Origin of the sequence: Bacillus sp. N3378-2at (genome assembly GCF_033412715.1) — a bacterium.
Taxonomy (GTDB): domain Bacteria; phylum Bacillota; class Bacilli; order Bacillales; family Bacillaceae; genus Bacillus; species Bacillus subtilis.
The window spans coordinates 3156200-3213870 of record NZ_CP117986.1; the positions used below are offsets into that span (position 1 = coordinate 3156200).

The following is a 57671-nucleotide window of genomic DNA, read 5'->3' on the forward strand; positions in this document are numbered from 1 at the left end:
CGGGGGAATGTCTATCTCATGAAGCTGATCTGTACATATTGAAACAAGCAGCAAATTGTTCATGACATCGTAACGGGTGATAACGTGATAGACTGCCAGATCCTTCTCTCTGAAGTGCTTGAATAAAGCGGAATGGCCGTACTTTCCCAGTAATCCGTCTATTAGCTGTATTTTGATATAATCGCTGGCATCTTTCATCTCTCCGCAGTCAAATCCGAGTGTCAAGACGGAAGGACCTGCAGCGCTGCGAGTCTCTGTTTCAAAAACATGCCGGTTTACGGGTATTCTTTCGGACGTTACAGCGGACGTTTGCGGGGCATGTCCCCGAACATCACATGCTTGTACTTGTCCCAATATGTTCAGCTGTTTTTGCTGGGACACTAAATCAACGGTAAAGTCCGTTGCGTCGAGAAACCGTTTAGGATGAATCGCCTTTATCCTGTCTTTCCGGCCAAACATGCCTGTGCCGTACATCGGGTTTCCGAAGACCTCCTCAGCCAAGCGAGCCGCCGAGTAGGAGAAGGGATCAGTGAATTTCTTTTCGATTTTCAGCAGCAGCTCATTCCTGGCCTTTTCAACTGCTTCGAATGAAAGAGAAGAAGGGAAAGACAAGTCTGCAAAAGTTTTCATCAGGGCGTCAACATGAAGATTCCCGTTATATAATGGGTGAATCAAACGGGTCCCGCAGGTTTTCAGCTGCTGATCAAAAAAGAGATTCGCTGAGTACATGAAACGGCTGCCGGCAGCATAACCAAAAGCGTCAATGATTTGCTCCTTCAGGTATGCGGCGGCGCCGTAAAAATAAATTGTTTCTTCCTCAGGTTCCGCCGCGCTTTCGATCGGTTTCAGAAAGCTCGCGGCGATTGAAATAGTTGAAAATTGATGAGTCTTCAGCAGGTTAACTTCCAAGCCGTTCTCTTTTGCTTGTATCAAAGAAACCACCATCCTGTTTTTGCAGGTAATAGACTATGACCAGACCGGCTATCGGAATGACCGCCAAGGATACAGCGGTGCCGGCTAATGTGGCTAAGAATAGGGGAAGACAAAACAGATAAGACCGATATTTTGAGAAACCGCTCCATAGCTGCTGCTCCGTCTGCCAGCTGAAGGAGGGCCTTTTTTCATCCGCAGTTAACCTGATAAAAGCTCCCGCCAGCAGCAACTCAATGCACTGCAAAAAAGTGAGAACTGAAATCGGACGGCCGCTGATGAAACCCACAATCATCACGACAAGGAGAAATTCGCCTGCCAATAGGCCTGAATAAAAGCGATATTTCGCCCAAAACATCGTTTTCCCCTTGATCGGAAGCGTGATGAGCAGCATCCGGTCATTTTTTTCAATCGAGTACAAAAGGGCGATCGGCGAGCAGATGAGCAGAAGCGCGGAAATCACGATATAAATCACTTGCTGATTGAAGATGCCGGTATTCATCATCTGGAACGAAAAGAAGCCGCTGAACGCCGCCATTACCGCGTAATTTAACAGCATCGCTTTAGAAGAGATAAATCGGTTCCATTCTCTTTTGTAAAACGAAAACTCAGATCGCCGCATAAATGAATGCATCCTGCTCTGCTGCGGAGGCGCCTGCAGAAAGACAGGAAAGTCAATGACCACCGCCCACAGCATATGCACCGCGCAAAGCGGAAGCGTGGCGGCCGGCATCAAAGCGGCGCTGAGACATACACAGGCGAATATCGCCGCATGCAGCAGAAACATCAAGTTCTTCTTTTTGACGAAGTGGTTGCTTAGCACAACTCCGAAAATAATGGAGTAAACGGTAAAAAACGAAAACCTGCCGAGCCAAAACAATGTTTGCGCCCCTGACAGCGTTCCGTTTCCAAATAAGAACAGCGGTAAAATAAAAAAGAATAACGTTCTTCTCAAACAGGTATCGACAAACAAAACGACACTCTGGGCGAGCCAAAAGCTCCGTGAAGAAATCGGCAGCAGGCAGCTCAGTTTCATATAAGATTCCTTCCATTGAGATGTCACAGAAAGAAACACCATATATGCGTTCATTAAGAGAAGCGCGAGTATGATATACGTTTTGCGCAACACCGATTCATCAATGCCGGCCTGGCGGATCAGCCCGATTTCAAATACGGCCAGAATGACAAGGCCTGCGGCAATGCGGATGGCGTCCTTTTTCCCTTGCCGGCTGTAAAGCTGTTTGAACAGCAAAGACATGATGGGGATTATGTTATTCATGGCCGATCACCTCGAAAAATTCCCGCCGCAGATCGGTCTCCTCTCCAATCGGAATGACCTTTTGGATCTGTTTGTTGTGAAGAATGGCCGCGTAATCACAAAATCTTTGCACGACATCGAGCAGATGAGAAGAAAACAAAATGGTCCCGCCTGCTTCACAGTACTCGCGCGTTTTCTGATAAAAAACCTCTATCGATTCCACATCCAAACCGACGAGCGGCTCATCCAAAATAAATAGGGGAGCGCGCAGCAATAAGCCTGTCATCAATACAACCTTTTGCCTGTTCCCCAAGGACAGCTCCGAAATTCTCCTGTTGATGTATTTCGAAAAATGAAAGGCCTCGGCCAAACTGGCAAACTGCTGCTCTGAAAAATCCTTTTGATAAAGCGAATGGACGAAAGACACATAGTCCTTCGCCGTAATTTCTGTAAATAGCAGCGGATAATCGGCGGCGAAGTAACGGTGAGTCTTCAGCTGATCTGATGTTTTCTGCGGCATGCCGGCCTCCGCTTCAATTCCGCACAGTGTAAAGCGCCCGCTGAAATTGCGGTTCACGCCTGTCAGCGTATTAATCAGTGTCGTTTTTCCGGCGCCGTTTACCCCAAGCAGCCCGTAAACGGCGCCTTTTTCTAAATGTAAATCCACTTGTTCTAAGATGACGTTGTCCCGTTCATACCAAACGGATACATCGTGTATATCCAAAATGCTCATCGCGAGTCAGCCTTCCGCGCGCGCATTCCGAACAGAATGGCAATGGCAATGAAAATCAGCGTAAACAGATAATCGCTTTTGACAAAATAGACGACTGCGCCGATGACAAAGATAAATGAAAGGATATACAGTAAAATTCTTCTTTGTGCTGGTGACAAATCGTTTCCCTCCTAAATAAGCTGGACCACGTCTTCTAATTGTTCATTTTTCGCCCAAGAGCAAATGTTTTTTCGGTGATATTTGTTAGAGTTCAGCCCTTTTAAGTAACAGCCTCCGCAATAGCCGCTGAACGGGCATTTGTCTTTCATGCAATGTTCGCTGAACCGCGGCGCCTGCGCTTGCCACAGTTTATGGACGAGAGGGGAGTTAAAGATGCTTTCATAGGAATCATGAAAAATATTTCCCAATGAAAATTCCTTTGGAAAGAGGGCGCAAGGACGTACTTCGCCGAACGGGCTGATCACAATGGACTTCCAGCCAGCGCCGCAATTTGCCGCGCGTTTTCTCTCATAGGGAATAATCGGAATCAGATCTTTAAACTCATCAATCACATTTTGCTCGTATTCCATAAACTTGCGGTGCTGCTCGGCGTCTTTCGTTGGATGGATAATATCCCTGCCTCTTCCGAAATCGTCAACCCAATTGTAAGAAAACGCCTTCGCTCCGAGATCCCGAACCTTTTGGGCCATATCGTGGATTTCCCACATGTTTTTTTCGAAGACAGACATGGCGACTCTGACAAATATACCGTGGTCACTCAACAATTTTATCGTTTTACAAGTTTGGGCAAAAGAGCCTTTTCTCCCTCTAAAGGAGTCATGGACCTCGGAATTGACACTATCAAGAGAAATGCCGACGATGATTTTTTGCTTGTAAGCCTTCAAAAGCTCCAGGCTCTCTTTTCGCATGAGTGTTCCGTTTGTTAAGACAGCGACTTTTTTGAACTTTTTACACACATAGTCAAGAATCTCATTGGCGTTTGGATGGACAAAAATTTCTCCGCCTGTGATTTCGCATGTCAATACACCGTTATCAAACAGCATATCAGCCGTTTTTTTGAATTGCTCAATCGACACGGTGCCGAGCGCTTCAGGTGAGCTTTCCAAATAACAGTGGGCGCATTTCAAATTACAGCGGTGCGTCAGTTCAAAGGTGGCGTGCAGGGGCATCGGAAATTCATTGCTTCCGCTCGTGGTGATTGTATGGCGGCTGGCCCGGTTTCCAAGCTGAATAACCTGCTTGTTCTGGAGCATGTTGAGCATGTCGTAATACCAATCTTTATGGTCTTCCGGTGATTCATCATACACTGCACATTGCTCAGCTAAAATCTGCTCAGCTGTTTTTTGGCCATCCATGCGCATGCAAAGCTCGTAAGCCGTTTTGTTGAGATCCAAATACTCAAAGTCAGAAATGGAGACATTATCGCGCAAGTAGTCGATTTCTAACACGCCGCCCTCAGGAAGCTGGTGAACCCTTACACTTTCATTAATAAATGGAAACATCTGCTCTATAAACAAAATACCATCCCCTATACATATGATTCAAATGAAAAACGGTTGTGTATGTATATCCAAGAGGTAGATTTTAGTTAAAAATTGTAATTTACTTAAAAAGGGCATAGTAGAATGACTATGCCCTTTTGGGAGATCCTTACCCCCATAGACCGAATAGACCTGTTGCACCGGCAATTTCAAAATCAGGGATAGGACCGTCCACTAGACAAGCGGCTCCGATCGAGCATGTTGCACAACCTTTGTTTTCTACAATGACAGCTTTTTTCATAATTGAATCCTCCCTTTTTTTGTTTTTCTAGCAGATCTATGTTGTACTTTTATCTTAAAACTATCAAATTACTAATTCAATACATATATTTTGAAAAAAATGTGAAAAGGAAATGATAGATTTCGGAAAAATGTAACATTTCCTAAAGGTAATTAGTGATATGATTTTCTCTTCTATATAAGGAAATGCTTTTTATGAGGTTTATCTTCAAATCTGATGAGCAATGATGGTAAGATAGAAGCAGTTGAAGTTTACAAACCGAATGATTATACTATTCAAGTCAAAGTGGAATGATGAAAAGGACGTGTCAGAATGAAGCAAGAGACACCGATAACACTCCATGTGAAGTCTGTGATCGAGGATGACGGAAACCAAGAAGTCATCGAATTCCGCACCACCGGATTTTACTATGTAAAACAAAATAAAGTGTATCTATCTTATTATGAAGAACACGACTTAGGCAAAGTCAAAACGATTGTGAAAGTAAGCGAAGGCGAAGTCCTGGTCATGAGGTCAGGCGCTGTCAAAATGAATCAGCGTTTCGTAAAGGGAGCTTCCACAATTGCTAAATATAAAATGTCATTTGGTGAGCTTGAGCTGAAAACAAGCACAAAATCGATTCAATCTGATCTCGATGAAGAAAAAGGCCGTATCAGCATCGCATATGACATGCATGTCGGAGACGAGCAGGAGCATTTACATAATATGACGATCACGTATGAGGGAGGAACTCACGCATGAACATTGCGGAACAAATGAAGGACGTGCTGAAAGAAGAAATCAAAGCGGCCGTTCTGAAAGCGGGACTGGCTGAAGAAAGCCAGATTCCCAATGTTGTTTTAGAAACACCGAAAGATAAAACACACGGCGACTACTCAACGAATATGGCGATGCAGCTGGCAAGAGTGGCAAAAAAAGCGCCGCGCCAAATCGCTGAAGAGATTGTCGCCCATTTTGATAAAGGAAAGGCTTCGATTGAAAAACTGGATATCGCCGGCCCGGGTTTTATCAATTTCTATATGAACAATCAATATTTAACAAAGCTGATTCCGTCTGTACTGGAAGCAGGGGAAGCATACGGGGAAACGAACATCGGAAACGGTGAACGAGTTCAGGTAGAATTCGTATCAGCGAATCCGACGGGAGACCTTCACCTCGGGCATGCGCGCGGGGCGGCTGTCGGCGATTCCTTGTGCAACGTGCTTTCAAAAGCGGGTTACGATGTAAGCCGCGAATACTACATTAACGATGCGGGTAACCAAATCAACAATCTGGCGCTTTCTGTTGAAGTCCGTTACTTTGAAGCACTCGGATTGGAAAAACCGATGCCGGAGGATGGCTACCGCGGCGAGGATATCATTGCGATCGGAAAGCGTCTCGCTGAGGAATACGGTGATCGTTTCGTTAACGAAGAAGAAAGTGAACGCCTCGCGTTTTTCCGTGAATACGGCCTGAAATATGAGCTGGAAAAGCTTCGCAAGGACTTGGAAAACTTCCGTGTGCCGTTTGATGTGTGGTATTCAGAAACTTCACTGTACCAAAATGGAAAAATCGACAAGGCGCTTGAAGCGCTCCGCGAAAAAGGCCATGTCTATGAAGAAGACGGCGCGACTTGGTTCCGTTCCACGACGTTTGGCGATGATAAAGACCGCGTATTGATCAAGAAGGACGGCACGTACACGTACCTGCTTCCTGATATCGCGTATCATAAGGACAAGCTTGACCGCGGCTTTGATAAGCTGATCAACGTTTGGGGCGCCGATCACCACGGCTACATCCCGCGTATGAAAGCGGCAATCGAAGCGCTGGGCTATGAAAAAGGAACGCTTGAAGTAGAAATCATTCAGCTCGTTCACCTTTACAAAAACGGCGAGAAAATGAAAATGAGCAAACGGACCGGTAAAGCCGTAACGATGCGTGACCTGATTGAAGAAGTCGGCTTGGATGCCGTTCGTTACTTCTTTGCGATGCGAAGTGCGGACACCCATATGGATTTTGACTTAGATCTTGCTGTATCAACATCTAACGAAAACCCTGTGTATTATGCACAATATGCACATGCCCGAATCTGCAGCATGCTTCGCCAAGGGGAAGAGCAGGGACTTAAACCGGCGGCGGATCTTGATTTCAGCCATATTCAATCAGAAAAAGAATACGATCTGCTGAAAACGATCGGCGGCTTCCCAGAGGCAGTGGCGGAAGCAGCGGAAAAACGAATTCCGCACCGTGTCACAAACTATATTTATGATCTGGCCTCTGCTCTGCACAGCTTCTACAACGCAGAGAAAGTCATCGACCCTGAAAATGAAGAGAAAAGCCGTGCGCGCCTGGCTTTAATGAAGGCAACGCAAATTACGCTGAACAATGCGCTTCAGCTGATCGGCGTATCGGCTCCGGAAAAAATGTAATCACGATCAAAAGGACAAAGTCTTCGGGCTTTGTCCTTTTTTTATGAGAAAAACGTGTGATGTAATTCACAATCCTGTTTGCCGAGTTTTTGTATGATAAGACTGATTATTGAATCATTGAAAGGGGCAAGCCAAATGATCAACCGTCAACACATTCAATTATCGTTACAGTCATTAAGCTTGGTGGCAGGGTTTATGGTTTGGGTGCTGATTTCATCACTCATTTCCCAAATCACATTAGATATTCATTTAAGCAAGGGTGAGATTTCTTTAGTGACCGCGATTCCTGTGATCCTCGGGTCGCTTCTCCGCATTCCTTTAGGGTATTTAACGAACAGGTTTGGCGCGCGGCTCATGTTTATGGTCAGCTTCATCCTGCTTTTATTTCCTGTATTTTGGATCAGTATCGCGGATTCTCTGTTTGATTTAATCGCAGGCGGCTTTTTCTTAGGGATCGGGGGAGCGGTGTTTTCCATTGGAGTGACCTCCCTCCCGAAATATTATCCGAAAGAAAAGCACGGTGTCGTCAATGGGATTTACGGTGCAGGAAATATCGGGACAGCCGTTACGACATTTGCAGCGCCGGTTATCGCTCAAGCCGTCGGGTGGAAATCAACCGTGCAGATGTATCTGATTTTGCTGGCTGTCTTTGCCTTACTGCACGTGTTGTTTGGCGACAGGCATGAGAAGAAGGTCAAAGTTTCTGTTAAGACTCAAATCAAAGCCGTTTACCGAAATCATGTGCTATGGTTTCTGAGCCTGTTTTATTTTATTACGTTCGGTGCCTTTGTCGCCTTCACTATCTATCTGCCGAACTTTCTGGTGGAGCATTTTGGGCTGAATCCTGCAGATGCCGGCTTGCGGACGGCTGGCTTTATTGCGGTTTCTACGCTGCTCAGGCCTGCAGGCGGATTCCTGGCTGATAAAATGAGCCCGCTCCGCATCTTGATGTTTGTTTTTGCCGGGCTTACATTATCAGGCATTATCCTATCATTCTCGCCGACAATCGGCCTTTATACGTTTGGATCATTAACCGTGGCTGTCTGCTCAGGCATAGGAAACGGGACTGTTTTTAAACTGGTGCCTTTCTATTTTTCCAAGCAAGCGGGGATTGCCAATGGGATTGTGTCTGCCATGGGCGGATTAGGCGGCTTTTTTCCTCCGCTCATATTGGCGAGTGTATTTCAGGCAACAGGCCAGTACGCGATCGGGTTTATGGCGCTTTCAGAGGTGGCGTTAGCCAGTTTTGTCCTTGTCATATGGATGTATTGGCAGGAAAGAATGAAAACACACACGGAGAGAAACAGCCAGAGCATCAACTAACACTGGGGCATTCACAAGATTGTTATTTTTTTCTCGATGGGTACAAATCAATTCACGTTACAATAAACACACAACGTGACTTTCTTCGAGGTGAGCTCATGAATTTTCTCTCTGTTCGACCATCTGATAGTGATCTTATTTCCAGCGATCTGCATGAATTGCTGGAATCGATCAGCACGAAAAGAAAAATGGAAAAACACACGTATTTGTTTCGGGAAGGAATGGATGCAGAAGAGCTTTATCTGATTCAATCAGGACTCATTGAAATCGGCAAGCTGACATCTGACGGAAAAGACCTGACGCTTAGAATCTGCCAAAAGCATGATATCGTCGGAGAATTAACACTTTTCACTGAAGAACCAAGGTATATGCTCAGTGCAAAAGTGCTAGAGGATGGCGAGGTGCTCGTCATTAATAAAAATAAGCTGGAAAAAGAATTAATCCAAAACGGCGCTTTGACATTTGAGTTCATGAAATGGATGAGCACGCACCTCCGGAAGATTCAGTCCAAAATCAGGGATCTGCTTCTTCATGGCAAAAAGGGGGCGCTCTATTCTACCCTTATCCGCTTATCAAACAGCTACGGAGTGGAGCGAAGCGACGGCATTCTGATTAACATTGTCCTGACAAATCAGGATTTGGCAAAGTTTTGTGCGGCTGCACGGGAAAGCATCAACCGTATGCTGGGAGATCTCCGCAAAAAAGGGGTTATTTCGATAGACGAATCCGGAAAAATTATTTTGCACAAGCGGGACTATTTACGATGTGAGATTGAGTGTGAAAATTGCCCGCTGGAGATTTGCAATATTGACTGAAAAAAACAAGGACAGCGGTGTCCTTGTTTTTTTACCTTGTGATAAACAGGCACATGACGGCAAGAAAGAAGCAGGCATTCACGATTTCCAGAATGCCAATCGTTTTTACGGGCCAATCCCTTCCATGAAAAAACCATGCCCGCAAGCTGCTCGGGATAAAAGCGAGAAACGCCCATCCTGCTCCGAAAAGAGCGGATAAAAAGGGGAGCAGCAGGTGATATCCCCATGACCAGTATGCAAATGCCCTGTTTTTTCTCTCGCGGATCACCGATTTCACATAAAAGGAACTCCCGATAAAAAATAAAGCAGACTGCAAGAAAATAAACCAAGCCCAGCCGTCAAGGGTTCCCATCCCCAGCCAGCAGCTCGCAAACCCGCCCGAACAAAAGAACAAGACACCTGCAACATCATTCAATAAGGCTCGTTCGTTTTTTCTGCGGGCAAAATACATATGTATGAGAAACAGCGGCAGTAAAGAAACGCCCACCCAGATGAGAGGCGGCTTATGAAAGACCGAGATCATCAAAAAGCAGCAGGCGGGAAAACCGTAATAACACATCCACTTTTGATATGGTTTGCTTTGTTTCTTTTTTAAGGCAAGCGTAACGGGATAAACCGCTAAGTATAGGAAAAGCCAACCAAGGAAGAGCGGAATATGCCAAATAACGGGGCCTCCCTTGACCATGCCGAGTAAAAATGGGATCAGCAGCATCGCCCACGCCCCGTGCTGCTTCGGAATCAGCGCCTTCATCGAAATCCTCCTTTTTTCTTTCATTATAAATGCATTCACCCTCCTGATAAGTGACATTCATCATACAGGCTGTGAAATACATCACTGCTGTACAGGCTCAGTCGAGCTACACTAAAGCTATCCTTAGCACAGGAGGTTTTCCTATGAATCAGTGTGACTATTTATTATTTCTGAAACAACTTCCTATGTTTAATGAAGTGCCTCTATCCATTGTCGAAACCTTGCTGAAAAACGGCACGTTTATCCGCGGTTCATGTGATCAGTCTCCATCTTTTCTTCATTCTCAATCTGTTTATATTGTATTAAAAGGCAGTGTCCGTTTTATGGACACAAGGCTCCCTGAAGGGTCGAAAACCGTTGCGCTGTGGGAAAAAGGCGATGTGTTTCCGATTGATGAAAAAGGCGGGCTTTATTTATCGCCCTTTATCTCAGTCAATGCCACTTCAGACATTCTGATTCTCAACATCCCATATTACATATTTAAGAAAATGATGTCTTATCATCCGCAGCTGCAAATGAACTTTTTGGCTATGCTTCAGCAAAATGTTTTTTGTTCCTATCAATTATTTTTGCGGTATCTGCATACATCACAGGATGAAAACGCCGAGCCCGGTTCTTAAATAGAGCCGGTTTTTTTTGATCTTTGAATGAAAGGCAGCTAATGACCCAAGCGTCCTGCCTGAACTCAGCCTTCCTTCTCCTTTGTGTGAACATTTTGTGAAAAAAGCAGAGTGTGTGACATAGTTCACAAGAAAACACGCTGTCTCTGTTTATAGTGAACTTAGCATCACCTGACTCGGAAGGAGTGAACTCTCATGAAGAAAAAGAAAATGAGTCCGTTGTTTAGGAGATTGAATTATTTCTCTCCTATCGAACACCATTCAAATAAACATAGCCAAACTACCCGCGAGGATCGCGATTGGGAGAATGTATACAGAAACAGATGGCAGTACGACAAAGTCGTTCGCTCCACCCACGGCGTCAACTGTACAGGGTCTTGCAGCTGGAATATTTATGTGAAAAACGGAATTGTCACGTGGGAAGGGCAAAATTTGAATTATCCTTCAACAGGCCCGGATATGCCTGATTTTGAACCGAGAGGCTGCCCGCGGGGGGCCAGTTTTTCATGGTATATCTACAGCCCGCTGCGTGTGAAATATCCATACGTGCGCGGTGTACTGATTAATTTATGGCGGGAGGCACTGCAAGAACATCAAAATCCATTGGAAGCCTGGAAATCGATCGTCGAAAACCCTGAAAAAGCGAAGTCCTATAAACAGGCGAGAGGGAAAGGCGGTTTTGTGCGCGCTGAATGGCCGGAGGTGCTGAAGCTGATTTCAGCCTCTCTGCTGTATACAGTGATGAAATACGGGCCTGACAGAAACGTCGGTTTTTCTCCGATTCCGGCCATGTCCATGATCAGCCATGCATCAGGCTCCCGGTTTATGTCGTTAATCGGAGGCCCTATGCTCAGTTTTTATGACTGGTATGCGGATCTTCCTCCGGCATCCCCGCAAATTTGGGGTGACCAGACGGACGTTCCGGAAAGCAGTGATTGGTACAATTCCGGCTATATCATCACATGGGGCTCCAACGTTCCGTTAACGAGAACGCCTGACGCGCATTTTTTGGCGGAGGCCCGCTATAAAGGCGCTAAGGTCATTTCGATCAGTCCGGATTTTGCGGAATCCTCAAAGTTCGCGGATGACTGGCTGAGTATTCGCCAAGGGACTGACGGGGCGCTTGCGATGGCGATGGGTCACGTCATTCTGCAGGAATTTTACGTGAACCAAGAAACTGAACGTTTTATTGAGTACGCGAAGCAATACACTGATTTTCCATTTCTCGTCACCCTGTCAAAAGAAAATGGCGTATACACAGCGGGACGGTTTCTGCATGCGAAGGACATCGGGCGGAAGACAAAGCATGATCAGTGGAAGCCTGCGGTTTGGGATGAACAGACAAGTTCATTTGCCATACCCCAAGGGACAATGGGCTCGCGCTGGGACGGGCAGCAGAAATGGAACCTGCACATGATTGATGAAGAAACCGGGGAACCGATTGAACCCCGTCTCTCTGTGCTCGGAATAGAGGATGAAATCGGCACGGTGCGCATTCCTTATTTTTCAAATGACGGAAACAAAGTGCTCGAGCGGGATCTTCCTATTAAAAAAATGAACCTGAACGGTGAAGAGACGTACGTCACGACCGTGTTTGACTTGATACTGGCTAACTACGGCGTAAATCGGGGCATCGGCGAACAACAAGCTGTCTCCTATGATGATCCTGAGCCGTTTACGCCTGCCTGGCAGGAACAAATGACAGGAATCAAAAAAGAAGCTGTCGTTAAGATTGCCAGAGAGTTTGCTCAAAATGCGATCGATACAGACGGCCGGTCTATGATTATCGTAGGAGCCGGCATTAACCACTGGTTCAACTCCGACACGATCTACCGAGCAGTGTTAAATCTTGTTTTGCTTGTAGGCGCCCAAGGCGTAAATGGCGGAGGCTGGGCCCATTACGTCGGGCAGGAAAAGCTCCGACCTGCTGAAGGATGGCAGACGATTGCAACTGCAAAGGACTGGGAGGGCGTGCCTAAGCTGCAAAACGGCACTTCATTTTTCTACTTTGCGACAGATCAGTGGCGTTATGAGGACCAGCCGATCAGTGATTTGGCATCACCGATTGCTGCGTCATCCCGCTACAAGCATCACGCTGATTACAATGTGCTGGCCGCGCGGCTGGGGTGGCTTCCGTCTTACCCGACTTTCAATCAAAATGGCATCGATCTGTATAAAGAAGCTGAAAAAGCAGGGGCAGCAACACCTGAAGACGTTGGTGCGTACGTGGCCTCACAGCTCCAAGAGAAAAAACTGAAATTCGCGATTGAAGATCCCGATAATGAAGTGAATTTCCCAAGAAATCTCTTCGTATGGCGGGCAAATCTGATCTCAAGCTCAGGAAAAGGGCATGAATATTTTCTCAAGCATTTGCTGGGGACGACAAACGGCTTGATGAATGACGACAGCGACAGCATCCGCCCTGAAGAAATCAAATGGCGGGAGCAGGCGCCGGAAGGAAAGCTCGACTTGTTAATCAATCTTGACTTCCGAATGGCCGGTACGGCGCTGTATTCCGATATCGTGCTGCCGGCGGCGACATGGTATGAAAAACACGATCTCAGCAGCACGGATATGCATCCGTTCATTCATCCATTTGCTCCTGCGATCTCGGCTCCGTGGGAATCGAAGTCAGACTGGGATATTTTCAAGGCGCTGTCAAAAGCCGTTTCCGATCTGGCAGAAGAAGTCGATATGGAGCCCGTGAAAGAAGTGGTTGCGACACCGCTCCTCCACGACACCATGCAGGAATTGGCCCAGCCATTCGGCAAAATCAATGACTGGAGCAAAGGCGAATGTGAAGCCATTCCGGGAAAAACGATGCCGAACATCCAAGTCGTTGAACGGGATTACAAACACATTTTTCATAAAATGACTGCACTTGGTCCGAACGTTGCTTTAAAGCCGAGCGGAACAAAAGGGATGAGCTGGTCAATAGCCGATGAATATGAATCACTCAAACAGAGATTGGGAGAAATCACCTCGGACAGTGTCGCAAAGGGATGTCCAAATATAAGTGAAGCAAAGCAGGCAGCAGAAGCGATTTTAACCCTATCATCCACTTCGAATGGAAAGGTCGCCGTCAAAGCATGGGAATCACTTGAAAACATCACGAACCTGAAGCTGAAAGACCTGGCGGAAGAACGCGAGGAAGAATGCTTTACGTTCGAACAAATTACAGCCCAGCCGAAAACGGTGATCACGTCTCCAGCGTTTTCCGGCTCTGAAAAAGGAGGGCGCAGGTATTCGCCGTTTACGACGAATGTTGAAAAATTAATCCCGTGGCGGACGCTGACAGGCAGACAATCCTATTATGTCGATCATGAACTGATGATGGAATTCGGTGAAACGATGGCGACATTCAAACCGATCCTCCAGCATCGCCCGTTTCTGAGCAAGCGGCCTGATCAAGAGGGAAAAGAAATCGTCCTCAATTATTTGACGCCGCATAATAAATGGTCTGTCCACAGCATGTATTTTGATTCTCTGCCGATGCTGACGCTGTTCCGCGGCGGGCCGACCGTGTGGATGAATAAAGATGATGCAGAGGACACGGATATCAAAGACAACGATTGGATTGAATGCTTTAACCGAAACGGTGTTGTCGTCGCGAGAGCGGTTTTGTCTCATCGGATTCCTAAAGGAATGGCGTTTATGCATCATGCCCAGGACCGCCACATCAACGTGCCCGGCACAAAGCTGACGAATAACCGCGGAGGCACCCATAACAGCCCGACAAGGATTCACGTCAAGCCGACCCAGATGATCGGGGGCTATGCCCAGCTCAGCTACGGCTTTAATTATTACGGTCCAACGGGGAATCAGCGCGACCTGAACGTCGTCATCCGCAAGCTGAAGGAGGTCGATTGGCTTGAAGATTAAAGCGCAAATCGGTATGGTCATGAACTTGGATAAATGCATCGGCTGCCACACGTGCAGCGTCACCTGCAAAAACACGTGGACAAACCGTTCCGGTGCGGAATATATGTACTTCAATAATGTAGAAACAAAGCCGGGCATCGGCTACCCGAAGCAATGGGAGGACCAGGACAAATATAAAGGCGGCTGGACATTGAAAAAAGGAAAGCTCGAGCTGAAATCGGGCTCGAAAACCAATCGGCTTGCAGGCCTTTTCTATAATCCGAATCAGCCGTCGATTGATGATTACTATGAACCCTGGAACTATGATTATGAAACATTAACGAACAGCCCGCAGAAAAAACACCAGCCGGTTGCACGCCCGAAATCGTCCTTGACGGGGGATTTCATGAATATCGAATGGGGACCGAACTGGGAGGATGATCTCGCGGGCGGCCACATAACGGGACTTGAAGATCCCAACGTACAAAAGATGGAGGAATCGATCAAAACAGAATTCGATGAGGTTTTTATGATGTATTTGCCCCGTATTTGCGAGCACTGCATCAACCCGGCGTGCGTCTCATCCTGTCCATCCGGCGCCATGTACAAACGCGAGGAGGACGGCATTGTGCTTGTGGATCAAAACGCATGCCGTTCATGGAGATATTGCGTCTCATCCTGTCCTTATAAAAAAGTCTATTTTAACTGGCAAACGAACAAAGCGGAAAAATGCACACTCTGCTTTCCGCGTTTGGAGGCGGGACTGCCAACCATCTGCTCTGAGACGTGTGTTGGCAGAATCCGCTACCTCGGCGTCATGCTGTATGACGCGGACAAAGTGGAGGAAGCGGCATCTGTTGAAAATGAAAAGGATCTCTACCATTCCCAATTGGACGTTTTTCTTGATCCGAATGATCCTGAGGTTGCCAAGCTGGCAAAAGAACAAGGCATTCCGGCTGAATGGATAGAGGCTGCGCAGCAATCGCCGATTTATAAAATGATCATTGACTGGAAGATTGCGCTGCCGCTTCATCCAGAGTACCGCACCCTGCCAATGGTGTGGTACATTCCGCCGCTCAGCCCGATTATGAATCTCTTTGAAGGAAAAGGCAGCCGGCAATCCGCGGAAGATATTTTTCCGGCTATCGACCAAATGAGAATCCCGATAGATTATTTGGCGCAGCTGTTAACAGCCGGTGATACGGATCATATTCGGTCAACGTTGAAGAAAATGTCTGTCATGCGCCAGTATATGAGAGCGATCCAGACGAATAAATCAATCGACCCGGAACTGATCTCCAGTGTCGGCTTAACAGAACAGCAAATTGAAGATATGTATCGGCTGCTTGCGATTGCCAAATATGATGACCGCTTTGTGATACCGAGCAGTCATCGAGAAGAAGTTTCAGATTTATATGCTGAACAAGGGAGCTGCGGCTTATCATTTTCAGGCGGCCCCGGCTCCTGTTTCTAACTTTTGATAAATGAGGTGTAACAAGATGAACACCACAGACCGGCAAATTACGTTCTCCGCTCTATCCACTCTTCTCTCTTATCCGGATGAAGAGTGGAGAGCCGAGATTCCCGATTGGAAGGCTCTTATCCATGAAATCAGCAACCGGCAAATCCGGGAGAAGCTGCTGCACTTTTTCGAAGCGTCAGCCAGCTTTTCACCGGAAGCGCTGATTGAACACTATGTCTATACATTCGACTTTGGGAAAAAAACAAATATGTATGTCACCTACTTTAACTCGGGCGAGCAAAGGGAACGCGGCGTTGAATTGCTGCATTTAAAAAACACATACGAGCAATCCGGTTTCCTGCCGACAGAGAAAGAGCTGCCTGATTATCTGCCGCTGATGCTGGAATTTGCTGCGGCTGCAGAAATTGAAGCAGCGAGAAGCGTGTTTGAGAAATATCTGTCCAATGTGAGGGAGCTGGCATCCCGTCTCGAAAAAAATGACAGTATATACGCTGAACTGCTGCACGTGCTGCTGGCCGCGCTTGAAAACATTGGCGTACGTGAAAGCGTTGAAGGGGCTGTTCAGGCATGAGCGGGCAGATCCTCTGGGGTATTATGCCATACATTGTATTGACAATCTTTATCGGCGGCCATATTTACCGCTACCAGCATGACCAATTTGGCTGGACGGCGAAATCAAGCGAGATGTTAGAAAAGAAAAAACTCACCGCGGGCAGCACACTTTTTCACTGGGGACTGCTGTGCGTTGTCGGCGGGCATGTCATGGGGATTCTGATCCCGGAAGGCGTGTATGCTTCCCTTGGCATTTCAGAGCATATGTATCACAAAATGGCGATTGGCGCTGGCTTGCCGGCGGGCATTGCGGCATGTACCGGACTTGTCATCCTGACGTACAGAAGGCTGTTTGACAAAAGGATCCGCAAAACCAGCTCGCCATCAGATATCCTTACGCTGCTCCTGCTGCTGTTCATGATGCTGTCAGGCGTTGCGGCCACGTTTCTCAATATTGATTCGAAAGGATTTGATTACCGGACCACAGTCGGGCCCTGGTTCAGGGAAATCGTTTTGTTCAGGCCTGACGCCTCTTTGATGGAGAGTGTCCCGCTATGGTTTAAGTTTCATATTGTAATAGGATACGTCGTTTTTATCCTGTGGCCGTTTACGAGATTGGTTCATGTGTTCAGTCTGCCGCTCAAGTATCTGACCCGCAGCTACGTTGTATATCGGAAACGCTCGTGAAAATCCCCCTTGCAAGAGGGGGTTTTTTCTGCCAAGGTAATGGCTGGGCGGCCGGGAATCCTGGAAATAACATCAAGAATAAAACGGATTTTACTCATTTTAAACCGGCTGAACTGCAGATTATGACTCAGCCTGACTAACTCCTTATATCTTTGTGATCAATATCCCGTTTTATATATTTTCTCTCATCAGAATGGGTATCAAATTCACTCTATCCACCGTATTTGCAGTCACAGCGCTGCCTCTTTTTCGGCGCTTGCCGGAGTGCTGAGCGGGTTCGGCCTGCCGCTTATGTTGTCACTCGGCGTTGCCAATAGTCTTGCTTTATTTCTGCAGAAACGATGCGGATGAATTCCGTGACAGTTAGTTTTCTCTAAACCTCTCCTCCTTTGGCGGAGAGGTTTTTTGCTTACAAGGTTTATCGATTAGAAAAAAGAGGTAATACAGAGGTAATTGAATCAGATTGGAGAGAATCAGGATGCTGAAAAGGAGACTGGAATTTTTCTTTTTATATATGATGCTCATCGGGGCATATGTCATTTGGTTTTTTCCGGTTTCCAGGCTTGAGTTTTACGGAGGATTGCTTTGCTATATAAGCATTATTTTGTTCAGCATCTATTCATTAATTCTTGAAAACCGCACCTCGCAGCACACGCTGCTATGGATCCATATTCTTGTCTTTTTTCCAATCGTCGGCTACGTGTTTTATCTGTTTTCGGGACAGCTTTATGTAAAGGGAAAGCTGTTTAAGACAAAACGAATGTACAACAGGGAAAAGCTCAGGAAGCTGTTTGACAAGGAGGAAACGCCCGAAGTAACAGGGCTGAAGGACAATCAAGAGAGGTTCTTTACCTATTCCATCAAGGCTGCCCATATGAATATCAATACGAAAAGCAACATCAAAGTGCTGAAAAACGGCGAAGAAACCTTCCCGGACATTTTCAAAGCGATGAGAAAAGCTGAATCTTACATACATATTGAATACTACATGTTTAAATCAGACATGCTCGGACGCGGCATGATGGACATTATGATGGAGAAAGCGCGCCAGGGTGTCGAGGTGAGGTTTTTATACGATGCGGCAGGAAGCATGAAGCTGGCAAGAAGAGATATTATGAGAATGAAACAAGCGGGGGTGGACATCGTCCCGTTTTCTCCGCTGAAATACGGGTTTTTCAACCAGAAGCTGAATTTCAGAAATCACCGGAAAATCGTGATCATCGATGGGAAAACCGGTTTTGTGGGCGGATTAAATGTTGGGAAGGAATATATCAGCAGAGATCCGTACATCGGATTTTGGAGAGATACACACCTGCGGCTTGAGGGGGAAATTGTGCAAACGCTCCACGCTATCTTTATGCTGGATTGGGAATATGTCTCCAATGAAGTGCTAATTGATCAAGAGGAGTACAATACCCCGGTTCCCGTGGAAGGAGGAGGCATTTATCAAATTGTCGCAACAGGCCCTGACATGAAGGAAAGCATGAGCGACCTTTATTATGAAATGATTTCTTCAGCGCAGAAATCAATATGGATCGCCACGCCCTATTTTGTCCCCAATGAATCCATTCGCACGGCGCTAAAAGCAGCGGCGACAAAGGGGGTAGAGGTAAGGGTTATGGTGCCGGAGAAGAACGACAGCTTTTTGACCCAATACGCGTCGAGGTCCTATTTCCCGGAGCTGCTCCTTGAGGGCATTGAAGTGTACTCCTACCAAAAAGGCTTCATGCATCAAAAAGTCATGATCATTGATGGCGATCTCGCCTCCGTCGGTACCGCGAATATGGACATGCGCAGCTTTCAGCTCAACTTTGAAGTGAATGTGTTCTTCACGGATGCCGAAGCGATCCGAACCCTTGAGGTCCATTTTGAAGAGGATATGCAGGAAAGTGAAAAGCTCAGCCCTGTCGGCTTTTATAAAAGAGGCGTGGCTGACCGGACAAAAGAGTCATTTGCCCGCCTGTTTTCAAGTGTTCTGTAAGAAAAAAGAAATCTGATCTTTCAAAACAGCCCGTGTATAGTATAATTGAGAAATATTATCAGTTATTTATACATTGGGGGAAGATAGGGTGCTGCGGCAATTTTTTTCATATTATAAACCATATAAAACGTTGTTCTTTCTCGACTTTTTCTCAGCGATCGCGGGAGGTTTAATGGAGCTGAGTTTTCCTTTGATTGTCAATTATTTTATTGATACCTTGCTGCCGGGCAGGGACTGGGGGCTGATCATCGCGACCTCAATCGGGTTATTTGCGGTGTACGCGCTCAGCTCTTCAGTATATCGTGACCTACTGGGGACACATGCTTGGTATCAATATTGAGACTGATATGAGAAAGTCGCTTTTTGACCATTTGCAAAAGCTCTCGTTCAAATTTTACGACAACAACAAGACGGGAACGCTGATGTCGAAGCTCACGAACGATTTAATGTATATCGGTGAAGTCGCCCATCACGGTCCGGAAGACTTATTCATTGCGGTCATGACCATTCTAGGGGCGTTCGGAGTGATGCTGTTTATTAACTGGCAGCTTGCTTTATTAACGTTTATCATTATGCCGATCGTCATTTGGCTAGCGCTTTATTTCAACAAAAAAATGACCAAAGCATTTACCACGCTGAACAAGGATATCGGAGACTTCAGCGCGCGTGTAGAAAATAACATCGGCGGCATCCGGCTTGTGCAGGCGTTCGGAAATGAAGCATTTGAAAAAGAACGCTTCGCCGTCAACAACCAGCGTTTCCGTGCAACAAAGCTTTCTTCCTACAAAATCATGGCGAAAAACGGGTCAATCAGCTATATGCTGACACGGTTTGTCACGCTGTTTGTTCTTTTGTGCGGGACGTGGTTTGTCATTCGCGGCTCCTTATCGTACGGGGAATTTGTGGCGTTTGTGCTCCTGACGAATGTGCTGTTCAGGCCTATTGACAAAATTAATGCCATTATCGAAATGTATCCGAGGGGGATCGCCGGTTTCAAAAGCTATATGGAGCTCATGGAGACAGAGCCGGACATTCAGGATTCACCTGATGCGAGAGATGTTTCCGGCCTGAAGGGCAATATCCGCTATAAACATGTTTCGTTTGGCTATGATGGCCATCACAATGTCCTCAATGACATCAACCTATCCATTCAAGCGGGGGAAACGGTGGCGTTCGTCGGTCCGTCAGGTGCGGGGAAATCAACGCTTTGCAGTCTGCTTCCGCGTTTTTATGAAGCATCGGAGGGCGACATTACGATTGACGGCATCAGTATAAAAGACATGACGCTTTCTTCGTTGCGCGGGCAGATTGGCGTTGTGCAGCAGGACGTTTTCTTATTCTCGGGCACGCTTAGAGAAAATATCGCCTACGGCCGACTAGGCGCATCAGAAGAAGACATTTGGCAAGCTGTGAAGCAGGCGCATCTGGAAGAGCTCGTCCATAACATGCCCGATGGGTTGGATACTATGATTGGCGAACGTGGCGTGAAGCTTTCCGGCGGGCAAAAACAGCGTCTGTCAATTGCAAGGATGTTCTTGAAAAATCCGTCGATCTTGATTCTCGACGAAGCCACCTCAGCCCTTGATACAGAGACGGAAGCGGCGATCCAAAAGGCGCTTCAAGAGTTGTCTGAGGGGCGCACGACGCTTGTCATCGCCCACAGGCTGGCGACGATCAAAGACGCGGACAGAATTGTAGTTGTCACAAACAACGGTATTGAAGAACAAGGCCGTCATCAAGACCTGATCGAAGCCGGAGGCCTATACAGCAGGCTGCATCAAGTGCAATTCGGGCAAATTGTGCAGCGATAGGAGGAGAACATGGAAAGAAAAACTGTGCTGTACATTGCTGTTTCATTGGATGGGATGATCGCAAAAGAAGATGGAAGCATCGATTGGCTGGATGAATTTGAAGGTGAAGGTGACAACGGCTACAGTGATTTTTATCAGACTGTTGATACAGTCATTCTAGGGCGGGGCACATATGAGCACGTTAAAGTGCTAACACCGGTTTTCCCATATCAGGATAAAACCTGCTATGTTTTTACAGGATCGCCCGACAGTTATCAAGATGAACATGTGACGTTTATCAATGAGGGAGCCAGAGCCTTCACTGCCCGTTTGAAACAGGAAAAAGGCTCAAACATCTGGATAGCTGGCGGGGCAGAGCTTGTGAATGACTTTATGAAAGAAGATGCCATCGACGAATTCATCATCACTGTTATTCCCGTCGTTTTAGGAAGCGGCATCCCGCTGTTTCACGAACTAACAAATGAAACAAAACTGCGGTTAAAAGGGACAAAACAATTTGGACAAGCGGTTCAGCTCCATTATGTAAGAGCATAAGAAAAAGGATAGACAGATGTCTATCCTTTTTTGTATGTAAGTTAGAGCGCTTCTCTCTCAGCAGGCTCGATGAGATTTTGGAATTTTTCAATGAGCTGTGATGCTTTTGTTCCTTCAACTACGATCAAATATTCCTTTTCATTATGAGCCATGCGGAATGTTTCAAGCTCAATTAAGCTTTTGATTTTGCACATCGTTTTCTTTGAATAAATATAAACCTCGTGGCTTCCGGAATGGCACATTTTATAAAGATGAATCAAATTTCTTAAAGTAAAGGCCTGTGCGGCTACTTTCAGAGACTTGATATTTTTAATGATCTTTCTCCTCCATCGATTGTTGTCTTATATAGCCTAAGTTCCCAAAGCTGACAAGTCGTAAACCTATTTTTGCACATTTATGATTTCCATTGCAGCGCACCGCCCCCGAGGCGTTTGACACCGCGGATGGAGCTTAATTCATCCATCAAGCGGAGAAGCGCCTTGTCTTTCTGCTTTGCTTCAATCATGAAATCAATATTCGTTCCCCATTGCCTAAAGCGTTCCAACAGCGGCAGCAAAAAGTTGGCGTCAACATAATCGGCATGGCTGCGTATCGCTTGTTCCGATTTTGGGGAAGACAAGTGAACCTTTGGCTGAAGGCCGATCCGCTCCCACGTTTTGATCATGCGGGGCAGTGCTACATTCAGGTCGGCGTGATCGTCTGGATTGGCGTAAAAATGATGAAAGTCAAAGACAAACGGAACATCCTCCTGCTCACAGACCTGAAGCGTTTCTTCCGTTGTATATGTTTTATCATCATTTTCAAGTGTCATCCGCTCTTTGATCTCCTGCGGCAGCTGTTTTATATTTTGATGAAATTGTGCAGTGGCGGTGTCTTTATTTCCGTAAGCGCCGCCAATATGAATGTTGATAACGGAGCGATCAGCAATGCCCATGGCTTCAAGCATGCGGTAGTGATACGCCATATCGGTTACCGCATTTTTTGTGACGGATTCCTTCGGGCTCGTAAACAGAGTGAATTGATTTGGATGAAAGCTTGTTCGCAGTTGATGGGTTTTAACAAGCTCTCCAATCTCCCGAAACTCTTTTTGAAACGGTGTTACAAAATCCCACATCACGTCGGGATGCGTAGCCAGCGGCACAATCGAACTGGAAAAACGGTACAAAGGGATGCCGTGTCCGATGATATAGTGAAGGGTTCTCATCGTATTGTGCAAATTGGCTTTTGTCACAGTCAGAAGCGCTTCTTTTCTTTCAGTCTTTGAAAGCTTTGAATAACGCGCGAATGTCAATGTTTTAGCGGGAGACGCATCCCAAAGGCTCATCGCATTTGAAACGAACCCGAATCTGAAAATCATAGGAACTCTCCTTTATAAGAAATAAGATAATGCCCTGCCGAGCCATTCCGCCGGGCGCTGCCTGAATGTGCGCTTGCTGAAATCCTCCATCGTCAGCCGCTCCGACTTTTTCATATCCTCCTCAATCGTGGCATAGACTTCACTTGTAAACGCTTCGTCATCAATTTCGACATTCACCTCTTCATTTAAAAACAGGCTTCGTTTATCGAAGTTGGCTGTTCCGATAATGCTGAGATGGTCGTCTATGATGAGGGCTTTTACATGATAAAATCCTTGATAATAACGATAAATAAGACAGCCGGCATCCAAGAGCTCCGAATAATACGTAAAAGCTGCTTCTCGTACCAGCGGATGGTCTGATTTCATCGGTACAATGATTCTCACGGATACGCCGTTTTTTCTTGCGTTAATAAGGGCCTCTTGAAGCGGTTTTGATGGAATGTAATAAGGCGTGCAAACCGTAAGGCGATTCTTCGCTTGTGCAATGTTGGCCAAGTATATGTTTTCAAGGGAATAACCGTCGGTCGCATATATCTTGTGAGAAATAGCCCCTTGCTGAAGCTTTGGCCAAACATCCGAACCCAGTTCGATTCCGGTATTTCGTTTTAGATCAGAAGCAAAAAGCGTTTGAAGATCATGTACGCCTTCTCCCATCATGCGCAGATGATAATCCTCCCAATTGCCGAACTTCGCCTTCTTTCCAAGATATTCTTCGGCGATGTTAAACCCGCCGATATAACCGATTTTTCCGTCTATCACCGTAATCTTCCGGTGATTCCGTTTTTGCATGTGAAAAAAGAAAAAAGGAAAACGGGGACGATTCATCACATGGACATGGACGCCGGCATTTTTCATCGTCTGCAGCGCCGTTTTTTTAATTGCCCGGCAGCCCGCCCAATCCAGAAGCAAATAAACGGATACGCCAGCTTGGGCTTTTGTTTTCAGCAAGGTATACATATTGTGGCTGACCTCATCATTTTTCATAATAAAAAACATCATGTGAACAGAAGAGGCGGCCTGGCGAATATCCTTCATCATCCGCTCAACGAGATCAGCGCCGCAGTGGATCAATTCGATGTCACTCTTCTTTTTTGAAAAAACAGGCTCGTACGCCTTTTTTCTGTATCCGGCACGGCCCATGAAGATATCAAGCAGAATCAAGGCAAAGAAAATAACGACAATGATCATAATCACGATAAATACTTTCATACCGGCACTCCTTTCCGTAGTAAAGGTAGTGTGCCCGAACAGCAGGAATTTAATTATTGACTGAACACTCATTCATTATTTATCATAAAGATAATCTTATACAGATTCGGGGGTAGAGGATCGCGGTCTTTATCAGTAAAAAGGGGGAATTGGAATGAGCGGCTTTCTCATCGCAAATACATTATTATTTCTGATTGTAACCGCTTACGCTGTCTATTTGTTTGTGTATTTGGTCAAAACGAGACTGGCCTACATCAAGCTCGGCCAGAAAGAACAATTTGATCAACGGTTCAAGGAACGGCTTCACGACATATGGGTGAATGTATTCGGACAGAAAAAACTGCTCAAGGACAAGAAAAGCGGAATCATTCACGTCATGTTTTTCTACGGATTTATATTGGTTCAGTTCGGAGCAATTGACTTTATCATTAAAGGACTGGCTCCCGGCCGGAATCTGCCGCTTGGCCCGGTCTATCCCGCCTTCACCTTTTTTCAGGAAATTGTTACGTTTCTCATTTTAATTGCTGTTGGGTGGGCATTCTACAGACGTTACATCGAAAAGCTCGTGAGGCTGAAACGCGGTTTCAAAGCCGGACTCGTTCTCATTTTTATCGGAGGTTTAATGCTGACCGTTCTGCTTGGGAACGGGATGAATCTGATTTGGCATGAGCATGGGCTTTCTTGGAGCGAGCCAATTGCCTCAGGTATTGCGTTTATGCTTAGCGGAGTCGGGAAAACAGGTGCGGCGGTGATTTTCTATATCGCATGGTGGATCCATCTTCTGTTCTTGCTTAGCTTTTTAGTGTACGTGCCTCAGTCTAAGCATGCCCATTTAATCGCCGGCCCGGCAAACGTCTTTTTCAATAGAATGGAATCTGCCGGAAAACTTGAAAAAATTGATTTTACCGACGAAACGAAAGAAAGCTACGGAGCGGGAAAAATTGAGGATTTCAGGCAGTCTCAGCTGCTTGATCTGTACGCGTGTGTCGAGTGCGGCCGCTGTACCAATATGTGCCCTGCAACAGGCACCGGAAAAATGCTGTCTCCGATGGACTTGATTTTACGTCTCAGAGACCATCTCACGGAAAAAGGCGCTGCCGTCACCTCGCGCTCCCCATGGGTGCCCGCAGCAGCGTTTCGGCATACGAGAGGCAATCAGCTGGCTGCGGCGTCAGCGGGCAGCGGATCGCAGGAAGCCGCAGCGGCGCTTGATTACAATCCAAGCTTGATCGGCGACGTCATCACAGAGGAAGAAATTTGGGCATGCACCACTTGCCGAAACTGTGAGGATCAATGCCCGGTCATGAATGAGCACGTGGATAAAATCATCGACCTCCGCCGCTACCTCGTACTGACAGAAGGAAAAATGGACAGTGACGCCCAGCGCGCAATGACAAGTATTGAGCGGCAGGGGAATCCGTGGGGACTCAACCGCAAGGAACGTGAAAATTGGCGTGATGAGGCGCCGGATGCTGAGATTCCGACTGTAAAAGAAATGAAAAAAGAAGGAAAAGAATTTGAGTACCTTTTCTGGGTAGGCTCCATGGGGTCTTACGACAACAGAAGCCAGAAAATCGCAATTTCCTTTGCCAAGCTGCTCAATCACGCGGGCGTGTCCTTCGCGATCCTCGGCAATAAAGAAAAAAATTCAGGAGACACGCCGCGCCGCCTCGGAAATGAATTTTTGTTCCAAGAGCTGGCTGAGAAGAATATTTCTGAATTTGAAAAAAATGATGTCAAAAAAATCGTTACGATCGATCCCCATGCATACAATTTATTTAAAAACGAATATCCGGATTTCGGATTTGAAGGCGAGGTTTATCATCATACAGAAGTGCTGGCCGAGCTTGTGAAAAACGGAAAATTAAAGCCGCAGCACCCGCTTCATGAGACGATTACCTTCCATGATTCATGCTATTTGGGCCGGTACAATGAAGTCTATGATCCGCCGAGAGAGATTTTGAAAGGCATTCCGGGCGTGCAGCTTGTTGAAATGGAGAGAAACCGGGAAACCGGCATGTGCTGCGGAGCTGGCGGGGGATTAATGTGGATGGAGGAAGAAACAGGCAACAGGATTAACGTCGCCAGGACAGAGCAAGCGCTCGCAGTCAACCCATCGGTGATCAGTTCCGGCTGTCCGTACTGTCTCACAATGCTTGGGGACGGCACAAAGGCGAAGGAAGCTGAAGACCAAGTCAAAACGTACGACGTCGTCGAGCTTCTGGCTCAATCCGTTTTAGGCGCTGATCTGAAAATGGGGGAGAAGCAATGAATTTTTCATTATCAGAAGAACACCAGATGATACGAAAATTGGTGCGCGATTTTGCGAAGCATGAGGTGGCCCCGACAGCGGCAGAACGGGACGAACAAGAACGCTTCGATCGCGAGCTGTTTCGGGAAATGGCTAATCTGGGGCTGACGGGAATTCCATGGCCTGAAGATTACGGCGGAATCGGAAGTGACTATTTGGCCTACGTCATCGCGGTGGAGGAGCTGTCAAAAGTGTGCGCCTCCACCGGAGTGACGCTTTCAGCCCATATCTCTCTTTGCAGCTGGCCGCTGTTTGCCTTTGGGACGGAGGAACAGAAGACAGAGTACTTAACACAACTGGCCCTCGGAGAGAAAATCGGCGCATTCGCATTGACCGAAGCACGGTCTGGATCTGACGCCGGCAGCATGAAAACAACTGCTGAACGAATCGGCGATGACTATGTGTTAAATGGTTCCAAAGTGTTTATCACAAACGGCGGCGTTGCTGATATTTACATTGTTTTTGCCGTCACCGATCCCGAGAAAAAGAAAAAAGGCATTACCGCTTTTATAGTAGAAAAGGATTTTGAAGGATTTTTTACAGGCAAGAAAGAAAAGAAGCTGGGCATCCGTTCTTCACCGACAACGGAAATCATGTTCGAAGATTGTGTAGTGCCCGCATCAAAGCGTCTCGGACAAGAAGGAGAAGGCTTCAAAATCGCGATGAAGACGCTTGACGGAGGCAGAAACGGCATAGCTGCACAAGCCGTAGGCATCGCCCAAGGAGCGCTTGATGCGGCGCTTCAATATGCAAAAGAGCGAAAGCAATTCGGAAAATCGATCGGCGAGCAGCAGGGCATCGCTTTTAAACTCGCGGATATGGCGACAATGATAGAAGCTTCAAGGCTATTGACCTATCAGGCTGCGTGGTTAGAATCATCGGGCCTTCCATATGGAAAAGCTTCCGCTATGTCCAAACTGATGGCTGGGGATACGGCGATGAAGGTAACGACCGAAGCCGTGCAGATTTTCGGCGGCTACGGCTATACAAAAGATTATCCGGTAGAACGCTATATGCGTGATGCAAAAATCACGCAAATCTATGAAGGCACTCAAGAAATTCAAAGACTGGTCATCTCCAGAATGCTCGCGGATTAACGGAAAACATCTCTCAGTCGGATCACTCTTGTAAAATTATTTAAATTAACGCTGTTAAGGGTAGCATATTCTGTTTTATTTTGTTTATAATGAGAGGTATGGTTTGTATAAGAACGATACAAAATCGCTTTCATTATTGATAAAACAGATACATATAAGTAATAGAAAGGGAGTGTCCGACCTTGGGTATCAAACAATATTCACAGGAAGAGCTAAAGGAAATGGCTTTAGTTGAAATCGCTCACGAATTATTTGAAGAACATAAAAAACCAGTTCCTTTTCAGGAGCTTTTAAATGAAATCGCATCTTTGCTCGGCGTGAAAAAAGAAGAGCTTGGAGACCGCATCGCTCAATTTTATACAGATTTAAACATTGACGGCCGCTTCCTGGCGCTATCTGACCAGACGTGGGGGCTTCGCAGCTGGTATCCGTATGATCAGCTTGATGAAGAAACTCAGCCGACAGTCAAGGCGAAAAAGAAAAAAGCGAAGAAAGCAGTCGAAGAAGATCTTGATCTTGACGAGTTTGAAGAGATCGACGAAGACGACCTTGATTTGGATGAAGTTGAGGAAGAACTCGATCTTGAAGCCGACGATTTTGACGATGAAGATCTTGACGAAGACGACGACGATCTTGAGATCGAAGAAGATATTGTTGATGAAGATGATGAAGAAGAGGAAATTAAATAGTATCAGATTTCATCTTCAAAACGATCTTGACTTTCATAGTCGAACTATGTAGTATGTATTTTGGGCTCTTCAAAAACGAAGAGAGAACATAGTACGTTATGCTCCCTTTCAAGAAATTGAAAGGGAGCTTTCTTATTTTCACCCTTCATTTTTCTTATAAATCATTTAAAAGGCTAAATGATTTTTTATAAAATAGTACATTTTAAAAATGTAGCTAAGAGCGAAGAGAGGAGCAAAAGAAATGACGAAATATATTTTTGTAACCGGGGGAGTTGTATCCTCACTTGGAAAGGGTATTGTAGCAGCTTCATTAGGGCGTTTGCTGAAAAACCGCGGACTGAACGTGACGATTCAAAAATTCGATCCATACATCAACGTTGACCCGGGAACAATGAGCCCGTACCAGCACGGTGAAGTATTCGTAACGGATGACGGCGCTGAAACAGACTTGGACCTTGGTCACTATGAGCGTTTTATCGACATTAACCTGAATAAATTCAGCAACGTGACAACAGGTAAAATCTATTCAACAGTTCTTAAAAAAGAACGCCGCGGAGATTACCTTGGAGGAACCGTACAGGTCATTCCGCACATCACAAACGAATTGAAAGACCGTGTTTACCGCGCAGGGAAAGAGACAAACGCAGATGTTGTCATTACAGAAATCGGCGGTACTGTCGGAGACATCGAATCACTGCCATTCCTTGAAGCGATCCGCCAAATGAAGAGCGACATCGGCCGTGAAAACGTAATGTACATCCACTGTACGCTCGTACCTTACATTAAAGCTGCTGGCGAATTAAAAACAAAACCGACACAGCACAGCGTAAAAGAATTGCGCAGCTTGGGCATTCAGCCAAACATCATCGTCGTTCGTACAGAAATGCCGATTTCTCAAGATATGAAAGATAAAATCGCGCTTTTCTGCGACATCGATACAAAAGCGGTTATTGAATGTGAAGATGCGGACAACCTTTACTCCATTCCGCTGGAGCTTCAAAAACAAGGGCTTGATAAGCTTGTTTGCGAGCACATGAAATTGGCATGCAAAGAAGCGGAAATGTCCGAGTGGAAAGAGCTTGTTAACAAAGTCAGCAACCTGTCTCAAACGATTACAATCGGCCTTGTCGGCAAATACGTTGAGCTTCCTGACGCATACATTTCTGTTGTCGAGTCTCTCCGCCATGCGGGCTATGCGTTTGACACAGATGTAAAAGTGAAGTGGATCAACGCGGAAGAAGTGACAGAAAACAATATCGCAGAACTCACAAGCGGAACAGACGGCATCATTGTGCCGGGCGGATTCGGAGACCGCGGTGTTGAAGGCAAAATCGTCGCGACAAAATACGCGCGCGAAAACAACATTCCGTTCTTGGGTATTTGCTTGGGCATGCAGGTGGCGTCTATTGAATACGCACGAAACGTATTGGGCTTAAAAGGCGCTCACTCAGCGGAAATTGATCCGTCAACTCAATACCCGATCATTGATCTTCTTCCTGAACAAAAGGATGTGGAGGATCTCGGGGGAACGCTTCGTCTCGGCCTTTACCCTTGTAAGCTTGAAGAAGGCACGAAAGCCTTTGAAGTGTATCAGGATGAAGTGGTGTACGAGCGCCACCGCCACCGCTATGAGTTTAACAATGAATTCAGACAGCAAATGGAAGAGCAAGGCTTCGTATTCTCAGGCACAAGCCCTGATGGACGCCTTGTTGAAATCATCGAGCTGAAAGACCATCCTTGGTTCGTGGCTTCTCAGTTCCATCCAGAGTTCAAGTCAAGACCGACAAGACCTCAGCCTCTATTCAAAGGCTTTATCGGAGCGTCTGTCGAAGCTGCAAATCAGAAGTAATAAAAAAGACTTGCCGTTTGTCAAAAGCGGGCAAGTCTTTTTTATTTGTTTCCGGCAAGTTCCAGCATGTACAATAAGATATTATGCATACTCTTGCAGAATTTCTTTTAGTGTAAACGATAAAGCGTGATAGACATACAGTGCTGTCATTAAAGAGGGAAACCCGTAACGGGTGCCGTCTTCATCGGGAACAAGCGGCATTTTTAATTTAGAATCAATATGCACATCACAATACTGTTCTATTCCCGCACTGTCTTTGGCTGCGGGCGATACGCATACGACTCCCGCACCTTTTTCATAAAGCTCTTTTGCGAGCGCCTGTTCTTCGGCTGTGCCCGTCCCTGAACAAAACATCAGCACCCTGTCGCTTTCTGTCACTTCCTCAGCGCTTTCTGGAAAGGCTTTGACAGATGGGAAGGGTTCTTTGCTTTCGGTGGCCTCAAAAAAGACGCCCTGAAGCTCATTCGCTCCGTATAAATAAATGGAATGCCCGCTGATCACCGCTTGAGCAAGCAGCCGCGCCCCATCTTCAATCGCGTCAGATTCCTTATCCTGAATGCGGGAAAAAATACCTGTTAACTGCGTCGTGAATATTTTCAACATAAGTGAATCCTCCTTTATAACGTACAATATCAGTATACAACAAAAGAGAAAATGCTCAGAAAATATCGTAAAGTAGACTATTATAATTAAAGGAAATAGGAAAATCAAACAGAATACATACAATACTGCTTACTTTTGACGAAAATCATAATATTGGGGTGTAAAATGATCACTAGTGTCGCATTAAAATAATTCAACGATTTATAAAAAACTAAATTTTCAGTAATTTTATCTTTGCATAAAAAAAGCCTTTATAATGGTAGGGCGGTAATAAACCATCCAAATCCAAAATAAAGGACAATAAGCATGGATAAGTTTACACGAAAAACATCATTTGAACAATGGTTTTCACCGATTTTCTCCACAAAACTCGAGGAATTGGTTGAAAGCTATCAATTAAATTACTATACAAAGAAGCTACATATTGCGTCATTCTTGAAATTGTTCGTATTCGCTCAGCTCAATGAAACCGAGAGTCTGCGTGCAGTCAGTGAGACATTATTTTCTGACGAGCTTCAAAAAGCGACGCATTTAGAAGCGATTAGCTTTTCGCAGCTCGGACGCCGATTAAATCAAGTGCCGACTGAAGTGTTCCAACAGGTATTTTTGGATTTAGTTGCCCAAATTCACGAGAAATCACATTATGAGCAGCGCCGAGAAACGACAACACCACTGAAAATTATCGACTCGAGTACGTTGCCATTGAACTTGAAAAACCATAAGTGGGCTGAATTCCGTAAAACAAAGTCGGGCATCAAGCTTCATTTACGTCTTGTTTACGCAGAAAAAGGCTGTTCCTATCCAGATAAAGCGGTGCTGACAAACGCGAAAGAACATGATCGTGGTCAGCTGGAAGTACTCGTTGACGACAAAGAATGCATGTACGTCTTTGACCGGGGTTACTTGGATTATGAACGATTTGACCGCATGACAGACGATGGGTATTTCTTTGTGTCACGCTTACGAAAAAACGCTGTCATTCGTGTAATCGAGCCATTTAAACTGCCTGAAGACTCGCTTGTGTTTTCAGATGAAATGGTTTTGATTGGTACACCACAAAACCGTGCAGAAAACGCTTTTCGCCTCATCAAAGTGCTCGATTCAAAAGGAAACGAACTGCATCTGATCACAAATCGATTTGATTTAAGCGCTGACGAAATCGCTGAGTTATATAAGTCGCGCTGGGCAATCGAGCTATTTTTTAAATGGCTGAAGCAGCACCTGAACATCAAAAAGTTCTACGCGCAGAGCGAACAAGGCGTACATAATCAAGTGTATATCGCAATGATTGTATATTGCCTAAATGTACTGGCACAGCTGAACACGAACAGTTCAAGGACGTACTTACAAATTAGTCGCTTACTCAAAGCGGCACCATGGAAATCCGCTCATTTATGGCTACGAAAAATCGTAGGGAAAACCGTGCCCTAAAGAATTTCACAGGTCTGTTGCACTCGTCAAAGATTATAGTAAAAAAATGGATGTTAACTACCTCTATTCAAATGTCTTTGTTTTTCTTCTCATGAGCAAAAACAAGAAAGCAGAAAATTCAGTCAAAATTTATGCAACACTAGTGTAAAATGATGAATGAAAAAATTTTAATCGTTGATGATCAATACGGCATTCGTATTTTGCTAAATGAAGTGTTCAATAAAGAAGGCTACCAGACGTTTCAGGCTGCGAACGGCCTGCAGGCGCTTGACATTGTGACAAAAGAACGGCCCGACCTTGTGCTTTTGGACATGAAAATTCCCGGCATGGACGGAATCGAAATCTTAAAACGGATGAAGGTCATTGACGAAAACATCCGGGTCATTATCATGACGGCATACGGAGAGCTCGACATGATCCAAGAATCGAAGGAATTGGGCGCCCTGACGCACTTTGCCAAGCCGTTTGACATCGACGAAATCAGAGACGCCGTCAAAAAATATCTGCCCCTGAAGTCTAACTGACAAAAAGAAGAAACAAATGAATCATGTCATTATGTTGCCGATTTGTCGAAAAGTTGGTATCCTAGTTATGGAGAAAAAGCGATCTGAGTATTTACATATGACAGCAATATATGGGTCATGCTAGGGTGGAAAGCTTTTTTCGCTAGAAGACAATCAGGCTACATAAGGAGGACATTCGACATGCCTTTAGTTTCTATGACGGAAATGTTGAATACAGCTAAAGAAAAAGGGTACGCTGTAGGACAATTTAACTTAAACAACCTTGAGTTTACTCAAGCGATTTTACAAGCAGCTGAAGAAGAAAAATCTCCAGTGATCCTTGGTGTTTCCGAAGGTGCGGGACGCTACATGGGCGGCTTCAAAACAGTCGTTGCTATGGTAAAAGCACTTATGGAAGAGTACAAAGTGACAGTTCCTGTTGCGATTCACTTAGACCACGGTTCAAGCTTTGAATCTTGTGCGAAAGCGATTCATGCAGGTTTCACATCTGTAATGATCGACGCTTCTCACCATCCATTTGAAGAAAACGTAGCAACAACTGCTAAAGTTGTTGAGCTTGCTCATTTCCACGGAGTATCTGTAGAAGCTGAGCTTGGAACAGTAGGCGGACAAGAAGATGACGTTATCGCTGAAGGCGTAATTTACGCTGATCCTAAAGAGTGCCAAGAGCTTGTTGAGCGCACTGGCATCGACTGCCTTGCACCTGCATTAGGTTCTGTTCACGGCCCTTACAAAGGTGAGCCAAACCTTGGCTTCAAAGAAATGGAAGAGATCGGAAAATCAACTGGTCTTCCGCTAGTTCTTCACGGCGGTACTGGAATTCCGACTGCTGACATCAAAAAATCAATTTCACTTGGTACAGCTAAAATCAACGTGAATACTGAAAACCAAATTTCTTCTGCAAAAGCTGTTCGCGAAACATTGGCAGCTAAGCCTGACGAGTACGATCCACGTAAATACCTTGGACCAGCTCGTGAAGCGATCAAAGAAACAGTTATCGGTAAAATGCGTGAATTTGGTTCTTCAAACCAAGCTTAATTCAATTGGAACTTTTTATAGCCGCCTGACAGCTTGACAGGCGGTTTTCCGTCTATCTTTAGAAAGCGCAATCATATTCGCAGTTCAGAAAATTTCTTAATCAGGGAGGCTTTTTGAAAATGTTATTCTTTGTTGATACAGCCAATATCGATGAAATTAGAGAAGCGAATGAATTAGGAATTCTCGCCGGTGTAACGACGAATCCTAGTTTAGTAGCAAAGGAAGCTAACGTATCATTCCACGACCGTCTTCGCGAGATCACAGACGTCGTGAAAGGGTCTGTAAGCGCAGAGGTTATTTCTTTGAAAGCTGAGGAAATGATCGAGGAAGGAAAAGAACTGGCGAAGATCGCTCCGAACATTACGGTGAAAATCCCAATGACGTCTGACGGTTTAAAAGCGGTAAGAGCACTTACTGACTTAGGCATCAAAACAAACGTTACATTGATCTTCAATGCCAACCAGGCGCTTCTTGCTGCCAGAGCGGGGGCAACATATGTATCTCCATTCCTGGGACGTTTAGATGACATCGGCCACAACGGGCTTGACCTGATTTCAGAAGTTAAACAGATTTTTGATATTCACGGCCTTGACACACAAATCATTGCAGCGTCCATCCGCCACCCGCAGCACGTGACAGAAGCCGCTCTTAGAGGGGCTCATATCGGCACAATGCCGCTGAAAGTCATTCATGCGCTCACTAAACACCCGTTAACAGACAAAGGAATCGAACAATTCCTGGCAGACTGGAACAAATAATGAAAGGGGCGGCAAACAGCTTTATGCTGTTTGCCGCTGCCTTTGTATTTCACCGACCTGATACAGCGGATCTTCAGATGCTGACGCCGCTTTACAGAGAAGGAATCATTGGGCTGCAGAAGCTGATATCGGAATGAAGGGTATGCGTACTGCTTTTGCCGGATGACGACGATGTCTCTCGAGCCGGCGGGTCTCTGTGCATCTTTTGAAACCTGTACTCCCCAAAGCTTCGCTATTTTCTTCCTGATATTTTACAATGTGTTGTATTCTTTCTCTTCGAATTGGCTAGATTTTGGACATGAGCTTTATTTGCAGAGACAGAATAAAATGACATTTTATTTAGCTCCGCAGCTATCTTCTTATGGAAGGAGACTATCATGGAAAAGTTGAATATTGCCGGCGGTGACTCGTTAAACGGTACAGTACATATCAGCGGCGCTAAAAACAGCGCTGTTGCGTTAATACCTGCAACCATTTTGGCAAATTCCGAGGTGACAATTGAAGGGCTTCCAGAGATTTCAGATATTGAAACGCTGCGTGACCTGTTAAAGGAAATCGGCGGCAACGTGCATTTTGAGAATGGGGAAATGGTTGTTGACCCTACGTCGATGATCAGCATGCCGCTTCCTAACGGGAAAGTAAAAAAGCTTCGCGCGTCATATTATTTAATGGGGGCGATGCTCGGCCGCTTCAAGCAGGCGGTCATTGGATTGCCTGGCGGCTGTCACTTAGGGCCCCGTCCGATTGATCAGCATATCAAAGGCTTTGAAGCACTCGGAGCTGAAGTAACCAATGAACAAGGCGCCATTTATTTGCGAGCTGAAAGGCTGAGAGGCGCACGGATTTATTTAGATGTCGTTAGCGTTGGGGCAACGATTAACATTATGCTCGCCGCTGTTTTGGCAGAAGGGAAAACGATCATCGAAAACGCTGCCAAGGAGCCTGAGATCATTGACGTCGCGACATTGCTTACCAGCATGGGCGCCAAAATCAAAGGTGCGGGCACCAATGTGATTCGAATCGACGGCGTGAAGGAACTGCACGGCTGCAAGCATACGATCATTCCGGACAGAATTGAGGCCGGGACATTTATGATTGCAGGGGCTGCAATGGGCAAGGAAGTCATTATCGATAACGTCATTCCCACTCATCTAGAGTCGTTAACGGCAAAGCTGAGAGAAATGGGCTATCATATCGAAACAAGCGACGACCAGCTTCTCATTGTCGGCGGGCAGAAGAACTTAAAGCCGGTTGACGTCAAAACCCTCGTATACCCGGGGTTTCCGACTGATTTACAGCAGCCGATGACGGCGCTCCTGACAAGGGCGAAAGGGACGAGTGTCGTCACAGACACCATCTACTCGGCAAGATTCAAGCACATTGATGAGCTGAGACGAATGGGCGCCAATATGAAAGTAGAAGGCAGATCTGCCATCATCACAGGTCCTGTCGAGCTTCAAGGCGCAAAAGTGAAGGCGAGTGATCTGCGTGCCGGAGCCTGCTTGGTGGTAGCCGGACTGATGGCTGATGGCGTCACGGAAATTACGGGACTGGAGCATATTGACCGCGGATACAGCAGCCTTGAGAAGAAGCTTGAGGGGCTTGGAGCGACAATTTGGCGTGAAAGAATGACTGACGAAGAAATAGAACAGCTTCAAAATTCATAATGGTTTCTTGTGAGAGGAGATCGTGTTGAAATGGAAAGAAGTTTATCAATGGAATTGGTACGTGTGACCGAAGCTGCGGCATTGGCATCAGCAAGATGGATGGGCCGGGGAAAAAAAGATGAGGCTGATGAAGCGGCAACAAGTGCAATGAGAGACGTTTTTGATACAGTGCCGATGAAAGGGACCGTTGTAATCGGTGAAGGGGAAATGGACGAAGCGCCGATGCTGTATATCGGGGAAAAACTCGGAAACGGGTACGGCCCTCGCGTTGATGTCGCAGTTGACCCTCTTGAAGGCACAAACATCTTAGCAAGCGGCGGCTGGAACGCGCTGACGGTGATCGCTGTCGCAGACCACGGCACTCTGCTGAATGCTCCTGACATGTATATGCAAAAAATCGCAGTCGGTCCGGAAGCGGTGGGCTGCATTGACATCGAAGCACCTGTCATTGACAACCTTAAAGCGGTGGCAAAAGCGAAAAACAAGGACGTTGAGGACGTCGTTGCCACAATTTTAAACCGTGAAAGACACGAAAAAATCATTTCCGAGCTTCGTGAGGCCGGCGCCAGAATCAAATTGATCAATGACGGCGATGTCGCAGGCGCCATCAACACGGCTTTCGACCACACGGGCGTTGATATCCTGTTCGGATCAGGCGGCGCTCCCGAGGGTGTGCTTTCCGCTGTTGCGCTAAAAGCACTCGGAGGAGAAATCATTGGTAAACTTCTTCCGCAAAGCGAAGAAGAAATCACTCGCTGTCACAAAATGGGCCTTGATTTAAGCAAAGTCCTTCGCATGGAAGACCTTGTGAAGGGTGATGACGCGATTTTTGCAGCTACAGGGGTTACTGACGGCGAGCTGTTAAAAGGAGTTCAATTCAAAGGCTCTGTCGGTACAACTGAAAGCTTAGTTATCCGCGCAAAATCGGGCACTGTTCGTTTCGTTGATGGCAGACACAGCTTGAAAAAGAAACCAAATCTTGTAATCCGTCCATAACAAACAGAAAAAGCGGGTGTGAGCCCGCTTTAACTTTTGCAGAAAAGCGTCAACTCTATCAATTCCGTGTCAAAACCTTATTTCAGTTGAATAATTTTTTGAAATAAGGTAAAAATAAAGAGTGCTGCGAATTTTTCTGCGTAATACCTTCTTTTAAGCACTAGGAAAGTTTCAATTTCTACCGCATACAGACGATATAAGTATTGATCTTCTCATGTTTTTGTCCTCGCTTCCTTCAAAACTCATTAAGACAATCCTTTTAACAAAAGCGCCGATCATGGGTGGAAGTGTTACCGATAGAAGTTCCTTTATGTTAAAAAAAGAATGTGCTTTGGCGGATGTTGTGCAAAAGCAGCAGATGACATGTTCAGAGTAAGATATTGACTATGAAAAGCGTGGTGTTTTTATGAAAGACGTATCTATTTCCTCTTTGGAAAATATGAAATTGAAAGAGCTTTATGAACTTGCAAGACATTATAAAATCTCCTATTACAGCAAACTGACAAAAAAAGAACTCATTTTCGCCATTCTGAAAGCGAATGCAGAACAGGAAGATCTGCTGTTTATGGAAGGCGTTCTTGAGATCATCCAGTCTGAAGGTTTCGGCTTCCTGAGACCGATCAACTACTCTCCAAGCTCAGAAGACATTTACATCTCAGCTTCACAAATCCGCCGTTTCGATTTGCGGAACGGAGACAAAGTATCTGGCAAGGTTCGCCCGCCAAAAGAAAATGAGCGTTACTATGGACTTTTGCACGTTGAAGCAGTAAACGGGGATGATCCCGAATCTGCAAAAGAGCGTGTGCATTTCCCGGCTCTTACGCCCCTTTATCCGGATCGTCAAATGGTGCTTGAAACAAAGCCGAACTTCTTGTCTACAAGAATTATGGACATGATGGCGCCGGTTGGATTTGGGCAGCGCGGATTGATTGTTGCGCCGCCGAAAGCCGGAAAAACGATGCTGCTGAAGGAAATTGCCAACAGCATTACAGCGAACCAGCCTGAAGCAGAGCTGATCGTGCTTTTAATTGACGAAAGACCTGAGGAAGTAACCGATATCGAGCGCTCTGTAGCTGGGGATGTCGTCAGCTCAACGTTTGATGAAGTGCCGGAAAACCATATCAAAGTGGCCGAGCTTGTGCTTGAACGTGCGATGCGTCTCGTGGAACACAAAAAAGACGTCATTATCCTGATGGACAGCATCACACGGCTTGCCCGCGCCTACAACTTAGTGATTCCGCCAAGTGGAAGAACGCTTTCCGGGGGGATTGACCCAGCGGCGTTCCACCGTCCGAAACGCTTCTTTGGGGCTGCGAGAAATATCGAAGAGGGCGGCAGCTTAACCATCCTTGCTACGGCTCTGGTTGATACAGGTTCACGTATGGATGATGTCATTTATGAAGAATTCAAGGGAACAGGCAACATGGAACTCCATCTTGACCGCTCTCTTGCCGAGCGCCGCATCTTCCCTGCCATCGATATCCGCCGTTCAGGAACGCGCAAAGAAGAACTGCTTGTGCCTAAAGAGCATCTTGATCGTTTATGGTCTATCCGCAAAACGATGTCTGATTCACCTGATTTCGCAGAAAAGTTCATGAGAAAAATGAAAAAAACCAAAACAAACCAGGAATTTTTCGATATTCTCAATCAAGAATGGAAACAGGCAAATCTATCATCTGCAAGAAGGTAAATTGTATTTGCAAAAGAAGTAAATCACTGATATAATTTTCTCATATGCGTTTCGGACAATGCTCCGAAATAATAACTCTGTTTCCACACGGGATTCAGGGCGGAAGGAGATGGATACAATGAAAGCAGGAATTCATCCTAATTTCAAAAAAGCAACAGTTAAATGCGCTTGCGGAAATGAATTTGAAACAGGCTCAGTAAAAGAAGAGGTACGCGTTGAGATTTGCTCTGAATGCCACCCATTCTACACTGGCCGTCAAAAATTCGCTTCTGCTGATGGTCGTGTTGATCGCTTTAACAAAAAATACGGTCTTAAGTAATAATAGATTTCTCAACAGGCAAGCAGCAGTCTTGCCTGTTTTTTATATTGTCTAAAACACAGCTGGCAGAGAGAGGGGAGCGAAGCCTATGTACATAATGAAACAAAGCGGGTGGCTTGAGCTGATTTGCGGCAGCATGTTCTCGGGGAAATCTGAAGAGCTGATCAGAAGAGTGAAGAGAGCAACTTATGCCAAGCAGGAAGTCAGGGTATTTAAGCCTGTAATTGATAACCGATACAGCGAAGCTGCTGTTGTCTCCCATAATGGAACATCGATGACGAGCTATGCCATTTCGTCTGCTGCGGACATTTGGGATCACATCAGTGAAAGTACAGATGTGATTGCGGTTGATGAAGTGCAGTTTTTTGATCAGGAAATTGTTGAGGTTTTATCATCTCTTGCCGATAAAGGCTACCGTGTGATAGCAGCAGGCCTTGATATGGATTTTAGGGGAGAGCCGTTCGGTGTCGTCCCGAATATCATGGCGATTGCGGAAAGTGTGACAAAGCTGCAAGCCGTCTGTTCTGTTTGCGGATCACCGGCGAGCAGAACACAGCGCCTCATTGACGGCAAACCTGCTTCTTACGATGATCCGGTCATTTTGGTTGGTGCATCTGAATCATATGAAGCAAGATGCAGACATCATCACGAAGTCCCAGGAAAATCTAAAAAATAGTCCAAAACATGGGTATAAAGATAGAATGCACCGGCTAAAAACACCGGTGTTTTTTTTATATTCTGATAATAATTAATTAAAAAATTTAAATAAGTATATTAAAAAATTAAGTAATTTTCTTCCCTTGAATTTTGATTTTGACAGGCATACAATAGCTTACGTAATGAAAATAGTTTTGAGACATTGTTCGAATAATTGTCACAAAGTCGCATAAAGATCATGATCGGTCATATTTTAGATGGGTTATTACTTAACTTGGTTAACTATTTCAAGAAAGAAGGAGATTTGCTTGAATAACATAAAAAAAACGAAAGAAGGCCACTTAGAAACAACTCTTAGAGGAAAAGAAGTTTTATCTATTCCTACTTTAAATAAAGGCGTTGCTTTTTCAATAGAAGAAAGACAAGAACTCGGCTTAGAAGGGCTTCTGCCGCCAACTGTACTTTCTCTTGATCAACAAGCACAACGCGCGTACGAGCAATTCCAAGCGCAGCCTGACCGCCTTCGTCAAAATGTTTACTTAAGTGATCTTGCAAACCGTAACGAAGTTCTTTTCTATAAATTGCTGAAAAACCATCTTCGCGAAATGCTTCCTGTTGTGTACACGCCAACAGTTGGTGAAGCGATTCAGGAATACAGCCATGAATATAGAAGACCTCAAGGAATCTACTTGTCAATCGACAACATTGACGGTATTGAAAAAGCGTTTGAAAACCTTCACGCGACAGCAGGCGATATTGATCTTATCGTTGCTACTGACTCCGAAAGCATTCTCGGTATCGGTGACTGGGGTGTAGGCGGTATTAATATCGCAATCGGTAAATTGGCTGTTTACACTGCTGCAGCTGGTATTGACCCTAGCCGTGTTATCCCGGTTGTGCTTGATGTCGGTACGAACAACGAAAAACTTCTAAACGATCCTTTATATATTGGTAACAAGCATGAACGTGTTCAAGGTGAACGCTACGAAGCTTTCATTGACGCTTATGTAAAAGCTGCATTGAAATTCTTCCCTAAAGCGCTTCTTCACTGGGAAGACCTTGGCAACAAAAATGCACGCAACATCATGAAAAAATACAATCATGAAATCCTGACATTTAATGATGATATTCAAGGTACTGGCGCGATTACACTTGCTGGTGTGCTTGCCGCTATGAAGAAAACAGGCGCTTCTATTAAAGATCAGCGTGTTGTTATCTTCGGTGCCGGTTCTGCTGGTATCGGTATTGCTGACCAAATCCGTGACACAATGGTGCTAGCCGGATTATCTGAAGAAGAAGCTAACAAACGTTTCTACACACTTGATTACAGAGGCTTGCTGACTGAAGACATCGAAGGCATCCTTGATTTCCAAAGACCTTACCTTCGCAATGCGGATGAAGTGAAAGACTGGAAGCGTGATGAAAAAGGTCAAATTCCATTCGATGAAGTTGTTCGTCAAGCGAAACCAACAATCTTGATTGGTACTTCAGGGGTTTCAGGTGCATTCACAGAGGAAATTGTAAAAGAAATGGCATCTCACGTAGACCGTCCGGTTATCATGCCGATGTCTAACCCGACTCACCTTGCTGAAGCTGTTCCTGAAGATCTGTTCAAATGGACTGACGGAAAAGTGCTTATTGCAACAGGAAGCCCATTTGACAATGTAGAATACAACGGTGTTTCTTATGAAATCGGACAATCTAACAACGCATTCGCGTTCCCTGGTCTTGGACTTGGTTCAATTGTAGCTGAAGCGCGTATCATTACACCTGCTATGTTTGCTGCAACTGCTGATGCGATTGCTGAAATGGTTGATTTTGAAACACCTGGAGCAGGATTGCTTCCAAGCATTGATAAGCTTCAAGAGGTTTCTATCCAAGTTGCGATTGCCGTTGCTGAAGCAGCAATTAAAGACGGCGTGGCAAATCGTCAGCCTGAAGATGTGAAACAAGCGGTACTTGATGCAATGTGGACACCTGAATACAAAAAAGTCATCGCGAAATAATTAGCGAGTAAATTTTTCTGTCCGAGGGAAAGCTTTTTGTAAAGCTAAAGTATACGGACATAGGATTTGGAGGAGAATATTTTGAGCATCTTAGATATCTTAATCCTCCTGGCGCCGATCTTCTTTGTTATCGTGCTGGGTTGGTTTGCAGGACATTTTGGAAGTTATGATGCCAAGTCGGCAAAAGGGGTAAGTACGTTAGTAACGAAATACGCACTTCCAGCTCACTTTATCGCTGGTATTTTGACAACTTCCAGAAGTGAATTTTTATCACAAGTACCTTTAATGATTTCTTTAATTATTGGGATTGTTGGTTTCTATATCATCATTCTTTTGGTTTGCAGATTTATTTTCAAGTATGATTTAACGAACTCATCTGTATTTTCTTTGAACTCTGCACAGCCGACATTCGCATTTATGGGTATCCCGGTATTGGGAAGCTTATTCGGAGCGAATGAAGTTGCGATTCCGATCGCGGTCACAGGTATCGTGGTTAACGCGATTCTTGATCCGCTCGCGATCATTATCGCTACTGTTGGTGAGTCTTCTAAGAAAAACGAAGAGAGTGGCGACAGCTTCTGGAAGATGACAGGAAAATCAATCCTGCATGGTCTTTGTGAGCCGCTTGCAGCTGCTCCGTTAATCAGTATGATCTTGGTGCTGGTTTTCAATTTCACTCTTCCTGAGCTGGGTGTTAAAATGCTTGATCAGCTTGGAAGCACAACATCTGGTGTTGCTCTCTTTGCTGTTGGTGTTACCGTTGGTATTCGTAAAATTAAACTCAGTATGCCGGCTATCGGTATTGCGTTACTAAAAGTTGCGGTTCAGCCTGCGTTAATGTTCCTGATTGCTCTTGCTATCGGACTTCCGGCTGACCAAACAACAAAAGCAATCCTTCTTGTTGCATTCCCTGGTTCTGCCGTTGCAGCCATGATTGCGACTCGTTTCGAGAAACAAGAAGAAGAAACTGCAACTGCGTTTGTGGTCAGTGCGATTCTGTCATTGATTTCACTTCCAATCATTATCGCGCTTACTGCGTAACAAAAAAGCTCCCTTTACGGGAGCTTTTTGCTTTAGGTTTGAAATTTGAACAGTGACAGCAGCGGTTTTTTTCTCGTTTTGGTTTTTTCAGAAGCAGCAGCAGTCTCGGGGATCGGCTGAGCGGTGAATTCTTTCATTTGTGAGGTCATTGATTGCAGATCTGCAAGAATATCATCGATTTCTCTGCGGTGCTGAAGCAGCTGGTAAGATACACCTTCATCGGCTTTTTGTTTCAGCTGGCGTTCCAGTTCCGACATCCTTGCCATCAATTCGCTTTCGTCCTGCCTTTGCTGTAAAAGGGTGTCCAGCTTTTGTTCAAGCTGCTCGATTCTTCGTTCTGTGTCGCTACTTGTTTTTTGGACAAGGAAGCCTGTGCGCTTTTTAGCGCTTTTCGGCAGATGAATATCCTGAATCGCCGTGCCTTCAGAGATTTGTTTTTGAACGGATTTTAGAACCTTCACGTCTTCTGCCGTGAACGAATAGTGTCCGAGCTCATTGCGTTCGGCCGGAAGATTCAGCTGCTTCACCCACCGCTGCACCGTTTTTGCGGAGACGCCGAGTTCACTTGCTACCATATTTGTATTCATGGTCCCATACCTCCTTTTAAGCTAGGTATTCGACCATAGAATGCGGTTCCCTTCCCGTTAGACAAAACAAGAAAAGATTCGGCAAAGAAAGTGGGTATCTCCTTTTTTTCTTCAAAAACTGTTATTGTTCATACAGTTCTAATGGAAGCTGGTCAGGATCAAAAAAGAAGGTGAAACGCTTGCCGGTCAGCGGATCTGTTCTGATTGGCTCTGTTTCGATTCCTTTTTCATGAAGCTCTTGAACCGCTTTATCCAAGCTGCCGACTGTAAAGGCGAGGTGGCGCAGGCCTGCGGCTTCAGGCCGGGTTTGTCGTTCGGGCGGATCGGGAAACGAGAACAGCTCAATGACATACGAGCCGTTAAGCGACAAATCAAGCTTATAGGAGCCGCGCTCTTCGCGGTACGTTTCTTGAATCACCTGAAAACCAAGCTTATGTACGTAGAAAGCTTTCGACTTTTCGTAATCTGAACATATGATTGCAATATGATGTATGGATTTCAGCAACATCATCCCTCCTCGAATTCCAGTATAGCAGAGGGAGCTTTTCCAGCTGGGATTGAAATGCTTTTGACTGGGGTTAATCACTATACTATAATGAGAATGTTACGCACAGGAAAACAGAGGTGAAGACCGTGTTAGACCGTTTAAAATCAATTGAAGAACGATACGAGAAATTAAATGAGCTTTTGAGCGATCCAGAAGTAGTCAACGATCCGAAAAAGCTAAGAGAATATTCAAAAGAGCAATCTGATATACAAGAAACAGTTGACGTATATAGACAATACAGAGATGCGTCAGAACAGCTGGCTGATGCAAAAGCGATGCTTGAAGAGAAGCTGGATGCTGAGATGCGCGACATGGTGAAGGAAGAGATTTCTGAACTTCAGAAGGAAACGGAAACACTGTCAGAACGGCTGAAGGTGCTCCTGATCCCGAAAGATCCTAATGACGACAAAAACGTTATCATGGAGATCCGCGGGGCTGCGGGAGGCGAGGAAGCCGCTTTATTCGCGGGCAATCTGTACAGAATGTATTCCCGTTATGCTGAGCTTCAGGGCTGGAAAACAGAGGTCATGGAAGCGAATGTAACCGGAACGGGCGGCTACAAAGAGATCATCTTTATGATTACAGGAAGCGGCGCGTATTCTAAACTCAAATATGAAAACGGCGCCCACCGCGTACAGCGTGTTCCGGAAACAGAATCAGGCGGACGCATCCATACATCCACTGCAACAGTGGCATGTCTTCCTGAGGCAGAAGAGGTAGAGGTCGACATCCATGAGAAGGATATCCGTGTCGATACATTTGCTTCAAGCGGACCGGGCGGACAAAGCGTTAACACAACAATGTCTGCGGTTCGTCTGACTCACTTGCCGACAGGTGTTGTTGTATCATGCCAGGATGAAAAATCTCAAATTAAGAACAAAGAAAAAGCAATGAAGGTTCTCCGTGCCAGAATCTATGATAAATTTCAGCAGGAAGCCCAGGCTGAATATGATCAAACACGGAAATCAGCAGTCGGATCTGGTGACCGCTCTGAACGTATCCGCACATACAACTTCCCGCAAAACCGTGTGACGGATCACAGAATCGGTTTGACGATTCAAAAGCTTGATCAGATTCTTGAAGGAAAACTTGACGAAGTGGTTGAAGCGCTGATTGTTGAAGATCAGGCAAGCAAGCTTCAGCAGTCGGAAGGTTAAGATGAAGACGATATTCGAAGCCCTGAAATGGGCTTCTTCTTATTTAACCGAAGCGGGAAGAGAAGAAAATGCGGCCGAGCTCCTATTGCTTTATGATACCGGAATGGAGAGAAGCAAGCTGCTCGCAAGCTTACAGGAACCGATTGGTGAAGACGAACTGTATCGCTTTAAGCGTCACGTTGAGATGCATAAAGAGGGCGTGCCGGTTCAATACATTATAGGAAAAGAGTTTTTTTATGGACGGGAATTTATGGTGAATGATGATGTGCTGATCCCGCGGCCGGAAACTGAAGAAGTTGTCTTTCATTTGCTTGAAAAATATCGGAGTGTTTTTTCTGAAGACGGCAAGCTCGAAGTTGTTGACGTTGGTACAGGGAGCGGCGCAATAGCCGTCACGCTTGCGCTTGAAAACCAAAGCTTTTCTGTGTCGGCGGTCGATATTTCGAAAGAGGCGCTGCAAGTCGCCTCTGCCAATGCAGAAAAACTCGGAGCGAATGTGCGCTTTTATCAGGGCGATCTGCTTGAGCCTTTTATTAAGGCGGGAAAAAAAGCGGATATCATTGTCTCAAACCCGCCATATATTTCAGAGGAAGAAATGGCTGATTTATCGGAAATTGTCCGTTTTCATGAGCCGCTGCACGCACTCACCGATGGCGGAGACGGGCTGAAATTTTATAAGCGGTTTATGGAAGACATTCCGCTTGTTATGAAGGATAAAGTATTTGTCGTTTTTGAAATCGGCTGGAAACAGGGAGCGGCGGTCAAAGACCTGATCCTCAAGGCATTTAAGGGAGCGGAAGTGGAAGTGCTGAAAGATATTAATGGAAAAGACAGAACCATATGCGCTCTGATTCATAAAAATAAATAAGCAGCTTGCTGGCGAGTGAATGGATCAAGCTGTTTAACACCAGCAAAGGGGATGTAAACATGAAAAAGGCCCTGACAGCAGGAATCCTGCTCATTGCGATTGAGAGCATGATTGGCACCATTTTTCCGCAGGCTCTTTCATATGAAGCGATTTTTGGCGTTGCGTCTCTCGTTTTAGTGGGGCTCGCGATCATTACATCGGGTTTGGCTGTAAGCGGAAGCGATCAGCGGGCAAACTACCATTCAGAAACCAAAGAAGGCCGTACATCTCGCATGAAAATGGCGGCCGCTTTCTTTGTTGCGGCGATACCTTCCATTCTATGTTATTTGCTGACGATTTTGTTTTAATAAAAAAGGAAGCCTCTTAGGCTTCCTTTTTTTGCAGTAAAACAGAGTCCCATATCCAATAAATAAGAGCTGTTAATACAGCGAAAAGATAGAAGGCTGTATTTTGAAACAGAGATTGTCCCGAAGGCTGAAGCACGCCGAAAATGATCGCGTTAGCAATAAAAGCAGCGGCAAGGTAATACAGCAGATACAAAGGGCTGAACCGTTTCGGCTTTTTATTCATCATGATTTGAAGCGGCAGTGCGAAGATCAAATAAGGAAACAGAAAATAAAATGCCATTGTGATGAGAGCGGCAATGATAAATGAATGAATATAAATTACTGAATAAAGAACGGACATCGTGAATGCTGATAACAGCACTGTATAATTGTATTTCATCTTAAACCTCCTAAAACACTATCGTACCATAAATAAGATTAACAGCTTGCTAGATTTTTTTCACCCTGCACGTTTACCCCCGGCTCTCCTTGTCCATAATAGGACTAGAAACAAAGCACGGAGAGGAACGGTGGGGACCGATGAAAAAAACAGTAATCATTTGTATATATATCTTTCTTTTATTATCTGGAGCGCTCGTAGGGCTGGCAAAAGAAGAGACGGCACAGAAATCGGAAAATCAGCCGGTGGTCATACCGGATCAGGCGATTCGTTTGAGAATATTGGCAAACAGCGATAGTGATCAAGATCAGCAATTAAAACGTCATATAAGAGACGCGGTGAATAAAGAAATCACAACTTGGGTAAAGGATATTACTTCTATTGAAGAAGCGCGTCGCGTGATTCGTTCAAAGCTGCCTGAAATCAAAGCAATTGCAAAGGAAACAATGGAGAAAGAAGGAGCGAATCAGTCGATATCCGTTGATTTTGACAAAATCTCGTTTCCGACAAAGCTTTACGGCAACATGGTATATCCTGCCGGTGAGTATGAAGCGATTTTGATTACGCTTGGAAACGGAGACGGCGCCAACTGGTGGTGTGTGCTGTTCCCGCCCCTCTGCTTTCTCGATTTTTCTAACGGGGAAGCCGTCAAAGAACAAGAAGATAAAGAAGCCTCAAAAAAGCAGACTGAAAAAGTGCTTGAGGACGTAACCGCTAAAGCGGAAAAAGCCAAAAAAGAAGAGAATAAAGAAAAAGAAGACGGCACAGAAGTGAAATTCTTTTTAGTCGAATGGATTTCCGACCTTTTTTCCTAATCATCTGGTCTAAAAATAGATTTGCCTCATAGATTGGAAGAAAGAACGCAAAAACGGGGTGAACGGATGTTTTATCAACTGCGGGTGGCAAGGGAAAAAGACGGAGATGTGCTCGAGGCATTTTTAAAACAGGCAAAAACCAGCTATGAAGGCGTGAAAGAAGGCTTCACTCAATTTCTTATGCTGGAGGACAGTGAGAAAAACATTGCCGGATGCCTCGGTATTGAAAAAATAAGCTGTGACCAGGGGCTGCTGCGATCACTTGTCATATCGGACAAGCTTCACCAAGGCCATATCGTCACGCTTTTTCAAAGCATGGAGGTGCTGTGCGAAAAGCATCAGATCAAAACCGTGTACCTAGTAGCAAATCAGCATTCCTCTGCGGACTTTCTGACGGCCATGGGTTTTGAAAGAGCTGAGAGTGTACCGGAGGAGCTGTTTTCTTCTGATCACTTCTGTGATTCGCGGCAAACAGAAGGAGCCGTTTTGATGAAAAAAGCGTCTGGATAAGTGCAGTTTATACACATACTTATCCACTTCTTTATTAGCGTTGTCCACAATTTGTGGATAACGCTTGTTTTATTACAGGACATCTTTTATACTTTCAAAAGGATTACACGCGTAAAACAATCGTTTTATTGTTGTGAATAAGGAGTTTGGTCAGAAATGAAAACGAAAAGATGGTTTGTGGATGTAACTGACGAGTTATCCACAAATGATCCACAAATTGCACAAGCAGCCGCTTTGCTCCGAGAAAATGAGGTCGTTGCCTTTCCGACAGAAACAGTATATGGCCTAGGCGCAAACGCAAAAAATACGGATGCCGTCAAAAAAATATATGAGGCGAAAGGACGGCCGAGCGATAATCCCCTGATTGTCCACATTGCGGATATCAGCCAGCTTGAGGATTTAACGGGCCCAGCGCCGGAAAAGGCGAAAACATTGATGAAACGGTTTTGGCCGGGAGCACTTACGCTCATACTGCCTTGCAAACCTGGTGCGCTTTCACCTCGTGTAACGGCAGGTCTTGATACGGTTGCCATTAGAATGCCGGATCATCCACTTGCCCTTGCATTGATTCGCGAATCGGGACTGCCGATTGCAGCACCGAGCGCCAATCTATCAGGCAAGCCAAGTCCCACAAAAGCAGAGCATGTGGCACACGACTTGGATGGCCGCATAGCCGGTATTATGGATGGAGGCCCTACCGGAATCGGGGTTGAATCAACCGTGCTTTCATGTGCGGACGACATCCCTGTTCTCCTGCGTCCTGGCGGTATTACGAAGGAACAAATTGAAGCGGTGATCGGGCCGATTCATGTGGATAAAGGGCTCAGCGATCAAAACGAGAAGCCGATTTCTCCAGGGATGAAATATACACATTATGCGCCGACAGCGCCTCTTGCCATTTGCGAAGGCAGCCCAGAGCGCATTCAGCACCTCATTCAAGAATATCAACAGGGCGGAAGACGGGTCGGTGTCCTGACGACAGAAGAAAACGCGGGCGTTTATTCCGCTGATTATGTGAAGAGCTGCGGAAGACGGGCTCAGCTTGAGACTGTTGCGGCAGGGCTGTATGATGCTTTGCGCAGCTTTGATGAGAATAAGGTGGATTTGATTATCTCGGAATCCTTTCCGGACACAGGTGTCGGTCTCGCCATTATGAACAGGCTGATGAAAGCCGCCGGAGGAAGAGTGATTCGCTGAAAGCAGTCAGATGTTCTAACCCTTTTTGGACACGCATAGGCTAAAAAAGCGGGGCGTGTCCAAGGGGGTTATTTATGTATGTCGGATTTGTTTATAGGCGAACTGATTACATTAAGCATCATGGCGTTTGCTTTAGGGATGGATGCTTTTTCTGTAGGCCTTGGAATGGGCATGGTCAAACTTAGAAAGAAGCAGATATTCTATATTGGTTTCATCATCGGCCTCTTTCACGTCATCATGCCTCTCGCAGGGATGGCGGCCGGTAACATGCTGTCAGGGCTCCTCGGCGTGTTAGCGGTTTATATCGGTGGGGCGCTGCTTTTTGTTCTTGGGGTTCAAATGCTTATGGCCTCTTTTAAACAGTCAGAAGAACGATTCATGTCACCGGCAGGGCCGGGCTTATTGCTGTTTGCCATCGGCGTCAGCCTTGACAGCTTTTCCGTCGGCTTGAGCTTGGGGATATACGGCTCGCATCCGTTCCTCACAATTACCCTGTTCGGGCTGTTTAGCATGATGTTGACATGGCTGGGCCTGCTGGTCGGAAAACAAGTGCAGTCATGGCTTGGCACATACAGCGAAGCGCTCGGGGGCATCATATTAATCGTGTTTGGACTAAAGCTGCTTTTGCCAATTTAATATACCAATAAAAGAAACGAAGTCGCCGTTTCTTTTTTCTTCATATATAATAGAGAAAAATAAGGGGTGACTGACATGGATATTATTTTTGTCTGTACTGGAAATACGTGCCGCAGCCCAATGGCTGAGGCGCTTTTTAAATCAATTGCAGAAATGGAAGGGCTGAATGTCAATGTCCGCTCGGCAGGCGTGTTTGCTTCGCCTAATGGGAAAGCGACGCCTCATGCAGTCGAAGCGCTGTTTGAAAAACACATTGCCCTTAATCATGTGTCTTCTCCATTAACTGAAGAACTGATGGAATCGGCTGATTTGGTTCTGGCTATGACCCATCAGCACAAACAGATCATTGCCAGCCAATTTGGACGTTATCGTGATAAAGTGTTTACGTTAAAAGAATATGTTACAGGCAGCCATGGTGATGTCATCGATCCGTTCGGCGGCTCAATTGACATCTATAAACAAACGCGAGATGAGCTTGAAGAGCTTCTTCGGCAGCTGGCAAAACAGCTGAAAAAAGACCGCAGATAAGTTGTCAGAAAATCTGCAAACAGGTCATTTGCAAATCCTGCGTGAAGGAGTAGAATATAGTGAAAAGCACATCATATGGTGTGAATCAAAGAGCGGACAGGCTGCGCGGTCAATAAAGCGGGCGGCCCGCATCACACACGCTGGGAGGAAAAGCAGATGAAAGTAGCCATTGCATCGGATCATGGCGGCGTTCACATTCGAAATGAAATCAAAGAGTTAATGGACGAATTGCAAATTGAATATATTGATATGGGCTGTGACTGCGGCAGCGGCTCTGTCGATTATCCGGATTATGCTTTTCCGGTGGCCGAAAAAGTGGTTAGCGGCGAAGTTGACAGAGGCATTTTAATTTGCGGGACAGGCATCGGCATGAGCATTTCCGCTAATAAAGTAAAAGGGATTCGCTGCGCGCTGGCGCACGATACCTTCAGCGCGAAGGCGACGAGGGAGCATAATGACACAAACATCCTTGCGATGGGTGAACGGGTGATCGGACCTGGTTTGGCTCGGGAAATCGCAAAAACCTGGCTGACTACTGAGTTTACCGGGGGAAGACACCAAACGCGTATTGGAAAAATCTCCGATTATGAAGAGAAAAACCTGTAGGGGTGCTGTTTAATGAATGAGTTGAAACAAACGTGGAAGACGATGCTGTCTGAGTTTCAGGACCAAGCGGAATTGAAACAAGATCAGCTCTTCGTCCTTGGATGCAGCACGAGCGAAGTGGCCGGCAGCCGGATCGGCACATCGGGCAGTGTAGATATCGCTGAAAGCATCTACAGCGGACTTGCTGAGCTCCGGGAAAAAACGGGAATCCATCTGGCGTTTCAATGCTGCGAGCATTTAAACAGAGCGCTTGTCGTCGAAGCAGAAACAGCCAAGCTGTTCAGGCTTCCAACCGTTTCTGCCGTGCCCGTTCCAAAAGCGGGCGGAGCGATGGCGTCTTATGCGTTTAAGCAGATGAAGTCTCCTGTTCTTGTTGAAACCATTCAGGCTGACGCCGGAATTGATATAGGCGATACGTTTATCGGCATGCATCTGAAGCCGGTGGCTGTCCCTGTGCGTGTCTCTCAAAACAGCCTCGGTTCAGCTCATGTGACATTGGCGCGTACACGGCCGAAACTAATCGGCGGAGTGCGGGCGGTTTATGAGTGTGAATGAAAGGACTGTATAGCCAGTCTTTTCTTTTATTTTAAGACAGTGAAATAAATTCCGAACTTTAAATTAAATTCAAGTTATTAATATTCGTTTTTACCAATAAAAATTTAGATTTTTTAAAAATAATCTTTTACATCGGCCTTAAAAACCATGTACAATAGTGATGGTAAAAACAAAGAACAGGATACGGATAGGAGAGGATCTCGCTGATGAAACATTTACCTGCGCAAGACGAACAAGTGTTTAACGCCATTAAAAATGAGCGTGAACGCCAACAGACTAAGATCGAATTGATTGCTTCTGAGAACTTTGTAAGTGAAGCGGTTATGGAAGCACAAGGATCTGTTTTGACAAATAAGTACGCAGAAGGATATCCGGGCAAACGCTACTACGGCGGATGCGAGCACGTCGATGTCGTTGAAGATATCGCCCGTGACCGCGCGAAGGAAATCTTTGGAGCGGAGCATGTAAACGTTCAGCCTCATTCAGGCGCGCAAGCAAACATGGCAGTGTACTTCACGATTTTGGAGCAAGGCGATACTGTACTTGGGATGAACCTCTCCCACGGCGGCCATTTAACACACGGAAGCCCAGTCAACTTCAGCGGTGTTCAATATAACTTTGTTGAGTACGGCGTAGATAAAGAAACTCAATATATTGATTACGATGACGTGCGTGAAAAAGCCCTCGCTCATAAACCGAAGCTTATCGTAGCAGGAGCAAGTGCGTATCCTCGTACAATCGACTTTAAGAAATTCCGTGAAATTGCTGATGAAGTCGGCGCTTACTTCATGGTGGATATGGCACATATCGCAGGACTTGTTGCGGCAGGCCTTCATCCAAACCCGGTTCCTTACGCTGATTTCGTTACAACAACAACACATAAAACACTTCGCGGTCCTCGCGGCGGTATGATCCTTTGCCGTGAAGAGTTTGGCAAGAAAATTGATAAATCGATCTTCCCTGGAATTCAAGGCGGCCCGCTGATGCACGTTATTGCCGCAAAAGCTGTTTCATTCGGTGAAGTATTGCAGGACGATTTCAAAACATATGCACAAAACGTCATTTCAAACGCGAAACGTCTGGCTGAAGCCTTAACGAAAGAGGGCATCCAGCTCGTTTCAGGCGGAACAGACAACCACCTTATCCTTGTTGACCTTCGTTCGCTCGGACTGACTGGTAAGGTTGCGGAGCATGTACTTGATGAAATCGGTATTACGTCTAACAAAAACGCGATTCCATATGATCCTGAAAAACCTTTCGTAACAAGCGGCATCCGTCTTGGTACAGCTGCTGTAACCAGCCGCGGTTTTGACGGAGACGCATTAGAAGAAGTCGGTGCTATCATTGCGCTTGCATTGAAAAACCACGAAGACGAAGGAAAACTTGAAGAAGCAAGACAGCGTGTAGCTGCTCTGACTGATAAATTTCCTTTATATAAAGAATTAGATTATTAAGATCCTAAAACCCGCTGGGGCTTATGCCCGGCGGGTTTTTTGACGATGTTCTTGAAACTCAATGTCTTTTTTTGTAGAATCAATAGAAGTGTGTAATTGTTGATGGGACAATAAAAAAGGAGCTGAAACACAGTATGGGAAAGGTTTATGTATTTGATCATCCTTTAATTCAGCACAAGCTGACATATATACGGAATGAAAATACAGGTACGAAGGATTTTAGAGAGTTAGTAGATGAAGTGGCTACACTCATGGCATTTGAAATTACCCGCGATCTTCCTCTGGAAGAAGTGGATATCAATACACCGGTTCAGGCTGCGAAATCGAAAGTCATCTCAGGGAAAAAACTCGGAGTGGTTCCTATCCTCAGAGCAGGATTGGGAATGGTTGACGGCATTTTAAAGCTGATTCCTGCGGCAAAAGTGGGACATGTCGGCCTTTACCGTGATCCAGAAACCTTAAAACCCGTGGAATACTATGTCAAGCTTCCTTCTGATGTGGAAGAGCGTGAATTCATCGTGGTTGACCCGATGCTCGCTACAGGCGGTTCCGCAGTTGAAGCCATTCACAGCCTTAAAAAACGCGGTGCGAAAAATATCCGTTTCATGTGTCTTGTAGCAGCGCCGGAGGGTGTGGAAGAATTGCAGAAGCATCATTCGGACGTTGATATTTACATTGCGGCGCTAGATGAAAAATTAAATGAAAAAGGATATATTGTTCCAGGTCTCGGAGATGCTGGTGACCGCATGTTTGGAACAAAATAAAAAAATGAAATCCCCAAAAGGGGGTTTCATTTTTTTATCCAGTTTTTTGCTATTCGGTGAATCTGTATACAATTATAGGTGAAAATGTGAACATTCTGTGGAGACGTAAAGTATAAAAAGTTTTTTAACTTTAAACAGATTGACACATGTTAGGGGCTATTGTATGCTAAACGAGGGTATTATGGGAAGGTTTTCATAGCTTTCATTATAGTCCTCATCCTCAATGTAAATCCTCTCAGCAAACCCGTATTATGAGGATTTATTTAAGCGAATGAAACAGCATCCCTGCAAGGCTTGCGGATGAATGATTTTTTCGAACAGGCCCGTTTTGCCGGTCAAAAAAGGTCTTCTACTAAGGGTTAACCGCTGATTTTTGCCGTATCCAAGCTATACATTATTTTTTCATCAGGAGACAGATAATTGATGGACGATCCCAAGCTTACATTTAGCAGACAACGCAAATATTTATTGTTCATTTTGGCAGTGTATGTACTGGGTTATGGTTTAACAGCGTATAAAACCGTTTTTTTAGGCCTTATTCTGGGAACTGTTTTCAGTTTGTTTAATTTTTTACTGCTCGTCAGAAGAATGAATGCTTTTGACAGAGCTGTTGAGAAAGGAAAGTCCATACGATCTCTCGGGAGCGCAGCGCGGTGGTGCAATGCGATTCTTGCTGTGGCTGTTGCCTATAAAAATCCCGAATACTTTCATATGGCAAGTACAGTTATTGGATTAATGACAATATACCCTGTCATTATGATAGATTCCTTTATCCAGCTTAAACGTTCATCAATGGAAGAGAGGTGAAAACCCTTTGAATCATGGTTACAGAACTATAGAATTTCTAGGTCTTACTTTTAATCTGACAAACATTCTGATGATTACTGTGGCGAGTGTGATTGTTTTATTGATTGCTATATTGACGACAAGAACGCTTTCGATCCGTCCCGGAAAAGCCCAGAACTTTATGGAATGGATTGTTGATTTCGTACGCAATATTATTGGCAGTACAATGGATTTAAAAACAGGGGCTAACTTCTTGGCACTTGGTGTCACATTGCTGATGTACATATTTGTGTCGAATATGCTGGGGCTGCCGTTCTCTATTACAATCGGACATGAGCTCTGGTGGAAGTCTCCGACAGCCGATCCTGCCATTACATTAACGCTAGCCGTGATGGTTGTTGCTTTAACCCACTACTATGGTGTGAAGATGAAAGGGCTCAAGGAATATTCCAAAGACTATTTAAGACCTGTTCCATTCATGCTCCCGATGAAAATCATCGAAGAGTTTGCGAATACGCTGACTCTAGGTTTACGGCTGTATGGTAACATCTTCGCCGGTGAGATTCTTCTCGGCCTGCTTGCGGGATTAGCGACAAGCCACTATTCGCAAAGCGTGGCTCTCGGTCTTGTCGGTACAATCGGTGCCATTCTGCCGATGCTGGCATGGCAAGCATTCAGTTTATTTATTGGTGCCATCCAGGCATTTATTTTTACAATGCTGACGATGGTGTACATGTCTCATAAAATCAGTCATGATCATTAAAACATTATATCCAAACGGATAACATTTTAAAGGAGGAACTTTTTCATGAATTTAATAGCAGCTGCGATTGCAATTGGTTTAGGCGCACTTGGTGCAGGTATTGGTAACGGTTTGATTGTTTCACGTACGGTAGAGGGGATTGCCCGTCAGCCGGAAGCAGGTAAAGAACTGAGAACTCTTATGTTCATGGGTATCGCATTAGTTGAAGCCCTTCCTATTATCGCTGTCGTTATCGCATTCTTAGCGTTCTTTGGCTAAGCATAAAAGCCTTATATGAACTAAAAATGGCGAAGATCATTCCAAGAGAACCTTCGCCATTGCTTTATGTCTGATAAGCATCCCGCCTTGCCGGCTGAAAAGAGACAAGTGCGGCTGCTGGATCAGCAAAGAAAAACCTGCAGAAGGGAGTTGCCGTAGTAGATGTCTCAATTACCACTTGAACTAGGATTGTCGTTTAACGGCGGAGATATCCTGTTCCAACTGTTAGCTATGTTAATCTTATTAGCGCTTCTGAAGAAATACGCTTTAGGGCCGCTATTAAACATAATGAAACAGCGTGAAGACCACATCGCTGGAGAAATTACGTCTGCTGAAGAAAAAAATAAAGAAGCGCAGCAGCTTATTGAAGAGCAGCGCGTTCTTTTAAAAGAAGCAAGACAGGAATCCCAAACTCTTATCGAAAACGCAAAGAAACTGGGAGAGAAGCAAAAAGAAGAGATTATTCAGGCTGCACGTGCAGAATCTGAACGTCTGAAAGAAGCAGCAAGAACTGAAATCGTGAAGGAAAAAGAACAGGCGGTTTCTGCTCTCCGTGAGCAAGTAGCGTCTCTTTCTGTCATGATTGCGTCGAAAGTGATCGAAAAAGAACTGGATGAACAAGCGCAAGAGAAATTGATCCAGGACTATCTTAAAGAGGTAGGAGAAAGCCGATGAGTGGATCAGCTGTCTCTAAACGATATGCATCAGCTCTTTTTGATATAGCCAATGAGTCCGCTCAGCTGAATCAAGTAGAAGAAGAGCTAACTGTTGTAAAACAAGTATTTCAAAATGAAAAAGCGCTTAATGATGTGTTGAACCATCCGAAGATGCCGGCTGCGAAGAAAAAAGAGCTGATCCAAAATGCATTTGGCTCTTTGTCACAGTCCGTGCTTAATACGATTTTTCTTTTGATTGACCGCCATCGTGCCGCGATTGTGCTTGAGCTCACAGATGAGTTTATCAAACTCGCAAATGAGGCCCGTCAAACAGAAGACGCAATCGTATATTCAGTGAAACCGCTGACGGATGCTGAAATGTTACCATTATCACAAGTGTTTGCAAAAAAGGCCGGAGTCGCTTCACTGAGAATCAGAAATGAAGTGCAGACGGATTTAATAGGCGGCATTAAAGTCCGCATTGGAAACCGGATTTATGACGGCAGCGTAAGCGGGAAGCTTCAGCGCATTGAACGTCAATTAGCCGGGGAAAATCGATAGAAGGGGTGAAACCTAAGTGAGCATCAAAGCTGAAGAGATTAGCACGCTGATAAAACAGCAAATACAAAATTATCAATCTGATATTGAAGTTCAAGACGTAGGTACAGTCATCCAAGTCGGTGACGGTATTGCACGTGTGCACGGCCTTGACAACTGTATGGCCGGTGAACTTGTCGAATTTTCAAACGGTGTTTTGGGTATGGCTCAAAACCTTGAGGAATCAAACGTAGGTATCGTCATCTTAGGACCTTTCAGTGAGATCCGTGAGGGAGACGAAGTAAAAAGAACAGGCCGCATCATGGAGGTTCCTGTTGGTGAAGAGTTAATCGGCCGTATTGTAAATCCGTTAGGCCAGCCGGTAGACGGACTAGGCCCGATTCTGACAAGCAAAACTCGTCCGATCGAAAGCCCTGCACCAGGCGTTATGGACCGTAAATCAGTTCATGAACCGCTTCAAACCGGTATCAAAGCGATCGATGCACTGATTCCAATCGGCCGCGGCCAGCGTGAGCTGATCATCGGTGACCGTCAAACAGGTAAAACATCTGTTGCGATCGATGCGATTCTGAACCAAAAAGACCAAGACATGATCTGCGTATATGTTGCGATCGGCCAAAAAGAATCAACAGTCCGCGGCGTAGTAGAAACATTGCGTAAACACGGCGCGCTTGATTATACAATTGTTGTAACGGCGTCTGCGTCACAGCCGGCACCGCTTCTGTACCTGGCACCGTATGCTGGGGTTACAATGGCAGAAGAATTTATGTACAGCGGCAAGCACGTTCTTGTTGTATACGATGATCTTTCTAAACAAGCTGCCGCTTACCGTGAGCTGTCCTTGCTTCTTCGCCGTCCGCCAGGCCGTGAAGCGTTCCCTGGGGATGTATTCTATCTTCATTCCCGTCTGCTTGAGCGTGCAGCAAAGC

Annotated in this window: 61 protein-coding genes and 2 pseudogenes (2 of these 63 running past the window's edge); 48 read left to right on the plus strand and 15 right to left on the minus strand. The window is 45.5% G+C overall.

The window, feature by feature from the left end; translation table 11 throughout:
- The 7 genes in view from albE to sboA are tightly spaced (at most 24 nt apart) and all read right to left on the minus strand, a layout consistent with a single transcriptional unit that may run on beyond the window.
- Positions 1 to 909 carry the 5' portion of an antilisterial bacteriocin subtilosin biosynthesis protein AlbE gene (albE, locus tag PUN35_RS16885; RefSeq protein ID WP_072592616.1) on the minus strand. The gene continues 252 nt to the left of window position 1, outside the view, so 909 of the gene's 1161 nt are visible here — the first part of the coding sequence; it begins with the start codon at positions 907 to 909; its stop codon lies off the left edge, out of view.
- A complete protein-coding gene (gene albD / locus PUN35_RS16890; protein WP_033881822.1) occupies positions 899 to 2209 on the minus strand; it encodes an antilisterial bacteriocin subtilosin biosynthesis protein AlbD in 1311 nt (436 codons plus the stop codon). The genes albE and albD overlap by 11 nt, the downstream gene beginning before the upstream one ends.
- Positions 2202 to 2921: an ATP-binding cassette domain-containing protein gene (locus PUN35_RS16895; RefSeq protein WP_014481218.1), complete on the minus strand. Its 720-nt coding sequence runs from the start codon at positions 2919 to 2921 to the stop codon at positions 2202 to 2204. The genes albD and PUN35_RS16895 overlap by 8 nt, the downstream gene beginning before the upstream one ends.
- The gene (gene albB, locus PUN35_RS16900; protein WP_003222006.1) at positions 2918 to 3079 is read right to left on the minus strand and encodes an antilisterial bacteriocin subtilosin biosynthesis protein AlbB; all 162 of its coding nucleotides are present in this window, start codon (positions 3077 to 3079) and stop codon (positions 2918 to 2920) included. Before albB ends, PUN35_RS16895 begins: the two co-directional genes overlap by 4 nt.
- A 12-nt stretch (positions 3080 to 3091) precedes the next feature.
- Complete coding sequence (gene albA, locus PUN35_RS16905; protein ID WP_014481217.1) at positions 3092 to 4438, minus strand: subtilosin maturase AlbA; 1347 nt, start codon at positions 4436 to 4438, stop codon at positions 3092 to 3094.
- Positions 4439 to 4462: 24 nt separating this feature from the next.
- Complete coding sequence (sboX, locus tag PUN35_RS16910) at positions 4463 to 4615, minus strand: bacteriocin-like protein SboX (protein WP_010886632.1); 153 nt, start codon at positions 4613 to 4615, stop codon at positions 4463 to 4465.
- Positions 4572 to 4703, minus strand: a complete 132-nt coding sequence (gene sboA / locus PUN35_RS16915; RefSeq protein WP_003222002.1) for a subtilosin A — start codon at positions 4701 to 4703, stop codon at positions 4572 to 4574. The genes sboX and sboA overlap by 44 nt, the downstream gene beginning before the upstream one ends.
- Positions 4704 to 5015: 312 nt before the next feature.
- On the opposite strand from sboA, the gene PUN35_RS16920 reads away from it, so the two are divergent.
- The 4 genes from PUN35_RS16920 (at position 5016) to fnr (ending at position 9249) form a co-directional block, all read left to right on the plus strand.
- Positions 5016 to 5444: a YwiB family protein gene (locus tag PUN35_RS16920; RefSeq protein ID WP_014481216.1), complete on the plus strand. Its 429-nt coding sequence runs from the start codon at positions 5016 to 5018 to the stop codon at positions 5442 to 5444.
- Positions 5441 to 7111: an arginine--tRNA ligase gene (gene argS / locus PUN35_RS16925; protein ID WP_003227570.1), complete on the plus strand. Its 1671-nt coding sequence runs from the start codon at positions 5441 to 5443 to the stop codon at positions 7109 to 7111. The genes PUN35_RS16920 and argS overlap by 4 nt, the downstream gene beginning before the upstream one ends.
- Positions 7112 to 7246: 135 nt before the next feature.
- Complete coding sequence (gene narK / locus PUN35_RS16930; RefSeq protein ID WP_010886631.1) at positions 7247 to 8434, plus strand: nitrate transporter NarK; 1188 nt, start codon at positions 7247 to 7249, stop codon at positions 8432 to 8434.
- Between the two features lie 98 nt (positions 8435 to 8532).
- Positions 8533 to 9249, plus strand: a complete 717-nt coding sequence (gene fnr, locus PUN35_RS16935) for a fumarate/nitrate reduction transcriptional regulator Fnr (RefSeq protein ID WP_014481215.1) — start codon at positions 8533 to 8535, stop codon at positions 9247 to 9249.
- Between the two features lie 31 nt (positions 9250 to 9280).
- On the opposite strand, the gene PUN35_RS16940 is transcribed toward fnr, so the two are convergent.
- Entirely contained in the window at positions 9281 to 10000 is a 720-nt protein-coding gene (locus PUN35_RS16940; protein WP_014481214.1) for a YwiC-like family protein, read from the minus strand.
- A gap of 143 nt (positions 10001 to 10143) precedes the next feature.
- On the opposite strand from PUN35_RS16940, the gene arfM reads away from it, so the two are divergent.
- From arfM to PUN35_RS16985, 9 genes and pseudogenes are all read left to right on the plus strand, one after another.
- Entirely contained in the window at positions 10144 to 10620 is a 477-nt protein-coding gene (gene arfM / locus PUN35_RS16945) for a Crp/Fnr family transcriptional regulator ArfM (protein WP_003243032.1), read from the plus strand.
- Between the two features lie 195 nt (positions 10621 to 10815).
- Entirely contained in the window at positions 10816 to 14502 is a 3687-nt protein-coding gene (locus PUN35_RS16950; protein ID WP_014481213.1) for a nitrate reductase subunit alpha, read from the plus strand.
- Positions 14492 to 15955 (plus strand): nitrate reductase subunit beta, encoded by a 1464-nt coding sequence (gene narH / locus PUN35_RS16955; RefSeq protein WP_014481212.1) that lies wholly within the window; start codon positions 14492 to 14494, stop codon positions 15953 to 15955. Before PUN35_RS16950 ends, narH begins: the two co-directional genes overlap by 11 nt.
- A gap of 25 nt (positions 15956 to 15980) precedes the next feature.
- Positions 15981 to 16535, plus strand: a complete 555-nt coding sequence (gene narJ / locus PUN35_RS16960) for a nitrate reductase molybdenum cofactor assembly chaperone (protein WP_014481211.1) — start codon at positions 15981 to 15983, stop codon at positions 16533 to 16535.
- Entirely contained in the window at positions 16532 to 17203 is a 672-nt protein-coding gene (gene narI, locus PUN35_RS16965) for a respiratory nitrate reductase subunit gamma (RefSeq protein WP_014481210.1), read from the plus strand. The genes narJ and narI overlap by 4 nt, the downstream gene beginning before the upstream one ends.
- Before the next feature lie 151 nt (positions 17204 to 17354).
- Positions 17355 to 17551 (plus strand): annotated as a pseudogene (locus PUN35_RS16970) (YitT family protein); the annotation flags it as partial.
- A 130-nt stretch (positions 17552 to 17681) separates the two neighbouring features.
- Positions 17682 to 19184: a cardiolipin synthase gene (gene cls / locus PUN35_RS16975; protein ID WP_014481209.1), complete on the plus strand. Its 1503-nt coding sequence runs from the start codon at positions 17682 to 17684 to the stop codon at positions 19182 to 19184.
- An 88-nt stretch (positions 19185 to 19272) separates the two neighbouring features.
- Positions 19273 to 20995 (plus strand): annotated as a pseudogene (locus PUN35_RS16980) (ABC transporter ATP-binding protein).
- Between the two features lie 9 nt (positions 20996 to 21004).
- On the plus strand, positions 21005 to 21529 hold the full coding sequence (locus PUN35_RS16985) for a dihydrofolate reductase family protein (protein ID WP_014481206.1): 525 nt from the start codon (positions 21005 to 21007) through the stop codon (positions 21527 to 21529).
- A 41-nt stretch (positions 21530 to 21570) separates the two neighbouring features.
- On the opposite strand, the gene PUN35_RS16990 is transcribed toward PUN35_RS16985, so the two are convergent.
- From PUN35_RS16990 to cls (PUN35_RS17000), 3 genes are all read right to left on the minus strand, one after another.
- A complete protein-coding gene (locus PUN35_RS16990; protein ID WP_003227597.1) occupies positions 21571 to 21843 on the minus strand; it encodes a hypothetical protein in 273 nt (90 codons plus the stop codon).
- An 80-nt stretch (positions 21844 to 21923) separates the two neighbouring features.
- Complete coding sequence (uvsE, locus tag PUN35_RS16995) at positions 21924 to 22886, minus strand: UV DNA damage repair endonuclease UvsE (protein ID WP_014481204.1); 963 nt, start codon at positions 22884 to 22886, stop codon at positions 21924 to 21926.
- Between the two features lie 12 nt (positions 22887 to 22898).
- Positions 22899 to 24095 carry a cardiolipin synthase gene (gene cls, locus PUN35_RS17000; RefSeq protein ID WP_014481203.1) on the minus strand — a complete coding sequence of 399 codons (1197 nt, stop codon included), beginning with the start codon at positions 24093 to 24095 and terminating at the stop codon, positions 22899 to 22901.
- 154 nt (positions 24096 to 24249) lie between these two features.
- Between cls (PUN35_RS17000) and PUN35_RS17005 the strand changes: the two genes are divergently transcribed.
- The 4 genes from PUN35_RS17005 to pyrG all read left to right on the plus strand — a co-directional run bounded on the left by PUN35_RS17005 (position 24250) and on the right by pyrG (position 30041).
- Positions 24250 to 26367, plus strand: coding sequence for a heterodisulfide reductase-related iron-sulfur binding cluster (locus tag PUN35_RS17005; RefSeq protein WP_014481202.1), 2118 nt, complete (start codon positions 24250 to 24252; stop codon positions 26365 to 26367).
- Complete coding sequence (gene acdA / locus PUN35_RS17010) at positions 26364 to 27503, plus strand: acyl-CoA dehydrogenase AcdA (RefSeq protein ID WP_014481201.1); 1140 nt, start codon at positions 26364 to 26366, stop codon at positions 27501 to 27503. Before PUN35_RS17005 ends, acdA begins: the two co-directional genes overlap by 4 nt.
- Before the next feature lie 182 nt (positions 27504 to 27685).
- The gene (gene rpoE, locus PUN35_RS17015; RefSeq protein WP_014481200.1) at positions 27686 to 28192 is read left to right on the plus strand and encodes a DNA-directed RNA polymerase subunit delta; all 507 of its coding nucleotides are present in this window, start codon (positions 27686 to 27688) and stop codon (positions 28190 to 28192) included.
- Between the two features lie 241 nt (positions 28193 to 28433).
- On the plus strand, positions 28434 to 30041 hold the full coding sequence (gene pyrG / locus PUN35_RS17020) for a glutamine hydrolyzing CTP synthase (RefSeq protein WP_003227612.1): 1608 nt from the start codon (positions 28434 to 28436) through the stop codon (positions 30039 to 30041).
- A gap of 81 nt (positions 30042 to 30122) precedes the next feature.
- Here the strand turns inward: pyrG and PUN35_RS17025 are convergent, their stop codons facing one another.
- Complete coding sequence (locus tag PUN35_RS17025; RefSeq protein ID WP_014481199.1) at positions 30123 to 30644, minus strand: DUF2529 domain-containing protein; 522 nt, start codon at positions 30642 to 30644, stop codon at positions 30123 to 30125.
- 306 nt (positions 30645 to 30950) lie between these two features.
- Here PUN35_RS17025 and PUN35_RS17030 point away from each other — a divergent pair, with 306 nt between their 5' ends.
- The 13 genes from PUN35_RS17030 (at position 30951) to PUN35_RS17090 (ending at position 42771) form a co-directional block, all read left to right on the plus strand.
- Positions 30951 to 32075, plus strand: coding sequence for an IS4-like element IS4Bsu1 family transposase (locus PUN35_RS17030; RefSeq protein ID WP_031601042.1), 1125 nt, complete (start codon positions 30951 to 30953; stop codon positions 32073 to 32075).
- Between the two features lie 149 nt (positions 32076 to 32224).
- Complete coding sequence (gene spo0F / locus PUN35_RS17035) at positions 32225 to 32599, plus strand: sporulation initiation phosphotransferase Spo0F (RefSeq protein ID WP_003227621.1); 375 nt, start codon at positions 32225 to 32227, stop codon at positions 32597 to 32599.
- Between the two features lie 180 nt (positions 32600 to 32779).
- Positions 32780 to 33637 carry a class II fructose-bisphosphate aldolase gene (locus tag PUN35_RS17040; protein WP_003243339.1) on the plus strand — a complete coding sequence of 286 codons (858 nt, stop codon included), beginning with the start codon at positions 32780 to 32782 and terminating at the stop codon, positions 33635 to 33637.
- Positions 33638 to 33756: 119 nt separating this feature from the next.
- On the plus strand, positions 33757 to 34395 hold the full coding sequence (fsa, locus tag PUN35_RS17045; protein WP_003227626.1) for a fructose-6-phosphate aldolase: 639 nt from the start codon (positions 33757 to 33759) through the stop codon (positions 34393 to 34395).
- Complete coding sequence (locus tag PUN35_RS17050; protein ID WP_014481198.1) at positions 34395 to 34532, plus strand: hypothetical protein; 138 nt, start codon at positions 34395 to 34397, stop codon at positions 34530 to 34532. Before fsa ends, PUN35_RS17050 begins: the two co-directional genes overlap by 1 nt.
- A gap of 240 nt (positions 34533 to 34772) precedes the next feature.
- Positions 34773 to 36062: a UDP-N-acetylglucosamine 1-carboxyvinyltransferase gene (locus PUN35_RS17055; RefSeq protein ID WP_003227628.1), complete on the plus strand. Its 1290-nt coding sequence runs from the start codon at positions 34773 to 34775 to the stop codon at positions 36060 to 36062.
- Between the two features lie 30 nt (positions 36063 to 36092).
- Positions 36093 to 37058, plus strand: coding sequence for a class II fructose-bisphosphatase (gene glpX, locus PUN35_RS17060; RefSeq protein WP_014481197.1), 966 nt, complete (start codon positions 36093 to 36095; stop codon positions 37056 to 37058).
- A 214-nt stretch (positions 37059 to 37272) separates the two neighbouring features.
- Positions 37273 to 37434, plus strand: a complete 162-nt coding sequence (locus PUN35_RS17065) for a hypothetical protein (RefSeq protein WP_003227632.1) — start codon at positions 37273 to 37275, stop codon at positions 37432 to 37434.
- Positions 37435 to 37464: 30 nt separating this feature from the next.
- Positions 37465 to 38748 (plus strand): transcription termination factor Rho, encoded by a 1284-nt coding sequence (gene rho, locus PUN35_RS17070; protein ID WP_003221939.1) that lies wholly within the window; start codon positions 37465 to 37467, stop codon positions 38746 to 38748.
- A gap of 118 nt (positions 38749 to 38866) precedes the next feature.
- Positions 38867 to 39067 carry a 50S ribosomal protein L31 gene (rpmE, locus tag PUN35_RS17075; RefSeq protein ID WP_003151132.1) on the plus strand — a complete coding sequence of 67 codons (201 nt, stop codon included), beginning with the start codon at positions 38867 to 38869 and terminating at the stop codon, positions 39065 to 39067.
- 88 nt (positions 39068 to 39155) lie between these two features.
- Positions 39156 to 39743: a thymidine kinase gene (locus tag PUN35_RS17080; protein ID WP_014478269.1), complete on the plus strand. Its 588-nt coding sequence runs from the start codon at positions 39156 to 39158 to the stop codon at positions 39741 to 39743.
- Positions 39744 to 40032: 289 nt separating this feature from the next.
- On the plus strand, positions 40033 to 41730 hold the full coding sequence (gene malS, locus PUN35_RS17085) for an oxaloacetate-decarboxylating malate dehydrogenase (protein WP_014481196.1): 1698 nt from the start codon (positions 40033 to 40035) through the stop codon (positions 41728 to 41730).
- Between the two features lie 81 nt (positions 41731 to 41811).
- A complete protein-coding gene (locus PUN35_RS17090) occupies positions 41812 to 42771 on the plus strand; it encodes an AEC family transporter (RefSeq protein ID WP_003242497.1) in 960 nt (319 codons plus the stop codon).
- 32 nt (positions 42772 to 42803) lie between these two features.
- On the opposite strand, the gene racA is transcribed toward PUN35_RS17090, so the two are convergent.
- Positions 42804 to 43358, minus strand: coding sequence for a chromosome-anchoring protein RacA (gene racA, locus PUN35_RS17095; RefSeq protein ID WP_014481195.1), 555 nt, complete (start codon positions 43356 to 43358; stop codon positions 42804 to 42806).
- Positions 43359 to 43479: 121 nt separating this feature from the next.
- On the minus strand, positions 43480 to 43866 hold the full coding sequence (locus PUN35_RS17100; protein WP_003227644.1) for an SMU1112c/YaeR family gloxylase I-like metalloprotein: 387 nt from the start codon (positions 43864 to 43866) through the stop codon (positions 43480 to 43482).
- A 125-nt stretch (positions 43867 to 43991) separates the two neighbouring features.
- On the opposite strand from PUN35_RS17100, the gene prfA reads away from it, so the two are divergent.
- The 3 genes from prfA to PUN35_RS17115 are packed head-to-tail and all read left to right on the plus strand — an operon-like array spanning position 43992 to position 46277.
- Positions 43992 to 45062, plus strand: coding sequence for a peptide chain release factor 1 (gene prfA / locus PUN35_RS17105; RefSeq protein ID WP_003227645.1), 1071 nt, complete (start codon positions 43992 to 43994; stop codon positions 45060 to 45062).
- Between the two features lies 1 nt (position 45063).
- Complete coding sequence (prmC, locus tag PUN35_RS17110; protein WP_003227647.1) at positions 45064 to 45930, plus strand: peptide chain release factor N(5)-glutamine methyltransferase; 867 nt, start codon at positions 45064 to 45066, stop codon at positions 45928 to 45930.
- Positions 45931 to 45989: 59 nt separating this feature from the next.
- Positions 45990 to 46277: a DUF5316 family protein gene (locus PUN35_RS17115; protein ID WP_003244050.1), complete on the plus strand. Its 288-nt coding sequence runs from the start codon at positions 45990 to 45992 to the stop codon at positions 46275 to 46277.
- Between the two features lie 16 nt (positions 46278 to 46293).
- On the opposite strand, the gene PUN35_RS17120 is transcribed toward PUN35_RS17115, so the two are convergent.
- A complete protein-coding gene (locus tag PUN35_RS17120; RefSeq protein WP_014478265.1) occupies positions 46294 to 46656 on the minus strand; it encodes a UPF0715 family protein in 363 nt (120 codons plus the stop codon).
- 140 nt (positions 46657 to 46796) lie between these two features.
- On the opposite strand from PUN35_RS17120, the gene spoIIR reads away from it, so the two are divergent.
- From spoIIR to atpA, 15 genes are all read left to right on the plus strand, one after another.
- A complete protein-coding gene (spoIIR, locus tag PUN35_RS17125) occupies positions 46797 to 47471 on the plus strand; it encodes a stage II sporulation protein R (RefSeq protein ID WP_014481194.1) in 675 nt (224 codons plus the stop codon).
- 66 nt (positions 47472 to 47537) lie between these two features.
- Complete coding sequence (locus tag PUN35_RS17130) at positions 47538 to 47981, plus strand: GNAT family N-acetyltransferase (protein WP_014481193.1); 444 nt, start codon at positions 47538 to 47540, stop codon at positions 47979 to 47981.
- A gap of 156 nt (positions 47982 to 48137) precedes the next feature.
- Positions 48138 to 49178: an L-threonylcarbamoyladenylate synthase gene (locus PUN35_RS17135; RefSeq protein ID WP_014481192.1), complete on the plus strand. Its 1041-nt coding sequence runs from the start codon at positions 48138 to 48140 to the stop codon at positions 49176 to 49178.
- Between the two features lie 78 nt (positions 49179 to 49256).
- Entirely contained in the window at positions 49257 to 49814 is a 558-nt protein-coding gene (locus tag PUN35_RS17140; protein WP_014481191.1) for a manganese efflux pump MntP, read from the plus strand.
- A gap of 75 nt (positions 49815 to 49889) precedes the next feature.
- Positions 49890 to 50342, plus strand: coding sequence for a protein arginine phosphatase PrpB (gene prpB / locus PUN35_RS17145; protein WP_014481190.1), 453 nt, complete (start codon positions 49890 to 49892; stop codon positions 50340 to 50342).
- A gap of 156 nt (positions 50343 to 50498) precedes the next feature.
- Positions 50499 to 50948 (plus strand): ribose 5-phosphate isomerase B, encoded by a 450-nt coding sequence (gene rpiB / locus PUN35_RS17150; protein ID WP_014481188.1) that lies wholly within the window; start codon positions 50499 to 50501, stop codon positions 50946 to 50948.
- A 12-nt stretch (positions 50949 to 50960) separates the two neighbouring features.
- Positions 50961 to 51503 (plus strand): TIGR01440 family protein, encoded by a 543-nt coding sequence (locus PUN35_RS17155; protein WP_003227667.1) that lies wholly within the window; start codon positions 50961 to 50963, stop codon positions 51501 to 51503.
- Between the two features lie 206 nt (positions 51504 to 51709).
- On the plus strand, positions 51710 to 52957 hold the full coding sequence (gene glyA / locus PUN35_RS17160; protein ID WP_003227669.1) for a serine hydroxymethyltransferase: 1248 nt from the start codon (positions 51710 to 51712) through the stop codon (positions 52955 to 52957).
- Between the two features lie 134 nt (positions 52958 to 53091).
- On the plus strand, positions 53092 to 53721 hold the full coding sequence (gene upp, locus PUN35_RS17165) for a uracil phosphoribosyltransferase (protein WP_003227670.1): 630 nt from the start codon (positions 53092 to 53094) through the stop codon (positions 53719 to 53721).
- A 423-nt stretch (positions 53722 to 54144) separates the two neighbouring features.
- On the plus strand, positions 54145 to 54528 hold the full coding sequence (gene atpI / locus PUN35_RS17170; protein ID WP_003243159.1) for an ATP synthase subunit I: 384 nt from the start codon (positions 54145 to 54147) through the stop codon (positions 54526 to 54528).
- Positions 54529 to 54535: 7 nt separating this feature from the next.
- A complete protein-coding gene (atpB, locus tag PUN35_RS17175; protein ID WP_003242621.1) occupies positions 54536 to 55270 on the plus strand; it encodes a F0F1 ATP synthase subunit A in 735 nt (244 codons plus the stop codon).
- Positions 55271 to 55315: 45 nt separating this feature from the next.
- Positions 55316 to 55528 (plus strand): F0F1 ATP synthase subunit C, encoded by a 213-nt coding sequence (gene atpE / locus PUN35_RS17180; RefSeq protein WP_003151167.1) that lies wholly within the window; start codon positions 55316 to 55318, stop codon positions 55526 to 55528.
- A gap of 162 nt (positions 55529 to 55690) precedes the next feature.
- Positions 55691 to 56203, plus strand: coding sequence for a F0F1 ATP synthase subunit B (gene atpF / locus PUN35_RS17185; RefSeq protein WP_003244051.1), 513 nt, complete (start codon positions 55691 to 55693; stop codon positions 56201 to 56203).
- Positions 56200 to 56745, plus strand: a complete 546-nt coding sequence (locus tag PUN35_RS17190) for a F0F1 ATP synthase subunit delta (protein WP_014481187.1) — start codon at positions 56200 to 56202, stop codon at positions 56743 to 56745. The genes atpF and PUN35_RS17190 overlap by 4 nt, the downstream gene beginning before the upstream one ends.
- Positions 56746 to 56761: 16 nt before the next feature.
- Positions 56762 to 57671, plus strand: partial view of a F0F1 ATP synthase subunit alpha gene (gene atpA / locus PUN35_RS17195; protein ID WP_014481186.1) — the 5' portion only. It continues 599 nt past the right edge of the window; 910 of the gene's 1509 nt are visible here — the first part of the coding sequence; its start codon is at positions 56762 to 56764; the stop codon falls past the right edge of the window.

Coding starts and splice junctions, on each gene's coding strand:
- narJ (WP_014481211.1), top strand. CDS start 15,981: ATGAACACCACAGACCGGCAAATTACGTTCTCCGCTCTATCCACTCTT.
- rho (WP_003221939.1), top strand. CDS start 37,465: ATGAAAGACGTATCTATTTCCTCTTTGGAAAATATGAAATTGAAAGAG.
- fnr (WP_014481215.1), top strand. CDS start 8,533: ATGAATTTTCTCTCTGTTCGACCATCTGATAGTGATCTTATTTCCAGC.
- prmC (WP_003227647.1), top strand. CDS start 45,064: ATGAAGACGATATTCGAAGCCCTGAAATGGGCTTCTTCTTATTTAACC.
- narI (WP_014481210.1), top strand. CDS start 16,532: ATGAGCGGGCAGATCCTCTGGGGTATTATGCCATACATTGTATTGACA.
- spoIIR (WP_014481194.1), top strand. CDS start 46,797: ATGAAAAAAACAGTAATCATTTGTATATATATCTTTCTTTTATTATCT.
- PUN35_RS17100 (WP_003227644.1), bottom strand. CDS start 43,866: ATGTTGCTGAAATCCATACATCATATTGCAATCATATGTTCAGATTAC.
- glyA (WP_003227669.1), top strand. CDS start 51,710: ATGAAACATTTACCTGCGCAAGACGAACAAGTGTTTAACGCCATTAAA.
- PUN35_RS17030 (WP_031601042.1), top strand. CDS start 30,951: ATGGATAAGTTTACACGAAAAACATCATTTGAACAATGGTTTTCACCG.
- PUN35_RS17065 (WP_003227632.1), top strand. CDS start 37,273: ATGTTTTTGTCCTCGCTTCCTTCAAAACTCATTAAGACAATCCTTTTA.
- cls (WP_014481209.1), top strand. CDS start 17,682: ATGCTGAAAAGGAGACTGGAATTTTTCTTTTTATATATGATGCTCATC.
- argS (WP_003227570.1), top strand. CDS start 5,441: ATGAACATTGCGGAACAAATGAAGGACGTGCTGAAAGAAGAAATCAAA.
- atpF (WP_003244051.1), top strand. CDS start 55,691: ATGTCTCAATTACCACTTGAACTAGGATTGTCGTTTAACGGCGGAGAT.
- atpE (WP_003151167.1), top strand. CDS start 55,316: ATGAATTTAATAGCAGCTGCGATTGCAATTGGTTTAGGCGCACTTGGT.
- PUN35_RS17155 (WP_003227667.1), top strand. CDS start 50,961: ATGAATGAGTTGAAACAAACGTGGAAGACGATGCTGTCTGAGTTTCAG.
- albD (WP_033881822.1), bottom strand. CDS start 2,209: ATGAATAACATAATCCCCATCATGTCTTTGCTGTTCAAACAGCTTTAC.
- PUN35_RS16940 (WP_014481214.1), bottom strand. CDS start 10,000: ATGAAGGCGCTGATTCCGAAGCAGCACGGGGCGTGGGCGATGCTGCTG.
- narK (WP_010886631.1), top strand. CDS start 7,247: ATGATCAACCGTCAACACATTCAATTATCGTTACAGTCATTAAGCTTG.
- upp (WP_003227670.1), top strand. CDS start 53,092: ATGGGAAAGGTTTATGTATTTGATCATCCTTTAATTCAGCACAAGCTG.
- PUN35_RS17050 (WP_014481198.1), top strand. CDS start 34,395: ATGAAAGGGGCGGCAAACAGCTTTATGCTGTTTGCCGCTGCCTTTGTA.
- PUN35_RS16895 (WP_014481218.1), bottom strand. CDS start 2,921: ATGAGCATTTTGGATATACACGATGTATCCGTTTGGTATGAACGGGAC.
- PUN35_RS17055 (WP_003227628.1), top strand. CDS start 34,773: ATGGAAAAGTTGAATATTGCCGGCGGTGACTCGTTAAACGGTACAGTA.
- glpX (WP_014481197.1), top strand. CDS start 36,093: ATGGAAAGAAGTTTATCAATGGAATTGGTACGTGTGACCGAAGCTGCG.
- PUN35_RS17080 (WP_014478269.1), top strand. CDS start 39,156: ATGTACATAATGAAACAAAGCGGGTGGCTTGAGCTGATTTGCGGCAGC.
- PUN35_RS16985 (WP_014481206.1), top strand. CDS start 21,005: ATGGAAAGAAAAACTGTGCTGTACATTGCTGTTTCATTGGATGGGATG.
- PUN35_RS16950 (WP_014481213.1), top strand. CDS start 10,816: ATGAAGAAAAAGAAAATGAGTCCGTTGTTTAGGAGATTGAATTATTTC.
- fsa (WP_003227626.1), top strand. CDS start 33,757: ATGTTATTCTTTGTTGATACAGCCAATATCGATGAAATTAGAGAAGCG.
- sboA (WP_003222002.1), bottom strand. CDS start 4,703: ATGAAAAAAGCTGTCATTGTAGAAAACAAAGGTTGTGCAACATGCTCG.
- cls (WP_014481203.1), bottom strand. CDS start 24,095: ATGAAAGTATTTATCGTGATTATGATCATTGTCGTTATTTTCTTTGCC.
- PUN35_RS17120 (WP_014478265.1), bottom strand. CDS start 46,656: ATGAAATACAATTATACAGTGCTGTTATCAGCATTCACGATGTCCGTT.
- PUN35_RS17140 (WP_014481191.1), top strand. CDS start 49,257: ATGTCGGATTTGTTTATAGGCGAACTGATTACATTAAGCATCATGGCG.
- uvsE (WP_014481204.1), bottom strand. CDS start 22,886: ATGATTTTCAGATTCGGGTTCGTTTCAAATGCGATGAGCCTTTGGGAT.
- acdA (WP_014481201.1), top strand. CDS start 26,364: ATGAATTTTTCATTATCAGAAGAACACCAGATGATACGAAAATTGGTG.
- pyrG (WP_003227612.1), top strand. CDS start 28,434: ATGACGAAATATATTTTTGTAACCGGGGGAGTTGTATCCTCACTTGGA.
- rpmE (WP_003151132.1), top strand. CDS start 38,867: ATGAAAGCAGGAATTCATCCTAATTTCAAAAAAGCAACAGTTAAATGC.
- PUN35_RS17005 (WP_014481202.1), top strand. CDS start 24,250: ATGAGCGGCTTTCTCATCGCAAATACATTATTATTTCTGATTGTAACC.
- PUN35_RS17115 (WP_003244050.1), top strand. CDS start 45,990: ATGAAAAAGGCCCTGACAGCAGGAATCCTGCTCATTGCGATTGAGAGC.
- prpB (WP_014481190.1), top strand. CDS start 49,890: ATGGATATTATTTTTGTCTGTACTGGAAATACGTGCCGCAGCCCAATG.
- PUN35_RS17025 (WP_014481199.1), bottom strand. CDS start 30,644: ATGTTGAAAATATTCACGACGCAGTTAACAGGTATTTTTTCCCGCATT.
- PUN35_RS17130 (WP_014481193.1), top strand. CDS start 47,538: ATGTTTTATCAACTGCGGGTGGCAAGGGAAAAAGACGGAGATGTGCTC.
- spo0F (WP_003227621.1), top strand. CDS start 32,225: ATGATGAATGAAAAAATTTTAATCGTTGATGATCAATACGGCATTCGT.
- PUN35_RS17135 (WP_014481192.1), top strand. CDS start 48,138: ATGAAAACGAAAAGATGGTTTGTGGATGTAACTGACGAGTTATCCACA.
- rpiB (WP_014481188.1), top strand. CDS start 50,499: ATGAAAGTAGCCATTGCATCGGATCATGGCGGCGTTCACATTCGAAAT.
- racA (WP_014481195.1), bottom strand. CDS start 43,358: ATGAATACAAATATGGTAGCAAGTGAACTCGGCGTCTCCGCAAAAACG.
- arfM (WP_003243032.1), top strand. CDS start 10,144: ATGAATCAGTGTGACTATTTATTATTTCTGAAACAACTTCCTATGTTT.
- PUN35_RS16920 (WP_014481216.1), top strand. CDS start 5,016: ATGAAGCAAGAGACACCGATAACACTCCATGTGAAGTCTGTGATCGAG.
- atpI (WP_003243159.1), top strand. CDS start 54,145: ATGGACGATCCCAAGCTTACATTTAGCAGACAACGCAAATATTTATTG.
- PUN35_RS17190 (WP_014481187.1), top strand. CDS start 56,200: ATGAGTGGATCAGCTGTCTCTAAACGATATGCATCAGCTCTTTTTGAT.
- PUN35_RS17040 (WP_003243339.1), top strand. CDS start 32,780: ATGCCTTTAGTTTCTATGACGGAAATGTTGAATACAGCTAAAGAAAAA.